Origin of the sequence: Aminobacter sp. J41 (assembly GCF_000526635.1) — a bacterium.
GTDB lineage: Bacteria > Pseudomonadota > Alphaproteobacteria > Rhizobiales > Rhizobiaceae > Aerobium.
The window spans coordinates 1-57,468 of the sequence record NZ_JAGL01000020.1 but is presented as its reverse complement, the minus strand read 5'-3'; the positions used below and the strand labels follow the sequence as shown (position 1 = coordinate 57,468).

Here is a 57,468-nt window from a genome sequence, read left to right as displayed (position 1 = left end):
CCGAAGGCGACCTCAAGAAACTGGGCTACGACTGCGCGTGGGTCGGCCAGCCGAGCTGGAACGGCGTCGCGATCCTGTCGCGGCTGGGAGAACCGGTCGTCACCCGGACCTCTCTGCCGGGAGATCCCGCCGACACGCACGCGCGCTACATCGAGGCGGCGGTTGCCGGTATCCTGATCGCTTCGATCTACGCGCCGAATGGCAATCCGCAGCCGGGCCCGAAATTCACCTACAAGCTTGCCTGGCTGGAGCGGCTAAGAAAACACGCGACAGCGCTGCGCAAGACGGGGGCTCCGGTTGTCCTTGCCGGCGACTTCAATGTCGTGCCCACCGACTTCGATATCTATCCGACGAAATCGATGGACGATAACGCGCTCATCCAGCCGGAAGCGCGCGCTGCGTTCCGCAGGCTCATCGGCCGATGCTGGACCGATGCGCTGCGCCACCTCTACCCGGACGAGAAGATCTACACCTTCTGGGACTACAAGCGCCTGCGGTGGCAGCGCGACGCCGGCATGCGTCTCGACCATTTCCTGCTGAGCCGCAATCTCGTCGACCGGCTCGAGGACGGCGGCGTCGACCGTGACGTTCGGGGGAGGGAAGGGGCGAGCGATCACGCCCCTGCCTGGATCAGGCTGCGCCGCGTCTGATCAGTGGCGCGCGACGAGGTGCCCGCCGCCGATGTCGACCAGCTCGACGCGCTCCGGGCCCTCGCCCACCTTCCACACCGGGCTCGGGATCTCGCCCGAAAGCCGCAGGCTCGGCTCGCGCTCACGGCGCGGATCCGGCACTGGCACGGCAGCAAGCAGGCGTTTGGTATAGGGATGCTGCGGATTGCCGAACAGCTGCGCGCGCGTCCCCATCTCGACGATCTGGCCGAGATACATCACCGCAACGCGGTCCGAGATATTCTCGACCACCGCCATGTCATGGCTGATGAAGAGATAAGTGACGCCGATTTCCTTCTGCAGGTCGCGCAGAAGGTCCAGCACCTTCGCCTGGATGGAGACGTCGAGCGCGGCCACGCTCTCGTCGCAGACGATCAGCTTCGGCTTCAGCGCAAGCGCGCGCGCGATGCAGATGCGTTGCCGCTGGCCGCCGGAGAACTGGTGCGGATAGCGGTTGTAGACGCTAGCCGAAAGTTCGACGCGCTCGAGCAGTTCGCGCACGCGCGCCTTCTGCTCTTCCGGCGTGCCGATGCCGTGGATCACCAGCGGCTCGCGGATCAGCTCGCCGACGGTCATGCGCGCGTCGAGTGCCGCCATCGGATCCTGGAAAACGATCTGCAGGTCGCGGCGGACCGCCTTGCGCCCCTTCGCATCAAGATCGCCCAGCGCGCGGCCGTTGATCTCGATGCGGCCGGTGTGCGGCACGAGGCCGACCAGCGCCTTCGCCATCGTTGACTTGCCGCAGCCGGATTCGCCGACCAGCGAGAGCGTCTCGCCACGGAAGATTTCGAGCGAAACATGCTCAACGGCATGGACACGCGCAGCAACTCGACCGAGCAGGCCCCGGCGGATCGGGAAGTTGACCGAAACATCGTCGTAGCGGACCAGCACCTCGCGCTTGTCGAGCTCCGGGCGAGCTGCACCCGCGCCGATACGCGGAACCGCGGCGAGCAGGTCGCGGGTGTACTGTTCCTTCGGATTGTCGAAGAGCTCGATCGTCGGAGCTGCCTCCACCATCCGGCCCTTGCGCATGACGATGACGCGGTCAGCCATCTCGGCGACGACGCCCATATCATGGGTAATGAGGATGACGGCGGTGCCGAGATCCTTCTGCAGGTCGCGCAGAAGGTCGAGCACCTCGCGCTGCACCGTCACGTCCAGCGCGGTAGTCGGCTCGTCGGCGATGAGCACCGCAGGCCGCAGCGCGATCGCCATAGCGATCATCACGCGCTGGCGCATGCCGCCCGAGAGCTCATGCGGATATTGCTCGAGCCGCTTTTCCGGCTGCGAAAGGCGCACGGCCTTCACTGCCTCCAGCGCACGGGCGCGTGCCTCCGCGACTGACAGCTGCTCATGGGTGCGGATCGCCTCCACCAGCTGGCGACCAATCGACATGACCGGGTTCAAAGCGGTCATCGGTTCCTGGAAAATCATAGCAATGCGCGCGCCGCGCATTGCTTGCATCTTCTTCTCGGGCAGGGTCGTGAGTTCCACGTCACCGAAGCGGATGGAGCCGCCTGTCACCCTGACCGCGGGTGCGGGCAAAAGCCCCATGCAGGCGAGTGACGTGATCGACTTGCCCGAGCCGCTTTCCCCCGCAATCGCGAGCGTTTCGCCCCGATGAAGATCGAAGCTGAAGCCCTCGACGAGCGGCACCAGTCCCTGCTCCGAACGGGCAGAGACCTGCAGGTCGCGCACCGACAGGACAACGTCGGTTGCTGCATCGACTACGGGAGAAAGCATGGCTGCGGTCATTCGAAAACGGACCTCGGGAAGTAGAAGCTGACCACGACGTTCGGCATGTCGACGATCTCGGAGATGCGAAGATCGCCGCAGGTCGAGACGAGCATGTAGGCGTCAACGGGATCGATGTTCTGCGTCTTGGCGAGCAGCTCGACCATGTTGGCGACGGCATCCTTCGCCGCGTTCCAGAGATCCGGACCGATGCCGGTCGTGACCTCGTAGCCCTTGGTGTCGAGATGACGCGTGACCGGTCCAGGCGTCGTGAAGCGCGGGGTCTTCAGCGGCGTGTCCTTGATCAGGTCGAGCGTCAGCACGACGTCGAAGGGGCTCTCGATAGCGGTACCGCAGACCTCGCCGTCGCCCTGTGCCGCGTGGGTGTCACCCACGGAGAACAGCGCGCCCTCGACCTCGACCGGGAGGTACAGGACCGTGCCGGCGTTCAGGTCGCGGATGTCCATGTTGCCGCCAACGCGGCGCGGCGGAACGACCGTGTGATGGCCCTTCTCGGCGAGCGCGTTGCCGATGGTACCGGCGAACGGCTTGAGCGGCACGCGGCCGTGCTTGCCGAACAAGGCAGGTTCCATCGTGTTGGCGTCGAACTTCCACACCTGCAACGCCGGCTCGGTGAACTCGTCGGCGAGCAGGCCGAAGCCCGGGATATTCGCGGTCCAGCCGAAGCCCGCGCCGTCGCGAAGCTGCGGCGTGAAGCTTTCGATGGTGACCTTGAGCACGTCGCCCGGCTTGGCGCCGTCGACGTAGATCGGACCCGAGACCGGGTTGATCTTGCCGAAGTCCAGCGCCTTCACGTCCTCGACGGTGGACTGGGGGCCGAGCTGGCCCCCAGAACTGTCAAGGCACTGGAACAGGATCGTCTCGCCCGGCGCAGCCGTCACGGCAGGGGTAAAGGAATTGTCCCAGCCGAAATGGTGCTGATGGGCATGGATCGTGTGCTGGCAGTGCTTGCACATGGGAAGACTACTCCTTGATGTAGACGTAGTCGTAGTTGATCGGGATCGAGACCGGGTCGACGTAGAGCGCATCGTCACCGCCCATACGCGCCGAGCGCAGCGTGAAGCGCTGCTCGTTGAAGACCGGTGCCCACGGCGCGTCTTCCATGACCTTCATGTAGATCTCGGACCACTTGGCCAGGCGCTCGTCGAGCTTCGCCGGATCGACCATGGAGTCTGCCTGGGCAGCCATCATGTCGAGTTCTTCGTTGCAGTACTTCGACCAGTTCCAGCCACCTTCGACCGCACCGGCGCAGCCGAGGATCGGGTAGTAGAAGTTTGCCGGATCCGGGAAATCGGCGATCCAGGCCATGCCGCCCGACCAGATCATCGGAGCATTGCCTGCGCCACCGGCCTCGATGACGTTGGCCTGTGCGAGCGACTTGATCGAGGCGTTGATGCCGATCGCCTTGAGGTCCTGCTGGATCGCCTGGGCGATACGCGGGTTGGGATCGGTGTTCATCACGTAGAGTTCGGTCTCGAAGCCGTCAGCATAGCCGGCCTCGGCGAGGAGCTTCTTCGCGCCTTCCGGATCGTACTTGTAGCCCTCGTAGCCCTGGGTGTAGCCCGGCATGGACGGCGGCAGCGGCTGGGTCGCCGGCACGGCGCGGCCGTTGATGACCTGGATGATGCGGTCCTTGTTGATCGCCATGTTGACGGCGCGGCGCACCTCGACCTTGTCGAACGGAGCCTGCGTGACGTTCATGGTGATGTAGCCGGTGTGCAGCTGGCCGCCCTCGACGACCTGCGCCGCCTGTGCCGGGTCCTTCATGACCTCGACGAACTTTGCCGGCGGGATGCCGTCGCCCGGGATATCGACTTCGCCGTTCTGCGCACGCAGCAGCGCCACAACCGGCTCCTGGCCAACCTCAACCGTGAAGCCGTCGAGATACGGAACGCCCTTGATCCAGTAGTCCGCGTTCTTCTCGAACACGAGGCGCTGGCCAAGGGTCCATTCGGTCAGCTTGAACGCGCCGGTACCAACCGGCTTCTTGCCGAAGTCGGCGCCAGCTTCCTCAACGACTTCCTTCGGGACGACGAACGAGAAGTTCAGCGCCATCACGTGCAGGAAGGTCGCGTCAGGGCGCGACAGCTTGATGACGACCGTGCTGGCATCCGGAGCGGAGACGCCCGACAGACCCTCGGCCGTGCCGGCAGCAGCCTCGTTGAAGCCCTCGATCATCGAGAAGAAGCCCTGGCCAGGTGACTGCGTGGCCGGGTTGACGACGCGGTTGAGCGAGTAGACGACGTCCTCGGCAACCAGCTCGCGGCCGTTGTGGAACTTGACGCCGGGTCGCAGCTTGAAGGTGTAGGTCACGCCGTCTTCGGAGATCTCGTAGCTCTCGGCGAGACCCGGACGCAGGTTGGTGGTGCCCGGCTCGTAGTCCATCAGGCCGTCGAAGACCGACTTGATCATCGACCAGTTCTGCCAGTCGTAGCCGATAGCCGGGTCGAGGGTTGCCACGTCGTCCTTGTAGGTAACGACCATGTTGCCGCCGTAGGTCGGCTCCTCGGCCTGAGCCGGCATGAAAGCCGGCAGGGCCATCAGGCTCGCCAGAGCGGTGGAGAGGATAAGCTTCTTCATAGGGCTTTACTCCTGTGGGTTGACGGGTTCAGCGCAGCTTGATGCGCGGATCAATGAGCGGCGAAATCAGGTCGGCGAGCAGGTTGCCGATGACGATGCCGAAAGCCGAGACGAGCGTGACGCCCATGATGATCGGGATGTCCACACGCTGGATCGCCTGCCAGGCGAGCTGGCCAATGCCGGGCCAGCCGAAGACGCTTTCAACCACCACGATGCCGGACATGAACAGGCCGATGTCGATGCCGATCATGGCGATGATCGGCAGGATCGCGTTGGGCAGGGCATGGCCGAGGATGACCTTGCTGCGGCTCAGGCCCTTGGCGCGCGCGGTGCGGATGAAGTCGGCGCGCAGTACGTCGACCATCGACGAGCGCATGATGCGCGAGTACCAGCCGGAGCCGAGGATGCCGAGGGTAAGCGCCGGGAGCACGATGTGCGCGAAGGTGCCGTAGCCGCCGATCGGGAACCATCCGAGCCGTACCGCAAAGACGTAGAGCAGCAGCAGTGCCACCACGAACTGCGGCGCGGAGACGGTCAGAAAGCTCGTCAGCATCAGGCCGTTGTCGACGGTCTTACCGCGGTTCAGCGCAGCGATGATGCCGAGCGGCAGGCCAATCAGCAGCTCGCAGAAGATCGCCGCGACCAGCAGGATCAGCGTTGCCGGCAAGCGCGAGACTAGCAGCTGCGCAACCTCGGTCTTCTGCAGGTAGGAGCGGCCGAAATCGCCCTGCAGCAGATTGACCAGGTAATTGCCGTACTGGACGAGGAACGGCTGATCGAGGCCGAGCTGCTGGCGGATGCTTTCGACCGTGGCGGCGGTTGCCGAACGGCCGGCGATCTGGCGTACCGGATCGGCAGGCAGCACGTAAAGCAGCACGAAGGTGATGAACGAGACGCCGAGCAGGATCAGCGCGGACTGGACAAGGCGTCGGAGAATATAGGCTGCCATCAGTCGCGCCCCTGCTGTGTCGGATCGAGAATGTCGCGCAGTGCGTCACCCACCAGGTTGAAGGCCAGCGCCAAGAGCAGGATCGCCGCGCCCGGGATGAAGACGAGCCACGGGGCCGACTGGAAGTAGGTCTGGTTCTCGAAGATGATGTTGCCCCAGGACGGAATCGGCGGCTGCACGCCGATGCCGAGGAAGGAGAGCGTTGCCTCGAGCAGCACGGTCGTCGAGATGCCGAGCGTGCCCCACACGATCAGAGTCGGGATGAGGTGCGGCAGGATGTGCCTGAAGAGGATGCGTCCGTGCCCGGCGCCCAGCGTCTTCTCGGCAGCGATGTAGTCGCGTTCGGCGAGCGAGGATGTCTGCGTGAAGATCACGCGCGCGGTCTGCACCCAGTTCACGAAGGCGATCACCATCGCGACGATCCAGAGCGACGGCGAGAAAATCGCGGCCAAACAGATTGCCAGCAGCAGCGCCGGAAACGCCATCATCAGGTCGGTGAAACGCATCAGCACAGCGCCGACGACACCGCGGAAATAGCCGGCCGTTACGCCCACCAGCGTGCCAATGAAGAGTGCCACGCCATTGGCGACCAGGCCGATGACTAGGGAGGTCTGCGCGCCAAACAGCATGCGCGAGAACAGGTCGCGGCCGAGCAGGTCGGTGCCGAACCAGAAGGTCTCGTTCGGCGGCAGCGGCGCGCCCTCGATGGTCAGGCCGTCGAAGAACTGCTCATACGGGTCGTAGGGTGCGAGCCACTTGGCAAATACCGCGCCGCCCACGCAGATGAGGACGATCACCAGGCCCAGCAGCGCCAGCTTTCGCTGCATCAGCCTGCGCAGGACGGACGGTCCGCTTGGCGGCACGACCAAGGGTTCAGGCGAGATCGATGCGTCTGCCATCGTCGGTGCCCCTCTCGTTCGAATGGTTCGCAACCAGCCGCTCGGCGGCGGTTTCGATGGTGACGCGCCAGGCCATCGCGGTCTGGCGCAGAATGTCGTAGGCCTCGGCTTCGGTCTTGCCCTTCATGACGAACATCATGACGGCGCGGACGATCGTTTGGCGGGCAGAAAGCCGGTTCTGCAGGTCGGCGATAAGCGCCTCTGAGGCCTTGGCGCGATCGAAGTTGCTGCGCGCAACGAGCAGTGCCGCATAGACGCCCTTGTCGCTCATCGGCTTCAACAGCTGCGCATGCGCGCCCATCTCCATCGCCCAGCGCAAGCGGCCTGGCGCTTCGGAGCCGATCAGCGCGATCATCGGCATCGGCGACTGGCCGGGCGCCCAGGGAAACTGCTCGTCATGGCCCATGTCGGCATCATAGAAGATGAAGTCAGCTCCGATCGACTCGGCCGGAAGCTCTGGCCAGGCCTCGCGCGCCTCAAGCCCGATGACGCCGAGCTGGCGGATCAGGCCCTGAACCGAGGGGTGCGGCCTGTGCAGGATCCAGGCCGTGGCGCCGCCGAGGTTTTCCGTCCTGATGCGCGTCATTTCACCACCTTCAGCATGGAGCCGCCCTGCGAGGACTGGGAGCGGTGTGTGAGATACGGATCGGCGCGCAGCGCCGGCAGGCGCTTGATCTCACGGAAGCGGCTGTTCTCCAGCCGGGCGATGATGGCCGGCTGGGCCGCATGCAGGTGCGCCGGATCGATCCGGGGCGTGTAGCCGGAGCGGATGGCCGAATGCAGCAGTTCCGACAGCGGCAGATTCTCCGCGCCCGGACGGCCGTTCAACAGCTTCGCGAGTTCATGCACCGCAAGGCGCGACATCTCATGGAACGAACCGCCCCTGCCGCCCTCGGGTTCGAACCATGGCCCGACCGAAACCAGTCCTTCGGCAGCGTCGCCAGCAGCCTCGATCTCGCATTCGGTGAAGTTGCAGGAGAGTACCGGGATGCCGTCGGCAAACTCCGGATCCTGCTTCAGCTCTGCAAGGCGCGCGAGGAAGGCGTAGGAGCTGTCGCCGACCAGGGAGTTCAGGATGAAATCCGGCTTCAGCGTGCGGATGTCCTGGATGATGTGGTCGAGCTCGGTGTCGCCGAGCGCAAGGTAGCGATCGGCCAAAACGTGGCCGCCGGCTGCAGCGATGCGCTCGCGCGCGATCTGCGCCATTTCCCAGCCCCAGATGTAGTTGGAGCCGAGGAGATAGGCGCGGCTGCCGAGCGTCGGCAGCGCCCAGTCGAGCAGCGGCAGCAGATGCTGGTTCGGGCACGCGTGCATGTAGGCGACATGTTCGGATGCCTCGAAACCCTCGTAAGGGACCGTGTACCAGAGGACGCCGTCAAAGCGCTCAAGTTCCGGGATCACTTCCTTTCGGCTCGCCGAGGTGATGCAGCCGAAGATGTGGCGCGCTTCGGACGTACGCAGGATCTCGCGGCAGAGCGGCGCGTAGCGGTCGAGCCGGCCTTCCGGGTCACGCTCGATGACGCGGAACGCCACGTCGAGGCTGGCGTCGGCGTTCACTTCCTCGACGCCCTGCAGCACGCCCGTATAGGCGCCACGCGCCAGGGCGGCGTAGATGCCGCTGCGCGAGAACAGAACGCCTATGTCAATGACCCGCTTCATGCCGTGCCCAAAGTGAAAAACCCCGCACCGACCCACGCTCGGCGCGCGGTCGGGACGGGGCTCGGATGCCGATATCTGCAGGCACTCTAGCGTCAGGCAGGCGCGTAGGGAAGTAGTATTGCGCCCGAAAGGCCTCAGATGCGCCACGCTCGGGCCGAAATCGGCATCTGCAGCAACAAGATTGCGCAGTTGCACAATCTCGAACGTGTCCGCGCACAAAATTTAGTCAGTGCAGCACTGGATGACGTTGCGACAACTGCGCGGATATCCACAGGCCGACCCGAGGCACCGGCTAAATCTGCATAAGGAAACGGCGGGGCAAGCCCCGCCGCCGTTTCTGATTCTGCTTTTCCGGCGTCTTAGTCGACGTCGTTTGCCGGCTTCACGTCGCGCTTGCCAACGAGGATCTCGCGCTTGCCGACGTGGTTCGGCGCACCAACCAGACCTTCCTTCTCCATCCGCTCTACCAGCGATGCGGCGCGGTTGTAACCGATACCGAGACGACGCTGGATGTAGGAGGTCGAGCACTTCTTGTCGCGAAGGACCACCTTGACGGCTTCGTCGAACAGGTCGTCGCCATCTTCGGAACCCATCGCGCTCTTGTCGAAGACCGGCGCGTCCTCTTCCTCCTCGATTTCCTCATCCTCGTCCGCCGTGACGGTATCGAGATATTCCGGACGGCCCTGCAGCTTGAGGTGGGCGACGACGCGCTCGACTTCCTCGTCCGAGACGAACGGGCCATGGACACGCGAGATGCGGCCGCCACCTGCGGTGTGCAGCATGTCGCCCTGGCCGAGCAGCTGCTCCGCACCCTGTTCGCCCAGGATGGTTCGGCTGTCGATCTTGGACGTCACTTGGAAGGAGATGCGGGTCGGGAAGTTCGCCTTGATCGTGCCGGTGATGACATCGACCGAAGGACGCTGCGTTGCCATGATCAGGTGGATACCGGCGGCACGTGCCATCTGCGCGAGACGCTGGATGGCGCCTTCGATCTCCTTGCCGGCAACCATCATCAGGTCGGCCATCTCGTCGACGATGACGACGATGTACGGCATCGGCGTCAGGTCGATTTCCTGATCCTCGTAGACCGGCTCGCCCGTGCCCTTCTCGAAGCCCGTCTGCACCTGCATTGTCACGACCTCGCCCTTCTCGCGGGCGATCTTGGCGCGCTGGTTGAAGCCATCGATGTTGCGCACGCCGAGGCGAGCCATCTTGCGATAGCGGTCTTCCATCTCGCGCACGGCCCACTTGAGGGCGGTGACGGCCTTCTTCGGATCGGTAACGACGGGGGTCAGGAGGTGCGGGATGCCGTCATAGACGGACAGCTCCAGCATCTTCGGATCGACCATGATCAGGCGGCACTCTTCCGGCTTCAGGCGGTAGAGCAGCGACAGGATCATGGTGTTGATCGCGACCGACTTGCCCGAGCCGGTGGTACCAGCAACGAGCAGATGCGGCATCTTAGCGAGTTCCGCGATGACCGGATCGCCGCCGATCGTCTTGCCGAGGCAGACGGCGAGCTTGTAGCTGCTGTCGCGGAAGCCCTCGCACTCGATGAGCTCGCGCAGATAAACGGTCTCTCGGCTCTCATTCGGCAGCTCGATGCCGATAACGTTGCGGCCGGGAACCACGGCGACGCGAGCGGAGATCGCCGACATGGAGCGGGCGATGTCCTCGGCGAGACCAATGACGCGGCTCGACTTCACGCCCGGCGCGGGCTCGAACTCATAGAGCGTGACGACCGGACCGGGGTGAACGTGGATGATTTCACCGCGAACGCCAAAATCCTGCAGGACGCTCTCGAGCAGATCAGCATTCTGCTCCAGTCGCTCCTGCGACATGTAAAAGCCCTGGCCTTCCGGCGGCAGCTGGAGGAATTCCGCGGACGGGAACTCGTAGTCATCACGCGAATGCGCAGCCGAGACCGGGCCCGCCATCGGCAGCGACGGCGCGCGCATCATCGGCGCGACGGGTGCAGGAGCAGTGCGAAGCGGCTCCGGAGCAGGGGCAGGCGCTTCTGCGACGGCAGGGGCCACGTCCGGCTCGACCTGCTGTACAGCGTCAGTCTGATGAACCTCCTCCTGCTTTGGGGCGAACGGCGTCTGCCCAACGGCACACTCGATCACGCGGTAGAGCGAGGCGATATCCACCGGCTGCATCGGCACGACCCGGGCGGCCGGCGCCGGGGCGGGTTGCTGCGGGGGCAGGGGAGCCTGCACGACGACGGGCGCTTCTTGTGCCACCACTGCTGGCGGCACGATCGCTTCCGGTTCATCGGCCGGAACACCGGTTGCGGGACCCGCCAGCTCAAAGAATGCAAAGTCGGATAGGTACGACCACGCAGACGCTGCAGGCTGGTGGGCCTGCGGCTGCTGCACCATGGGCTGCTGGACAGACTGAGAGGTCGCAACCTGCCGGACAACAGGAGCGGCGGGGGCAGGCTGCGGGGCGGGAGCCTCAGTCTGCACGACGGGAACTGCCGGACGCGGCGCCGGCTGGACATGCTGCACGGGTCGCATCGGCTGCGACGGGGGCACATAGGCCGGGTTTGCGTGAACCGCCGCTGCCGGGCGGACGACCTGTGCCTGTGGCTGGACCGGAGCCGGTGCGGGTGAAGGAATCGGGGCCGGAGCGACGTGCGCAACCTGCGGCTCCTCCGAAACTTCTTGGACCGGCTGCGTGGGGGTGACCGGCATCATCGCACGCGCGGGAGTCGGAGCCGGCGCGAAGGGAGGACGCGCAGGCGAGGTCGTCTGCTGCGCAGGCTGCTGCTGTGCAGCCTTCTCTTCCGAGTTGCGACGCAGCATCCGGTCAGGCGTGCGGGTGAAGCGCACATTCGGCGCGATATAGAAGTAGTTGTCCCATGCCGGCGGCTGGTTGTCGTCCGCCGTAGCGGAGTCCTGAGACGCCTCTGAACGCGGCGGAAGCGCGTCGTTCCGCGCAACGATCTCCAACGGACTGGACCTGGGTGAACGCATGGAAGACATACTCATAGACTCACGACTGGATTGGCCCCTTGAGGGATAGGAAAGGTTGGTTAACAGGACCTTCCAAAATCGATAAAAGTCTCTGGACTTCCTCCCTAAACCGTGGCCACCCGCACAGAAGTTCCTTACCCTGCGTCAGGTGGGGAAAGACGTTGCCGACATACATTAAACCTTCTTCCGCTTCGGAATATCATTCCAATTTTCGCAGCGATCGTCTAAGGTTGGGCTAAATCAGTAAGTCGCGGGAGAGCCTATGAGTAGTGTGCTAGAGCGTTCGCTGGCCATTCTGGAACTGCTGGCGAAGTCCCCAAAGGGCCTGGCACTGCGCGACATCGCCGACAAGCTCGAGATCCCGCCAAGCGGCACCCATCGGCTGCTGAAGGATCTGGTACGGCTCGAATATGTTCGCCAGGACCGTGAGCACGCCGATTACTACCTCTCGACGAAACTGGTGGCTCTCGGGCTCAGCTATCTCAGCGACAGCGGCATCGTCGATCTCGCCCAGCCGGTGCTCGACCGGCTCGCGGCCGAGAGCGGAGAGCTGGTCCGCCTCAGCATAGTCAGCGGACGGAATCTCACCTGGGTGGCGAAGTCGCAGGGCGCGCGCAACGGGCTCATCTACGACCCGGACATGGGCGCAGATGCGCATCTGGCTTCCTCAAGCTCCGGTATCGCCTGGCTAATGACGCTGAGCGACGAGCAGGCGCTTGAGCTCGTTGCAAAACAGGGGTTCGCCAAGCCGGGCGAGTATGGTCCCAACGCGCCTCTCACCATGCTCGACCTCCTCCAGCGCCTGAATGCCGCTCGCGAGGCGGGTTATGCGCTAACTCTCGAGACCTATGCGGTGGGGATGAACGGCATGGCCGCCCCCGTGCGCGAGGACGATGGCGAAGCCCGCGCTGTGGTGTCGATCTACGGCCCTGCAGTGCGGTTCACCGAGAAACGGATGCGGGAGCTTGCGCCCAACTTGCTGCGTGCCGCGGCGGAGTTGTCCGTTGTCGGCAATGCTTCACCGCTGATGAAGCAGAGCTCCGCCGAGGTGTGATCTAGGCTGCGGCTTGCACGCGCTCGGCCTTCTGGCCGACAAGAAAGCTCTCGCCGCTAGGGTCTGCGAAGAGGTGTTCCGGCACACTCGCGGCAGGGCCATAGGTATTGCGGCAGTACGGGCACCGGGTTGCAGCCTTCGGCCGTTGGGCATGGCACGAGGGGCAGTACAGCAAGCGAGACAACTTCAACCTCCGAACGTCAGGACCAGCTACTTCCGCTGCGTCATAGCGGCATGAGTTGCCGCGCGATTGTCACGAAATTTGGGCAAGGACGCCGCAGCTCGCACAGCGCCCCACCCGTCAGAACTCAAGCGTCGGCAGGCAGGCCCGAAAGGCCGATGCGCCTGACTTCAGCCGCAGGCATCAGGCTCGCTTTGCGTACACGTCGCGCCTGCTTGCTGTTCTGAATGAGCCCAGCCCCAGTAGCCGCTTTCACGAAGCTGCGCTGGGCATCAGCGGCCGTGCGCCAGCCATCGAGGGCGTCGCGGCAGACGGTCATCGCGCTGCGCCAGCGGCGACCGCGGGCCCACTGGGGCCATTCGCGCTCAAGGCACTCTAGAGCCTCGAAGCTCGTGGCGACCTTTCGTTCGCCACCACTCGGCATGCGCAGCACCACGGGGGATGGGAATGCAATATCAGTCATCACTTCCTCTCTGTGCAAACGTCAACAAGAGCAAGTAACCGGACGCTGGATCCGGCCATGACTGATCTGGGCCCCTGCCGCGCCGAGTTCAAGACCGCCGAAGGGAGGTGCAATCCGGCCAGATCGCGACAGGGCTTCCTCGCATGGTTAACACGCGCTAAACATCGGACATCTCAAGGCTGAACTGATTCGCAGGCATGGCAGCACCCCATTTCATTTTCCGCGGGCTCCAGGTTGCAGCCCGGATCGCGCGGCCTCTCGCTCTCGCATCGACTGCCACCCTTGCGATCGCCATCGCCGGCTGCGCTCAGCAACCCGTCCGCATCGAGGATTCGTCGCTGTCGCATGAGCGTGACCTTACAGCGGCACTGGCCCTGCCACCTCCCGGCGGCCCGGCGGTGGTCAGCGTCATCGAGCGCATCTTTGCCAACGCCATCCAGCAGGACATCGTGCTCGCGACCTCGTCCACCGTGCCCGGACAGAACACGCTGCGCGTCCAGTTCTTCGGGCCGATGGGCTCCAGCCGCGGCGACACGACGCTCACGGACTATCCGCCAACGGAAGGGTCCATCGACCGAGAGATGCGCAGGGCGCTACCTGGCGTTTCGATGGTTCGCTCACCGCTCTTCGCCCAGAACGCTTACGGCCCGTTTGGATACGCGACGGGACGCAGCAGTTCCGGCGACCTCTGCGTCTACGCATGGCAGCGTCTTGCCGGAACGCGCTCCGACGCAACCGTAGCGACGCGCGGTTCGATACAGGTACGCCTGCGGCTCTGCCAGACCGGGGCGACCGAGGAAGGGCTGCTGGCCGTCATGTACGGCTACACCATCAAGTCGGCTATTGCCGGCGAGACCTGGAACCCCTACGGCACGGCACCGGCGGCCGACCCCCGTTTGGGCACGACCGGTCAACCGATCCACCCCAAGGGGCTCACGGGCGCCGCCCAGATTACCGTTGCGGCACCCGTTGAGGAAAGGACGCCGAGGCCGACGCCACGACCGGCGGTTGCATCAGCGCCCGCTCAACAAACAGCTCCGGTGCTTCCAACGGTTCCGGCAAACGCACCGATAGTGCCGCCGCCTCCGGGCACTGCAACACCGCAGGCTGTCCCGCAAGTGCCGCCGCCGCCCGGCTTTGGTAACTAAACCCCGAGCTTCCCCATGGTCAGATAACAAAGTCTTAACCATGGGTAAGCTTGGAAGATATCCGCTCTACGTCTGGCGACATTTTAGCGCCACAGTTGCACTAGACCGAGAGCACGGCCACATTCGCGTGGCAAACACGTCATCAGGACGCGAGTATTTTTATGAGTAATTTCGTTGTCGGCGCGGTGTGGGCCGTGCTGGCCGCGTGCATGATCTTCATCGTGTCGCTGCCGATCAATCTCCAGACTCACCTGGTCCTCGGCGGCATCATCCTCGCGATCATGATCACGATGAAGCTGCTGCGCCTCGACGGTACGTGGAGGGTCATCGCGCTCGCTCTCGGTGTCGCGATGGTGCTGCGCTATGTCTACTGGCGCACGACCAGCACCATTCCGCCCACCAGCCAGCTGGAGAACTTCATCCCCGGCCTCCTCCTGTACATCGCCGAGATGTACAGCGTGATCATGCTGTTCCTCAGCCTCTTCATCGTTGCCAAACCGCTGCCGCCGCGCGCCCCCGCACTTGTCAACGACGAGGAACTGCCGCGCGTTGACGTCTTCATCCCGACCTATGACGAAAGCTCGCGCATGCTGGCCGACACAATCGCGGCAGCAAAAGCGATGGACTACCCACAGGACCGCGTCACAGTCTGGCTGCTTGATGACGGCGGCACCGTGCAGAAGCGCAATTCCGACGACGTGCAGACCGCCCAAGCCGCACAGAAGCGGCACGTCGAGTTGCAGAAGCTCTGCGTCGAACTCGGCGCGAAATACCTGACCCGCGAGCGCAACGAGCACGCAAAGGCCGGCAACCTCAACAACGGCCTTGCCCATTCCGATTCCGAACTGATCGCGGTCTTCGACGCCGACCATGCCCCGACGCGCAGCTTTCTGCGCGAGACGGTCGGCTACTTCAAGGAAGACCCGAAGCTCTTCCTCGTGCAGACCCCGCACTTCTTCCTCAATCCGGACCCGCTCGAGCGCAACCTGCGTACCTTCGAGAAGATGCCGTCGGAAAACGAGATGTTCTACGGCGTTATCCAGCGCGGCCTCGACAAGTGGAACGCCTCGTTCTTCTGTGGCTCGGCCGCGGTGCTCAGCCGCAAAGCGCTGGAGGAAACCAACGGCTTTTCCGGCACGTCGATCACAGAAGACTGCGAGACAGCCATCGAGCTGCATTCGCGCGGCTGGAACAGCATCTATGTTGACAAGCCGCTGATCGCTGGCCTGCAGCCGGCGTCCTTCGCCTCGCTGATCGGCCAGCGCAGCCGCTGGGCCCAGGGCATGATGCAGATCCTGCGCTTCCGCTTCCCGCTGCTCAAGCGCGGACTGACCCTGCCGCAGCGCCTCTGCTACATGTCATCGACGCTGTTCTGGCTGTTCCCGTTCCCGCGCACGATCTTCCTGTTCGCCCCGCTTTGCTATCTGTTCTTCGACCTTCAGGTGTTCACAGCCTCCGGCGGTGAGTTCTTCGCCTACACGCTGAGCTACATCGCCGTGAACCTGATGATACAGAACTACCTCTACGGTCGCTTCCGCTGGCCATGGATCTCAGAGCTCTACGAATACATCCAGTCGGTACATCTGCTGCCGGCGGTGGTTTCGGTGATGCTCAATCCGCGCAAGCCAACCTTCAAGGTCACAGCCAAGGACGAGTCGATCTCGACCAACCGCCTGTCGGAGCTGAGCCGTCCGTTCTTCGTCATCTTCGCTGTCCTGCTGATTGCCGTTGGAGTTTCGGCCTGGCGCATCTATGCCGAGCCATGGAAGGCTGACGTCACGCTCGTCGTCGGCGGCTGGAACCTTCTCAACCTGATCCTCGCCGGATGCGCCCTCGGCGTTGTCTCCGAGCGTCGCGAGTGGAGCAGCACGCGACGCATCAAGGTCAATCGCCGCTGCGAGTTCGGCCACGACAATGCATGGTTGCCCGCGACCATCGAGGACGTGTCGGTAAACGGCGCGCGCGTGCGCGTCTACGGCGCTGACACCCCCGATTTCGTGGCCCAAGGGACGACCGCCATCCGCTTCCAACTGCTTTCGGGCGCCGAAATTGGCGAACTGCCGATCGTCGTGCGCAACCAGTCCAAGGAAGGCGACACCTTCGTGCTCGGCTGCCAGTACGTCCGCTCGGCCGCAGATCATCACCGGTACGCCGCGGACCTTGTGTTCGCCAATCCGGAGCAATGGTCGCAGTTTCAGGAATCGCGCCGGCGCAATCCAGGCGTGGTCGGCGGAACGCTGTGGTTCCTGCAGCTTGCGTTCTACCAGACCTGGCGCGGCCTCACTTACCTCGTCCGCTATCTGCGGTCGTCGGAGCCAGCGCCACAGCCGCTCCCCCAACCGAGGAGCGCCCGGTGATGAAGCGCCTCCCACTCGCATTCCTCATCGCACTCTCGGCAACTACCGCGCTTTCAGCACAGCCGACGCCTTTCGACATGACGCCGGAGCGGTCCGAGCTCGCTCCCGATTCCTCGCTCCCGCCAGAAGATTTGGGCATCGAGACTCCGGCACCACAGCCTGGGGACGTGCAGTCCGCCGAATTCCGCCGGCCGTTGCTGCCGACCGGTGACATCATGCTGCAGGGTGAAATCGCCTCGCGTAGCTGGGCGCTGCATCTCACCAATGCGCAGGCATCCGCTCCCATGCGCCTGCACCTCGGCTACAGCAACGCGATCGTCGTGGCGCCGGAAGTGTCGCGTCTGCAGCTCCTGATCAACGATTCCGTCGTTATCGAGACGCCGATCCGCTCGGCCGATGGCGTCGGCGTCATCGAGGTCGACGTGCCTGCGGGTCTGCTGCGCGCTGGCCGCAACGAGGTGTCGCTGCGCGTGAGCCAGCGCCACCGCACTGACTGCACCATCGACTCGACCTATGAGCTGTGGACCTCGGTCAATGCCGCGCAGACTTATCTCGTATCCGACGATCTTTCGCTTTCCAGGCTCTCGGCGGTCGAGGACCTGCGCGCCATAGCGCCGGACACTTCCGGCCGTGCCACCATCGCCATCGTGGCGCCCGGCATGTCGCGCAACGACATCGGTGCCGACATCCTGAAGCTCGCGCAGACCATCGCGCTCTACCAGCCCCTGCCAGATCTCAACTACGTCATCGACGCGGCACCCTCGGACGAGCAGGAAAATGCGAGCCTGCGCGTGTTCATCGGCGAACGCGATGAGCTTGAGGCACTCGGTGTCGACTTGCCGGCGGGGGCTACCGGTCCCATCGCAACGTTCGCCGAACAGCCGGACGGCATACCGACCTTCATCGTCAGCGGTCAGACGCGCGGCGAATGGCTAGAGGCGCTCGACGGCATGCTGGCCCCTCTCGACCGCTCCGCTGGTACCCGCCGCGAAGCCGTCACGACTGAAGCCTGGCGGCTGCCGAACGCGCCGATGATCTACGGCGCGCGCGAGTTGACCTTCAGCGAGCTCGGTGTGCGCTCCGAGAGCTTCTCGGGCCGCAACTTCAGCACCAGCTTCCAGTTCTCGGTTCCGTCCGATTTCTACGCCGGCTCCTACGGCGAAGCGCAGATCCTGCTGGATGCCGCCTATGCCCAAGGCGTTCTGCCGGGCAGCCTGATCAATGTCTACGTCAACGACTCGATCGCGATCTCGATGCCGCTCAACGACGATCGCGGCGCGGTTCTCGAGAAGCTGCCGCTGCGCATGACGATGCGGCACTTCAAGCCGGGCCTCAACGAGATCCGGGTCGTCGCGACGCTGCGCACCGCGGAGGATGAGGCTTGCGCGGCGGCTGGCCTGACGGGCGACCAGCCGCGCTTCGCGATCTTCAACAGCTCGCGCTTTGTCGTGCCGGCCTTCGCCCGCATCGGCCAAAGCCCGAACCTCGCTGCTCTCAGCGGCACGGGGTATCCGTACTCGCAAGCGGAACAGCCGGTCCCTGTCGTCACCGAGCGCAACGACGCGCCGACCCTGTCGGTAGCGGCGGATCTGCTTGCCCGCATGGCTCTCAGCGCCGGCCGCGCCATGCCGGTAACACTGACGACCTCGATAGACACGCTCCGCGACCGCGACGCCATTTTCATTGGCTCGATCAATACGATCCCGTCCCCGGTGCTGTCGCAGGTCAACGTCTCCGAGGAGGCACGCAGCCACTGGGTCGCCTCGCATGGCGGCGTCCCGCTTGCGACGGATGCCGCGCAGGCCGATCCGCAGGCCTGGCGCGAACAGATGGGCGCGCGCAACTGGTTCCGCGACATCGAGGAATGGTTCGACCGCACCTTTGAGCTGAACCTTAGCGACCTTCGCTTCGTCCCGTCCTCCGAGCCGCCGTTCGTTCCGTCCCGCCCGGCTCAGGTGATGGTCGCGCAAGGCATCAATCCGGCAGGCAACGGCGTTTGGACGCTGGTCTCCGCACCGGATACGCAGATGCTGCAGGAGGGCGTCAGCGCAATTTCAAGGCTACCCAACTGGACGCGTCTTTCCGGTCGGCTCGCCAATCTCGACAATGACGAGGAAACCATCAGCGCGCTGCCCGCAACCACGCAGAAGTTCGTCGAGACGCAGCCCGTTTCGATCAACAACTTCCGTCTCATCGTCGCGAATTGGCTGTCGAGCAACATCCTGTCATACTCCCTGGTGCTGGTGGCGACCTGCTTCCTTGTCGGCATCGCGACCTCCGCGCTGCTCTCGCGATCGGGGAGACGTCATTGATCCGCAAGCTGCTCCTGGCGCTCATTCTTGTGACCGGCATGGCACCCTCGCTCGCCAATGCGAAGATCACTTCCGAGGAATGGTCGGCCTACACCGATCGCTTCGTGTCGCAAGAAGGCCGGGTGATCGATGATGGCAATGGCGGCATCTCGCACAGCGAGGGGCAGGGCTATGGCCTCTTGCTCGCCTACCTTGCCGGCAACCGCGCCGATTTCGAGCGGATCTGGTCTTTTACCGAACGCGAACTCCTGCTGCGCGACGACAGTCTCGCCGCCTGGAAGTGGGAGCCATGGGCGACGCCTCACATCACCGACCTCAACAACGCCGCCGACGGCGACATCCTGATCGCCTACGCGCTGGCGCTTGCGGGTGCCGCCTGGCACGATCAGCGCTTTACCCGGAACGCGCGCACCATCGCGCGGGCGCTAGGGCGCACTTCGGTCTTCGAGCACCAGGGCGAGCTACTGCTGCTTCCCGGCGTCGGCGGCTTTGGCCCGAAGGCGCGCCGCGACGGACCGGTGGTCAACCCGTCCTACTGGGTGTTCGAGGCCTTCCCTGTCCTCGCACGCATTGCACCCGAAACCGATTGGATGAGGCTTTCCGAAAGCGGCAAGCGGCTGATCCGCAAGACGCAGATCGGCGAGCGCAGGCTTCCGGCCGAGTGGGTCTCGCTGGCGAATGCGCCGAAGAGCGCGAACGGCTTTCCAGCGATGTTCGGCTACAACGCCATCCGCATTCCGCTCTATCTGATGCGTGCTCTGGAAAACGATGCCGAGCTGCTGCGCCGGCTGCGCGATGGCATGACCGGCCCTAACGGAGAAATCACCCTGATCGACGCCGTCAACGGCAAGATCGCTGCCCAGCTTGATGATCCCGGCTACCGGATCATCTCCGCGCTTGCGAGTTGTGTTGTCGATCGCGTGAAAATTCCTGAAGAACTTCGCAGCTTCCGCCCGACTGTTTACTATCCTTCCACTCTGCAACTTCTTGCACTGTCCCACATCAGGGAGGACCGGCCCGAATGTCTCTGACAACCTCGGTGAAGTCTGTCGCCATCGGCGCGGCCACTCTGTCGCTCTTGCTGGGCACGACCGCCTTTGCGCAGATCCGCCACTACTGGGACCCGAACGCTCCTATGGTGTCGCTGGAGGTAACCGGAACCACCCCGGCCGCTGCGGCGATTTTCGACGACGAGGAAGCCGGCGAGCCTCAGCTGCTGGCACAAGCGGACCTCCAGCCGGCACCGCTCGCGCAGCAGGCCCAGGATGCAGCGCCGCCGGAAGTCGATGAATCCGCGCTGCGTTACTTTGCACGCCAGGGCGACAAGCGCCGCCTGGAGATCGAGATCGCGCGTCTGCGAGCGCTCTATCCGAACTGGACGCCGCCCGCCGATCCTCTTGCTACGCCGGTGAAAACTGACACCGCGCTGGAGGAAATCTGGCAGCTCTATTCCGAAGGCAAGCTCGGCGAAGTACGCCAGAAGATCGCCGAGCGCCAGGCCGCCGAACCGGGCTGGACGCCGCCGACGGACCTGACGGACCGGCTCGCGCTGGCCGAGGCGCGCGACCGCCTCATCAACGCTTCCAACCTCGACCAGTACGCCACAGTCATCTCGGTTGCGTCGGACAACCCGCAGCTCCTCACCTGCAGTGAGGTGGACGTGCTCTGGCGCGTAGCCGAGGCATTTGCCCGCACGGAACGCGAGCCCCGGGCCTACGATGCATACAAGTACATTCTCTCGAACTGCGAAAACACCAATGAGCGCGTTGCGACCATGCAAAACGCCTCGCTGCTGCTGACGCAGACGAATATTGCAGACCTGCTCACGCTCGAGCGGTTCGACAGCGACGGCAAGGGCGAGTTCGCCGCTATCCGGGACGATCTCGCCCGCGACGCGGTGGCCAGGGGCAGCAAAGATGCCGAAGCGGCGGTCCCCGCCGAGGAGCTAAAGCGCGTCGAGCGGCTTGCCGAAGCCGACAAGCTCCCGTCCGACGCACGCCTGCTTGGCTGGTACTATCTGCAGCGCAAGAACCACATCGAAGCGGAGAAGTGGTTCCGCATGGCACTCGACGGCGAGCCATCGGCTGACGCCGCCGAAGGACTGGCGCTGGCCCTGATCGAGCGAAATGCCTTCGCCGAAGCGGAGGAGCTGATGTTCCGCTGGCGCGGCACGAGCGACAACACGCGCGTTGTCTATCTCGCCGCAGCGGCAAACCTGCTTGGCACCGAACCGCGCCCGCTGCTGACGAGCGAGGTGCTTAACCGCATCGTCGCCGAAGTTGCCTCGTCACGCTATGTCGAGGGCGCCCGCCAGCTCGGCTGGTATTCCCGCGCCTTCGAGCAGCACACCACGGCAAAGGCCTGGTTCCTGACGGCGCTTTCCTGGAGCCCCGACGACGAGCCGTCGGCCTATGGGCTGGCACTTACCTATCACCTGTTCGGAGAGGCAGCCGAGCTTGCGGAAATCAAGCGGCAGTGGGCAGGACGCTCCGAGCGAATCCAGCTCGTCGGTGTCGCCGTGACGGAGCCGGCACCGGTTGCGCCCCGCCTCTCAACAGCTCAGGAGCCGCTCGCTCTGGCGCCAACGCAACCAGCACCTCGCGCCGTCGTAACAACCAACGTGCAGGCAGCTCAGCCAGCCCAACCTTCTCAGCCTACCCAGCCCGTACAGACGGTGCGCCGAACGGCACCTGCTGCGCAGAAAGCGGCGCCCGCCGCCTCCGCTTCACGTCGCAGCTGCGCCGGCCAGATCCATCCGGAAAGTCTCAGTCCTGAAGCTGCGCTCAACCGTGGCTGGTGTCTTATGGACGCAAATCGCCCGATCGAGGCGGCGAAGGCCTTTGATGTCGCATTGCGCAGCCGCAGCGAACAGGTTCGCCGCGACGCTTCCTACGGCCAGAGCCTTGCATATTTGCGAGCAGGTCTGATCGACAACGCTGCCGTTTCTGCAACGAGGGCGCCGCAGTCGCAAGCGCGGGCACAGGAGCTGCAGACCAGCATCCTCGCCGAACGCGCCCTCGGTGCCTTTGAGCGCGGCCGCTATGTCGAAGCGATCATCGCGCTCGACCAGCGCGCCCAAATCGCGCCCGAACGTATCGACCTGATGGTCCTGCGCGGCTACGCCTACATGAAGCTCGGGCGTCTGTCCGACTCCAAGCGCGTCTTCGAAGCCGCCGCCGGCACCGGCAGCCGCGACGCAATCCGCGGCCTTGCCGACCTGCGAAACCTGATGAACGGGGGGTAGGGGGCAAAAGTACCCTCGCGGATGCTCCCCTCAACGGGCAGACCAATCAAGTTCAGCGCTTGTTGACCTCTTTGTGCTCCAATCCTTCGCGATGGCGAGGTGAGGGGCGCTGGGGAAAAATGAACATAGCTGAACGGCTCGAGAGGGAGGGGCTGCGCGAGGCTGCGGACAGCGCCGCACGCGTCGCGGTACTCGTTCCCTGCTACAACGAAGAAGCTACCATCGGCAAAGTCGTCGCTGACTTCAGAGCCGTGCTCCCCGACGCCCAAATTTACGTATTCGACAACAACTCGAGCGACCGCACCATTGAAGTGGCGAAGGCCGCCGGCGCAATTGTCGGACGCGTACGTGGCCAGGGCAAGGGTCATGTCGTCCGCCGGATGTTCGCCGATGTCGATGCGGATGTTTACATCCTCGTAGACGGTGACGGCACCTACGACGCCTCCGTCGCGCCAATGATGATCGACGAGCTCCTGCAGAATGGGCTCGATATGGTCGTGGGCGTCCGCCACACCAAGGACGAGGCCGCTTTCCGCGCAGGCCACCGCTTCGGCAACCAGCTGCTGACGGGCTGCGTCGCGTTCCTGTTCGGTAGAAACCTCACCGACATGCTGTCCGGCTACCGAGTCCTGTCGCGACGCTTCGTGAAGTCGTTCCCGGCACATGCGACGGGCTTCGAAACCGAAACCGAGTTGACGGTCCATGCGCTCGAACTGCGCATGCCCGTCGCTGAGGTAGATACCGAATATCATGCGCGGCCGCCGGGATCGGTCAGCAAGCTGAACACCTATCAGGACGGCCTGCGCATCCTCTTCACGATCATCCGACTGCTTAAGGCGGAAAAGCCGCTGCAGTTCTTCTCGATCGGCTTTGTAGCCTGCGTGGTGGCTGCACTGATCCTCGCCGAGCCGGTCTTGATGACATACCTTGAGACTGGTCTCGTTCCGCGGCTGCCAACGGCGCTTCTGTCCGCGAGTCTGGTGCTGTTCGGGACGCTGCTGCTGGTCTGCGGACTAATCCTCGACACGGTTACGCGCGGACGCGCTGAAATTAAGCGCATGGCCTATCTCGCCCAGCCGAGCCCGTGGCAGAGACGGAGCGGATGAGCACCACGCTTGCTCAGTTCGCCCGTTTCGCGCTCGTCGGGACAATCGGTTTCCTGACCGACGTCACCGTGCTTGTGATTGGGATGCGGCTAGGCGCGGGACCCTACATCGCTCGCGTCATCTCCTTCCTCTGCGCGGCTGCCGTCACGTGGCTGCTCAACCGCAGCTTCACCTTCAGGACAGGACCCGCTGTGAAGTCGGCGGAACCCCTGAAATATCTTGCAGCAATGACGGCGGGCGGAGCGGCGAACTATTCCAGCTACAGCCTGGTTGTCGCGCTGTTCCCACACGAACCCCTTGCGCCGGTAGCCGGAGTGGCAATCGGATCGATTGTCGGCATGGGCCTGAACTTCGCCAGCGCGAAGTGGTGGGTTTTCAACGCCTGAAGGCCCGCTTTAGGTTGTGAGGAGCGCCCAGCCGACTGCTTTTGCACGAAAAAATTGCCCTGTTGCTCCTGCGCATTCATCGCTATTCCCCCTGCCTCATCTTGCGCCTTAGCGCATGAATGTGCCACATCGTCGCGGTCAGTCTCCGAGAGAGGTCTTTGCTGCCACGGTGGCGCAAAAGGGAGACGGCGCATGTAGCCGTGGCATCTAGGGAGGTGGAATGAACCGCCGTGTTATTCTGGCGCTGAGCGCCGCGCTGCTGATGGGTGCAACCGCAGTGCAGGCTCAGGACGCCGCCAAGATCGCCATGGTCGCCGAGCTTTCGGGGGCCGGCGCCCCGGCCGGCACGAACTGGCGTGACGGCATCAAGATCGCCATCGAGGAAATCAACGCCGCTGGCGGCATCCTCGGCAAGCAGGTCGAGGTTTCCGAATACGACACGCAGACCGACCCGCAGGTCTCGCGCGCGATGGTCCAGAAGGCCATCGACGAGGGTGCGTTCGCCATCCTCGGCACCATCTATTCGGGCTCGACCCTCGTCAACATGCTGGTCGCCCAGCAGAACGAGATCCCGCAGTTCGTGGGCTCGGAAGCTCCTACCATCGTCCAGAAGGGCAACCCGTTCGTGTTCCGCACCTCGTCGGGCTCCCAGAAGGGCGTTCCTGCTCTGGTGCCGTACTTCACCGACACGCTGAAGGCCAAGAAGGTCGCCGTCGCCTGGGTCAACAACGAGTTCGGCAAGGGCGGCCGTGACGTCTTCACCGCCGAGATGGAAAAGGCGGGCATTGAGATCGTCACCGACGTTCCCTCGGAGCAAGGCGCGACCGACTACGCCTCGGACGTCTCCAAGCTCAAGGAATCCGGCGCCGAGGCTGTGTTCGTCTACATGAACCAGGAAGAGGCTGCCCGCTTCCTGATCGAGGCGAAGAAGCAGGGTCTTTCTATGCCGCTCGTCGGCGAGGTGACCCTGACCGAGGCCAAGGTGATCGAGCTTGCCGGCGGCGCAGCCGAAGGCGCGATCGCGCATGTCGGCGTGACCGCGACCGCCACGGACATTCCGGGCATCGCCGAGTTCAACGAGAAGTTCGTTGCCCAGTTCAAGCGCAACCCGACGCATGACGCGATCAAGGGCTACATCGGCGCTTGGGCCACGAAGTACGTCACCGAGAAGGTCGGCGAGTTCGACGGCGCTAAGTTCGCCGAGACTATGAAGAACCTGTGCCTGCCGGTTGCCGAGTATCCGAAGATGCTGCTCGACACCTGCTGGGACGAAACCGGCGAAATGTCGCGTCCGAGCTTCATGGTTCAGGTCAAGGACGGCAAGCCCGTCGTCATCGGGACGGTTCCGGCGAACTGATCCCATCCCTGATGCAGTCGCGGCCGCCTGAACGGGCGGCCGCCCCTGCCTAAAGGACATCCCATGTCGCAGTTCCTGCAAGTTCTGCTGTCCGGTTTGGCTACCGGTTCGATCTATGCGCTCGTCGCCATCGGCTTCACACTCGTCTGGCAGGCAGCCCAGACCGTGAATTTCGCGCAGGGCGAGTTCGTCATGGTCCCGGCCTTCTTCGTGCTGGTCGGCACCAATATTCTTGGCTTCCCGCTCGCGCTGTCGCTGGGCCTCGCGCTCCTGCTGGCGATCGCGCTGCTCGGCGCCGTATTCAAGAAGCTGGTCGTCGATCCCATCCTTCCGTCCGGCGGCATCTCTCTGATCATCGCCACCATGGCGCTCGGCATCCTCCTGCGCGAAAGCGTCAAGGAATTCTATGGCGCCGAGGCACAGCCGTTCCCCGCGATGTTCCCGACCAACCCGATCAACGTGTTCGGCGCGGTCGTGTCGATGCAGGACATGCTGAACCTCTTGATTTCGCTGGCCGTCGTCGTGGTACTGACGCTGTTCCTCAACCGCACGCGCACTGGCCGCAGCATGCAGGCTGCGGCGCAGAACCCGGCAGTGGCGGAAATTCTAGGCGTCAACGTCAAGCGTATGGTGATGTACGCCTTCCTCATCAACGCAGCCCTTGCCGCGCTTGCCTCGTTCCTCATCACGCCGGTCTACCTGGCCAAGTTCTCCAACGGTGAGACGCTTGGCCTCGTCGCCTTCATCGCGGCGATCGTCGGCGGCTTCAACCAGATCCGCGGCGCGCTTGTCGGCGGCCTCCTGATCGGCGTGCTCGACAACCTCGTCGCCACTTATGTCACGGCCGAATATCGTGCCGCGCTGCCGCTCATCCTGCTGATCTTCATCATCCTCGTGCGCCCGCAGGGCATCATGGGCACCTCCGAGGGAAGGGCGGTCTGATGCGCGCGTATCTCAGTTGGCTCCTCATTGCCCTCCTGCTGGTGCTGGCAATCCTCGCCCCGATCGGGCAGGGCAACTACATCACCTATGTGCTGACCTCGTGGCTCGTGTTTTCGATCGCCGCAATGGGGCTGAACCTCACCCTCGGCTATGCCGGCCAGATCTCACTGGCGCAGGCCTCGTTCATGGCGATCGGCGCCTATACCAGTGCGCTGCTGACCCTTGCCGGCTGGCACTGGATGGCGGCACTCGTTCCGGCGCTGCTGCTCTGCTTCGTCGTCGGCCTCGTGCTGGGCTATCCGGCACTGCGCGTGAAGGGGCATTTCCTTGCCTTCGTGACGCTTGCCTTCAACACGCTCGTCTTCCTCGTGCTGCGCAACGAAGACTGGTTGACAGGTGGCAACTACGGCCTCTCGGGCATGCCGCGTCCGGACTTCGGCTTCGTCTCGACGATGAAGCAGCACAATTTCTACTACTTCACGCTGGCGATCACGGTCGTTGCCGCCGCGATCATGTGGTGGATCGTCCGCTCGCCGTGGGGTCGCGGCTTCAAGGCATTGCGCGAAAACCCGATCCGCGCGGAAAGCCTCGGTGTCGACACGCGGCGCATCACGCTGCTCGCCTTCGCGATCGGCTCGACCTATGGCGGCCTTGCCGGGGCGCTGATCTCGCCGCTCGTCCAGTTCATCGAGCCGGGCTCGTTTGCGGTCGGCCACTCGCTGCGCATCCTGCTGATGGTTGTTGTGGGCGGCGCCGGCTTCTTCTTCGGGCCGTTCCTCGGCGCCGGCGTCGTCATCCTCCTGCCGGAGCTGCTGCGCTTTACCGAAGGCTACTACCTCATCATCTACTCGGCGCTCGTCATCGTGATGCTGGTGTTCACGCCAAGGGGACTGATCGGGTTGTGGGGAATGCTGCGTGACCGCTTCTTCGGCAAGCCGCAGATCCGCGCAGACGTGGAGCAGGGACCGAAACTGAAATGACCGCGCCCATTCTCTCGATCCGCAACATCACCAAGAGCTTCGGCGGCATCAAGGCCGTGCGCGGCGTCTCCTTCGACGTGCACAAGGGCGAGATCCTCGGCCTCATCGGCCCCAACGGCTCGGGCAAGTCGACGCTGTTCAACTGCATCCTCGGCCAGCTGCAGCCGGATGAAGGGTCCGTCGAGGTGAAGGGTGTGCCCGTGACGGGCATGCGCGCCAGCAAGCTCAACCGCCTCGGCGTCGGCCGCACTTTCCAGCAGCTGTCGGTGTTCCCGCAGATGACGGTGCTCGACAACATCATTGTCGCCGGCCAGGAGCACAAGGGTACGCTGATCTCGCGCCTGTTCGGGCCCACGGATGCCGGCCTGACGCAGGCTGCCGACCAGCTCATCGAGTTCTTTCGGCTGACGCACCTGCGCGACACGCCGGCGGGCTCGCTCTCCTACGGCCAGCAGAAGCTCGTGGATGCCGCTATGGCCTTCATGGCAGGGCCGGACCTGGTGCTGCTCGACGAGCCGGCAGGCGGCGTGAACCTGACGATGCTCGCGCATCTCAAGGAGCGCCTCGTCGCCTACAATGCCGAACACGGCACGACCTTCGTCGTGATCGAACACAACATGGAGTTCGTGATGAGCCTGTGCACCCGCATCGTGGTGCTGGCGGAAGGCGCCATCATCGCGGAGGGCTCGCCCGACGAGATCCGCGCGAACCAGACCGTCATCGACGCCTATCTGGGAGGCTGATCATGCTGGAACTCCAGGACATTCACGGCGGCTACGGCAAGATCACGATCCTGAACGGCGTCTCGTTCAAGATCCCGAAGGGCACGATCACCACCGTGATCGGCCCGAACGGCGCCGGCAAGTCGACCGTGTTCAAGGCAATCTTCGGCCTGCTCAATATCGACAAGGGCCGTATCCTGCTCGATGGCAAGGACGTGACGCGCCACACGCCGCGACAGATGATCGACCATGGCGTGACCTACGTTCCGCAGGGCCGCAACGTCGTGCCGCAGCTCTCGGTCTACCACAACCTCGAGCTCGGTGGCGTCACCGCCCGCGATCAGGCCAAAGTGCGCGAACGCATCGAAAAGGTGATGGACAAGTTTCCGATCCTGCGCGAGTTCCGCAACCGCAAGGCCATTGAGCTGTCGGGCGGCCAGCAGAAGCAGCTCGAAGTCGCGCGCTCGCTGCTGCTCGACCCGAAGCTGATCCTGATCGACGAACCGTCGATCGGCCTGTCACCGAAGCTGGTGCAGGAAGTGTTTGCCACCCTGCAGCGCCTGCGCGACCAGGGCGTCACCATCCTGATGGTGGAACAGAACGCCAAGTCCGCGCTCGCCATATCGGACTATGGCCTGGTGCTCGAACTCGGCCAGACGCGCATGCACGACAAGGCCGAAAAGCTCCTCGCCGACCCCCGAGTCGGCCAGCTGTTCCTCGGCGGACATATAGAGGAGGCTCCCTCCGCCTGAGCAGGGGAGGGGCCTTCGATCTTCTCAGCAATCCGCTGAATGAGGTTGCGGCTCAGGCCGCCGCAATCTCGTGGATTTTCACGCCCGGCACGGCCTTCGCGGCAAGGTCGCAGAGATGGCGGTGGTGGGTGAGGTAAATCACCTGGCCCACCTGGCTCATCTGGCCGAACAGGCGCAGCACTTCCTCCGAGCGCGGCTCGTCGAACGTCTCCATGATGTCGTCGGCGATGAAGGGTACCGATGGCCGCGCAGCCGCGAACTCTTCGTAGCCGGCAAGGCGAAGGGCGAGATAAAGCTGGAAGCGCGTGCCCTTGGACATGTCCATCGCCAGCTTCGAGCCGCCGCGCGCGGAAAGGCCGATCAGCGTTTCGCGGTCCTTCTCCGGCCGCGTTGCAAGGCCGGTGTATTCGCCGCGCGTCATCTGCCGGAACGCTTCTGAGGCACGGTTCATCATCGCGCTGCGGTGCCGGTCTCGATAGGCGCGGATCGCGTGCTCGGCAATCATGCTGCCGCTGCGCAGGCGCAAGTACCGCAGCGCCTGTTCCTCCATCTCCAGCAGGATCGTCCTGCGCTCGGCATCGATGCGGGCCACGGTGTCGTCACCGCCAATGGCATCAAGGCGGTCCTGCGCACGGGTGCGATCCGCAAACAGCGTCTTCGCGCGCTCATCCAGGTTCTCGATGCGGACCGCAAGCTCTGCCTGCTCGCGCTGCAGCTCGGCAATGTCCGCCCCGCAAATCGCTGAAAGAGCGGCCTCAAGTGTTTCTTCCTGCGTCTCGGCAATGATCTGCCGCGCCAGCCGGTCGCGTTCCTCGACCAGGCGGTCGCGCTGCCCAGCAAGCTCCAGCGCCTGACGCAGCTCGGTAATCGACTCGACATCGAAAAAAGAGGTCATCTCGTTGCGGCGCGTCTCGTGCAGCGCAATTTGCTGCCCCAGTTCCTCGCGTTCGTCCGCGACCGCCGCAAGCTCCGCGAGCTTTTCCTCGCGCCGCTCCCTCGTCTGCCGTGCCTCGTCCCGGCGCCGAATCAGGGCGCGGGCGGCATCAACCGGGCGCGATTGATCGAATGGCTCGCCAAGGGCATCGCAGATGTCGGCGACAGCATTCACAAATTCTGCGCGGTCTGCTTCCATCGCGTCGATGCGATGCTGCGTGCCGGCATACTCCTTCAGCGCAACGGGAAGTTCCGTCAGCGCATCGAGCAGCTCACGCACGGCGCCTGGTGCCTCCTCCATCCCGGCGAACCAGGTCTGATCGAGAGCGCTCTTCCAGCGGCCCTGCCAGTCTTCGGATGCAGCCCTCGCCTGATCAAGCTCCCGCTGGCGCGAGACGAGATTTCGCGTCAGGTCTGCAACCTGTTTCTCGATCGTTGCCCGCTTGGTGTACGCGGTGTTGTGCGCGGATATGAGGTTTTCAGCCGCCTGCACGAGTTCGGACAAGGCAAGGCCGCTGGCTTCCATGCCGGTATTCTCAAGCGCCCCGGCCAGCGCCTCCCGTTCAGCGTCGGCCGCCGCGCGAGCTTCGTCTGCCGCGCGCTGCGCTGCCTGCAGCGCATCCCACGCGGCAACGGCCTTGGCATGATCGCGCGACCAGCGTTCGAAGGTGGCGAGAAGACCTGCGATGAGTGCTTCAGAGGGGAGGGGGAGCGCCGCCGGCGCTTCAGCCACGATCTCCGCCCTCAACTGCGCTAGCTCCTCATCCGCTTCGCTCAGCAGCGCGTCCTGCCGCTCAATGGCCGCCGAGGTGACGGCGCTTGCGGCGGTCGAAGCGCGCAGTTCCTCCAGCTCCTTGCTGGCCTTGAGCCGGGCATCAGCGGCCTCATCCACCGCATGCATACGCTGTTCGAAGTGCACTGCCGTCTCGCGGTCAAGCGCTTGGAGATGCTTTGCCCACGCGACGTTGCGCTGGGCCATCAGCGCTTCCGCTTCCTCGTCGCCGATGACGCTGCCCACACTGCGCAGGACCTCGATGCGAGCCTTATCTTCAGCGAGCCTCGTCTCCAGCTCCCGCTTGCGGTCGAGCGCTGCCGCGCGGCGCTTCTGTAGAGCGTCGGCACCCGAACGCCATGCTTCAAGCCGCGCGGCATCCGGAAGGCGGATGGCCTTCAGTTCTTCTCCGGTACCGCTCCACGGCTGCAGAGCGCTTGCCGCTTCTTCGAAAGCCCGCACCTTCTCGGCAAGTGAACGTTCCGCGAGCCGTAGCTCGGCCGCAAGATCACCCCGCCGGATGCGGAGGAGCGACGCCTGCAGGCGGGCCACGGTAATCGCATCCAGCACGCCGCCCCCCTCCAGCCCCTTCAGCTCCGCCTGTGCGTCTTCCAGCACCTGTTCGCCGTTCTCGAACTCCTTCTCGGCGGCGCGGAGCGCAACATCGATGCCGTTCTTTTCGGCGAGCAGCTCGCGCAGCATGCCGATCGTCGCGGCTGGAACGACCAGCGTCATCGGATCGGCCACGTCACGCTTGCCCAGCGCCGTCCGGATCAGGTCGACCCTGATCTTCTGTTCGGAAAGCTGCGACTTACGCTTGGGCAGATCTTCCTCGGCCGTCGTATATCGTGCAGCCGCTTCCGACAGGCGCTCGATGCGGTGGTCGAGCTCGAGCAGCCGCTCGTCGACGGTGAGCGCATCAATCTCGTCGCGAATCCGCGCTTCACGCTGGTCGAGCCCCGCGCGCTTCGTCTGCAGCCGTGCTTCCGCATCAATGAGTTCGGGCAGCGCGTGCGACCACTCGGCCGGCGGGCGAGGGACTTCCGCATAGGCAGCAAGGCTCTCCTCCAGGCGGCCGTAATCGCCCGCCAGCGGATGCGCGCGCAGCATCCGCGCGATCTGCTCCTGGCGCGTGCGCGCCGTGCCGATCTCGCGCATGACCTCCTCATAAGCGGCCTCGGCGCGCTGAAGCTCGGCCTTGAGCGACGCATAGGCGGAGGCTTGTGTATCGGTCTCGTCCCGGCGCGCCTTCAGTTCGGCCATCCGGCGCTTGAGCCCCGCAATGGTGGTGCTGCTCGCCCGCTTGCGGAAGATGGAAAGCGCCTCCTCCATCGTCTTCTCGAGCACGGCACTGGTACCGGCGAGCCCGGCGCTCGCCGAAAACAGCAGCTCGCCAAGGTCGCCGCGGCTTTCGAGGATGGCGTTGCCGCCATCCTCCAGCGTCTGGTCGTCAAGCGAGAACATCATGCGGTAGGCATCGCGCGTGAGGCCAGCCAGCGGCACGCTGAGAACCGCCTCGTTGACCGGCTGGCCCTGCGCATCGAGCAGCGAGTTAGCGCGCTGCTTGACCCGCTTGAACTCGTGCGCCTCGCCGCCGAACTCGAGGCAGCCGCCCACCTCCATCGCCTTTCCCTGATGCAGGAACCCGTATCGAGTACGCTCCTCGATACCAAACAGGAGGTCGAGATAGGCCGACAGCGAGGTCGACTTGCCGGCCTCGTTGAGGCCGTAGACGATGTGCAGATCCGGCTTGTCGGACACGCGCTCGCCGAAGTCGATGGAATAGTCGGTGAACTTCCCGTATCGGGTCAGGTCGAGACGTCTGAGACGCATCAGGCGGCCTCCGGCGCCTCAAGCCGCAGGCGCGCCAGAATGTCCTCGCTGCCTTCTGCGAGCAGCTGATCGACCAGCGCCTCGAATTCGGCTTCGTCGCTGCCGCTGAAGCTGCGCGCCTCGGCCGGCAGATCGTCGCGGACTTCCTTTACCAGGTCGCGCACCGCGTCGCGCACGCTATGCTGGCCGATAACAGTCTCGCGCATCAGCTGGTGGAGTTCGAGCAGCGGGTCGGCGCTGTTGCTGCGGGATGCCGTCTCGGCAGGGGAAGAGATGGAGATCTCGAGCTTTTCGATCCAGGTACGGCCAAGCCCCTCGGCGCGCTGTTCGGCCTCGGCCAGCAGCAGGTCGCGATCGCGGCGCAGCGTCCACGACAGCGGCGTGGAGCCGGTGATCCTGAGCCGTCCAACCAGATGGTCGGAGCGGGTACGCGCGCGGGCATCTGCCAGAGCCTGCTCGACAAGATCGACCGCCTCACGCCAGGTGACGGCCGAGGACAAATCCGCAGTGATCCGTTCGAACTGGGCGATGCTGGTGAGCCGTTCCTCGACCGTGACGCGGCGGTCATCATGGATGGTGACGAGTGAGACAGTCTTCTCGCCGCCCTCGTTGATGTCGCGTCCCTGGGGCATGCCTGGCATGATCACGGACCGTTCGCCCTCGTGCAGTGCGCGCGCATGCACATGACCCAGCGCCCAGTAGTCGAAACCCCAGCCATGCAGGTCTGCCACCTTGCACGGCGCGTAGAGGTCATGGCCGTTCGCACCGGCAAGGCTCGTGTGCATGACGCCGATATTGACCGCGTCGGGGAGGGGGCGGCGGTACTTTTCGAGCAGGCTTTCCGGCGCGTGGGGCTTCGCAAAGCTTAGCCCATGGACGTGGATGCTGAGATAGTCACGCTTGAGTTCTACCGCCTCGGCACGGCCACCAAACACTTTCACCGAAGGCGGGAACACCAGCTCCTGTGTGATGCGGGACAGCGCATCATGGTTGCCTCGGATAACGAAGGTGGAGATCCCCGCCTCGTGCAGGCGCTGCATCTGCGTTGCCAGGAACCGCGCCGTCTTCATCGAAGTTTGGTCGCCGTCATAAAGATCGCCGGCGATGATGAGGGCGTCGACCCGCTCCTCGATACACAGGTCCACGATCGACACCAGCGCCTGCCGCGTTGAGTTACCGATCAGCTCGGCGAGGTCGCTGTTGCGCATCGCCAGCGAGCGCAGCGGTGAATCGAGGTGAAGGTCCGCCGTGTGGACGAAGCGAAATGCCATCGCGGTGCTGCCCGTTTCATTCCCTGCAAGGTTCGGTAAGCACCGTAGACCGTTTCGCCGTGCCATTTGCGGCAGCGATCAGGTCATGCACAGGAAACCGCAAGGTTTCGGTCCGCTCGTACTGCCGTTTCCCGGAACTTCTCCGTCCGCCACGACTTAACCCGCTGCTATTGGACGAGAAAGGAACCAGCCATGTCCTGGAAGACTGAGGCTTCGGGCTCAACCATGAGCACCGGAGCGCCTGCGCGCAGCGATCGAAATTCGCTGACGGTCGGGCCCGACGGCCCGATCCTCCTGCACGACGTCCATTTCCTCGAGCAGATGGCCCACTTCAACCGCGAGAAAGTGCCGGAGCGCCAGCCCCACGCTAAGGGCTCAGGCGCCTTCGGCGTCTTCGAGACGACCGAGGACGTGTCGCAGTTCACCAAGGCGGCGCTGTTTCAGAAGGGCGCTCAGACCGAAATGCTCGCTCGCTTCTCAACGGTCGCGGGCGAGATGGGCAGCCCCGACACCTGGCGCGACGTGCGCGGTTTCTCGCTGAAGTTTTACACCAGCGAAGGCAACTACGACCTCGTCGGCAACAACACGCCGATTTTCTTCGTGCGCGACCCGATGAAGTTCCCGCACTTCATCCGTAGCCAGAAGCGGCTGCCGGACTCAGGGCTCCGCGACAACAACATGCAGTGGGATTTCTGGACCAACAATCCCGAGAGCGCGCACCAGGTGACCTACCTCATGGGCGTGCGTGGCCTGCCACGCACCTGGCGGCAGATGAACGGCTATGGCTCCCACACCTACATGTGGGTCAATGCCCGGGGTGAGCGCTTCTTCGTCAAGTATCACTTCCACACCGACCAGGGCATGGCGTTCTTCTCGAACGCGGAAGCCGCACAGATGGCCGGCGAAGACGCGGACTATCACCGCCGCGACCTTTTCGAGGCGATCCAGCGCGGGGAGCATCCGAGCTGGACGCTCTCGGTGCAGGTCATGCCGTACGAGGACGCGAAGACCTACCGCTTCAATCCGTTCGACCTCACCAAGGTCTGGCCGCACCGCGACTACCCGCTGATCCGGGTTGGCACCATGCGGCTCAACCGCAATCCCGAGAACTTCTTCGCTCAGATCGAGCAGGCTGCTTTCTCGCCGGGCAACACCGTTCCCGGCATCGGCCTGTCGCCGGACAAGATGCTACTCGGCCGCGCCTTTGCCTACAACGACGCCCAGCGCAACCGGATTGGCACCAACTTCCACCAGCTGCCGGTGAACCAGCCGAAAGTGCCGGTGAACACCTACATGTTCGACGGCCAGATGGCCTATCACCACAGTGGCAGCGCGCCGGTCTACGCGACCAACAGCTATGGCCGCCCGTGGGCCGACCAGACCGGGCGGATGGAAGACGGCTGGGAGACGGACGGCGAGCTGGTACGCAACGCCTATACGCTGCGCGCGGACGACGATGACTTCAGCCAGCCGGGAGCGCTTGTGCGCGAGGTCATGGACGATGCGGAACGGGCAGCGCTCGTCGACACGGTGGCTGGCAGCCTGCTCGGTGGCGTGCGCGAACCGGTGCTGAGCCGGGCGTTCCAATACTGGAAGAGCATCGATCCGGACGTCGGCTCCCGCATCGAGCAGAAGGTGCGACATGGATCCGCGCCGAAGCCCGCGGAAGGCATGGGCGAGGCCGGCAAGTCGGCCGCCGAATAGCCTGAAACAGAACGGCCGGGCGCATCAGCTGCCCGGCCCTTTTTCTTGGTCGGCAACCTGCCTTTAGCCCAGCCGCTCGGCGTGCCAGCGCAGATGATCGTCCATGAAGGTGGAGATGAAGTAGTAGGAGTGGTCATAGCCATCCTGCATGCGCAGGGTGAGGCGGATGTCCGTTCCCTTCACCGCATCTTCGAGGAGCCACGGCCGCAGGCCTTCATTGAGGAAGCCGTCGGCGGTGCCCTGGTCGACCAAAAATTCCGGGAAGCGCTTACCGTCCTTGATGAGCGCCACGGTGTCGTAATCGCGCCAGGCGATCTGATCCGTGCCGAGATATTTTTCCAGCGCCGGCTTCGACCAGCCTGCCGTCGACGGTTCGACGATCGGCGCGAAAGCCGAGCAGGACTTGAAGCGGTCCGGATGCTTCAGCGCGATAGTCAGCGCGCCATGGCCGCCCATCGAGTGGCCGAAGATGCCCTGGCGGCTCATGTCGGCCGGGAATTCCTTCGCGATCAGTGCCGGCAGTTCCTTCGTGACGTAAGAATACATCCGGTAGTGCCGGGAGTAGGGAGCCTGCGTGGCATCGACGTAGAAGCCTGCGCCCTTGCCGAACTGCCAATTGTCCGGCTCATCAGCAACGTCATCGCCGCGCGGGCTGGTATCCGGGCAGACGATGATCAGGCCGAGCTCGGCTGCCATGCGCCGGTATTCGCCCTTATCCATCACGTTGGCATGGGTGCAGGTGAGGCCCGACAGGTACCAGAGGACCGGAACCTTGTTTCCGTCCTTTGCCTGCGGCGGCACGAAGACCGCAAAGGTCATGTCGCAGGCGCAAACCTCGGAGGTATGCGTATAGACGCCCTGGACGCCGCCGAAGGATTTCGCGGTGGAAACGGTTTTCATGGCTACCTCAATCGTTGTCTGTCTGTGCCGAGCGCAGCGCCCGGCGCACAGCCTGGTCCAACGCGGACAAGAATGCCGAGCGGTCGCGGGCGGAAAAGCCCGGATTGAAGCCCTTGATCTCGCCGGTTTCGCGAAGATGCTGCTTCAGATCCCGCATGGCGACCGCCATGCCGATCGTCTCGGGTGTGAAGGCGCGGCCCGTCGGCCCCAGCACATGCACGCCCTTTTCGACAAGGCGCTTGGCGAGCGGAACGTCGGCGGTGACGGCAATGTCGTTCGCCACAGCGTGCTCGACGATCCAGTCGTCGGCAGCATCGGCGCCAGCGGGCACCACGACATGCCGCACCAGCGGATCGCGCGACGGCTTCAGGCCGCCATTCGACACGAAAGTGATCACGAGTTCATGACGGGCGGCGACCTTCGCCGCCTCGTCCTTCACCGGACACGCATCCGCATCGACATAGATCGCGGGCATTGATCCGGTCAGTAGACCACCACCGAGCGGATGCTCTCGCCCGAATGCATCAGTTCGAAGCCCTTGTTGATGTCCTCGAGTTTCAGGAGGTGCGTGATCATCGGGTCGATCTGGATCTTGCCCTCCATGTACCAGTCGACGATCTTCGGCACGTCAGTGCGGCCGCGCGCGCCACCGAACGCCGTGCCCTTCCAGGTGCGGCCAGTGACCAGCTGGAACGGACGGGTCGAGATCTCCTGGCCAGCGCCCGCAACGCCGATGATGATCGACTGGCCCCAGCCGCGATGCGCGCATTCGAGCGCCTGACGCATGACCTTCACATTGCCGGTGCAGTCGAAGGTGTAGTCGGCGCCACCGATCTGGTCCGCGCCGCGCTTCGTCATGTTGACGATGTGCTGGACGACGTCGCCGTCGATCTCGGTCGGGTTGACGAAATGGGTCATGCCGAAGCGCTCGCCCCATTCCTTCTTCGAGTTGTTGATGTCGACGCCGATGATCATGTCGGCACCGGCAAGCTTGAGGCCCTGGATCACGTTGAGGCCGATGCCACCGAGGCCGAACACGGCAGCCGTTGCGCCGATCTCGACCTTCGCCGTATTGATGACGGCACCGATGCCGGTCGTCACGCCGCAGCCGATGTAGCAGATCTTGTCGAACGGCGCGTCCGGATTGACCTTCGCGACCGCGATCTCGGGCAGGACCGTGAAGTTCGAGAAGGTCGAGCAGCCCATGTAGTGGAAGATCTTGTCCTTGCCGATCGAGAAGCGGCTGGTGCCGTCGGGCATCAGGCCCTGACCCTGCGTGGCGCGGATTGCGGTGCACAGGTTGGTCTTGCGGCTGAGGCAGGACGGGCACTGGCGGCATTCCGGCGTGTACAGCGGAATGACGTGGTCGCCCTTCTTGACCGAGGTCACGCCCGGGCCGACGTCAACGACGACGCCCGCACCTTCATGGCCGAGGATCGCCGGGAAGATGCCCTCGGGGTCGGCGCCCGACAGGGTGAAGTCGTCGGTATGGCAGATGCCCGTCGCCTTGATTTCGACCAGCACCTCGCCCTCGCGCGGACCTTCAAGGTCAACTTCCATGATCTCCAGCGGCTTGCCTGCGGCAACGGCAACAGCGGCGCGTGTCTTCATCTCTCGCTCCCTCGTACGAACGGGTCGAATCTACAAAAAATGCGGAGGCGTAGCCTACTCGCTTGGGGGCGGTGGGGCCATAGCTCAAAAGGATATTGTCAATTTCTGGTTGTCAGAACCGACGGGAGGGGGAAGGAAGAGGCGACAGGGCGCGCCTCCCAGTCACTGAAGATCAGGCAAGTTTATCGGATAATCTGTATTATGGAACCGCTCTGCCAAAGCGGCAGGGGGCATCGCCAGCATCTCAGAGGACGATGCGCTGGCCGTTCGAGTTCGCGATCGCGTGGATAACACGCTCGAACTCGAGCGCCTGCTGGAACGACGGATATGCCTCGGACCCGCCCGCAATTGCGCGCAAGAAGCTCGCCGCCTCGATCGTCTTGAGATCGTTGAAGCCGATCTGGTGGCCCGGTGCCGGGACAAAATTGCCATACGGCTCATGCACCGGCCCGGTCATGATGGTGCGATAACCCTGTACCGACTTGTCCCCGGCGTTCTGATAAAGCCGCAGCTCGTTCATCCGCTCCTGGTCGAAGCAGATCATGCCCTGCGTGCCATGCACCTCGACCGCCATGTAGTTCTTGCGGCCCCAGGCCGAACGCGAGGTCGAGAACAGCCCCTGCACGCCGCTTTCGAATTCGAGGATCGCAGACGCGATGTCCTCGTTCTCCACGGGCTTGTGGGTGCCGTCATCCGCCGACGGGCGCGTGGCATGCACCGTGCGAATGTCGCCGATCACGCTGCGGATCGGGCCCATCAGCTCGACCGCCATGCTGATCATGTGGCAGCCGAGATCGCCGAGCGCGCCAAGGCCAGCTTCGGCCTTGGTCGCGCGCCACGTCCACGGCAGCTCGGGGTCCGCCTGGTAGTCTTCATCGACGAAGCCGCGGAAGTGGATCACCCGGCCGATCGCGCCTTCCTCGATCAGCTTGCGCGCATGCTGGAAGGCGGGATTGCGAATGTAGTTGTAGCCGACGATCGTCTTGCCCTTCGCGATCACGGCTGCACGCGCCATTGCCTCGGCCTCGGCAAGCGTCAGCGCCATCGGCTTCTCGCAGTGGACGTGCTTGCCCGCCTCCAGCGCGGCAATCGCGATCTCGGCGTGCAGCTTGTTGGGCGTGGTGACGCAGACGATGTCGACCGCCGGATCATTGATCAGCTCGCGCCAATCGTCCGTCGAGCGGGCAAAGCCGAACTGCTGTGCCATCGACCTCGCCTTGTCGGCCGGCATCTCGCACAAAAGCTCGAGCCGCGGCGTCGGAACATCTCCGAAGACCGCCTTAACCGCGCCATAGGCGAGCGCATGGCACTTGCCCATGAAGCCGGTGCCGATGAGACCGATGCCGACGCTGTCCATGGTCAGTTGCCGACTTCCGAGAGCAGCACTGCCCGCTTCTCGGCAATGGACTTCAGCGCAGCTTCCGCTAGCAACAGGGCAGCGAGCCCGTCGGCACCCGACGGCGACGGCTTCTTCTTTTCCTTCACCGCTGCGATGAAGGCGGCAATTTCGGCCGCATAGGCAGCCGTGTATCGGGTCATGAAGAAGTCGTGCAGCGGCGGGCGCGTGTAGCCATCGGCCGTAGCAAGCTCTATCGAAACGGGACGCTGGTTCTCTGCCGACACCGCGCCCTTCGAGCCATGCACCTCGATACGCTGGTCATAGCCATAGACCGCGCGGCGCGAGTTGGAGATCGTGCAGTGCTTGCCCGAAGCCGTCGTCAGCGTCACGGACGCACTGTCGAAGTCGCCGAGGCGCCCGATCTCGGGATCGACCAGTACGGAGGCGGTTGCAAACACCGTGTCCGGTTCCTCGTCAAGCAGGAAGCGCGCCATATCGAAGTCGTGGATCGTCATGTCACGGAAGATACCGCCCGACGAGGTGATGTAGTTGGCCGGCGGCGGACCGGGATCGCGCGAGACGATCTGCACCATCTCCACATTGCCGATCCTGCCGTCATCGATCGCCTTGCGGACGGCGCGGAAATGCGGGTCGAAGCGGCGGTTGAAGCCGATCATCAGCGTGGCGCCAGTCTCCTCGACAGTCTTCAGGCACTGGCGCACGCGCGCAATCGACAGATCAACCGGCTTTTCACAGAAGATCGCCTTGCCGGCACGGGCAAAGCGCTCGATCAGGTCGGCGTGGGTGTCGGTCGGCGTACAAATGACGACGGCGTCGATGTTGTTCGCCTTCTCGATCTCGTCGATGGTACGCGCGTCGCCGCCGAAGCGAGCAATGACGGCATCCGCCGCCTCCTTGAACGGATCGGCAACCGCAGCGAGGACGGCGTCGGGATCCGCCGCGATTGCGGCTGCATGGACGCGCCCGATGCGGCCGGCGCCGAGAAGTGCAAATCTGATGCTCACGCTGTCCTCCCTCAGTTCCGCCGTCTGTGCATGACCGACAGCAGGCAATCACCGCCGCTTGCGAAAACGGAATGAATATTCCAAAATCAGGGAAAATAGATCATGTCAAGGGACCATCAATGCCTGCCGAGGAAATCGCCGCCCCCAAGAGCCTGGCCGACTTTCAGGAACGGCTGCGCCGTGTCGGCGGCAGCCTGCCCAAGCGGCTCAAGCAGTGCGCGGAGTACGTGGCGGGCAACCCGGACAAGATCGCATTTTCGACCGTAGCCGACATTGCCGCCGGAGCGCAGGTGCCGGCCTCGGCGATGATGCGCTTCTGCCAAGAAATGGGCTTCTCCGGCTACTCGCAGATGCAGAAGCTCTACCGCGAGGAATATTCGCAGAAGTGGCCGGACTACTCGACCCGGCTTTCGAGCTTACGCAATGGCGGCGCCGAATCGCCTTCCGCCCTGCTCGCGGAATTTTCCGAGGCCGGCCGCGCCTCGATCGAAAACCTCACCCACTCGATCGACCAAGACAAGTTGCGCAAGGCCGTCACCGTGCTGGCAGGCGCGCGCACGATCCACATCGTTGGCCTGCGCCGCACTTTCGCGGTGGCAAGCTACCTCGCCTATGCCTTTGAAAAAATGAGCATCCCGGCGATCCTGCATGCGGGCGTCGGGAACCTGACCCAGCACCACCTGCTGGGAGATGGCGATGCGCTGATCGCCATTACCTTCGCGCCCTATACGGCAGACACGATGGCGCTAGCCGAGGCTGCGGCCGCGCGCGGGCTGGACATCGTTGCGATTACCGACCTGCCGACCAGCCCCCTCGCCGCGCTCGACGCGATACACCTGCTCGTCTCCGAGATCGATGTCGGCAATTTCCGCGTGCTGGCGGCGACGATGACGCTGGCGATGACCCTTTCGGTGGCGGTTGGAGCGCGGCGGCGGCTGGTCTGATTTGGAACAGCGCTGTTGCTTTTAGAAAAAAATGGAATATACATTCTGTTGAGGGCTTCCGCGAGAGGACACCGCCGGAGGGGCGATGCGCGGAACTACCTTAGGAGAACAAGAGGGAGGACCAAATGAAGAAGACCATTCTGACACTGGCGGCATCGCTCGCCATCTTCGCCGGCGTTGCCGCGCCGGCCGCTGCTGACGGCGAACGCTTCGTGCTCGTCAGCCATGCGCCGGACAGCGACAGCTGGTGGAACACCATCAAGAATGCGATCAACGTGGCGGGCCAGCAGATGGGTGTGACGGTGGAGTACCGCAATCCGCCGACCGGCGACCTCGCCGACATGGCGCGCATCATCGAGCAGGCCACGGCCTCCAGCCCCAACGGCATCATCTCGACCATCGCCGACTTCGACGTCCTTTCCGGCCCGCTGAGCAATGCGGTCGCGCAGGGCATTCCGGTCATCACCATCAACTCCGGCACCGAGGAGCAGTCGAAGCAGATCGGCGCGCTGATGCATGTCGGCCAGCCGGAAAAGGCTGCGGGCTTCGGCGCGGGCGAGAAGGCGAAGGCAGCCGGCGTCACTAAGTTCCTCTGCGTCAACCACTACATCACCAACCCGGCCTCGGTTGAGCGCTGCCAGGGGTATGCCGACGCGCTGGGCGTCGAGCTCGGCAACCAGATGATCGACGCGGGCCAGGACCCTGCGGAAATCAAGTCGAAGGTGATGGCGTATCTGCAGACCAATCCGGACACCAACGGCATCCTGACGCTTGGCCCGACCTCGGCCGAGCCGACGATCGCGGCGCTGAACGAGTCGGGCAAGGCGGGCACCATCCACTTCGGCACGTTCGACCTCTCGCCTGACATTGCAAACGCCATCAAGAGCGACGTGATCGCCTTCGCGATCGACCAGCAGCCCTTCCTCCAGGGCTACCTCCCGGTGGTCATCCTGACCAACCTCGCCCGCTATGGCGTGGTGCCGGGCAACTCGATCAACTCGGGCCCGGGCTTCGTGACCAAGGACAACATCGAGCTCGTCGAGAAATTCGCCGGCGAATACCGGTAACCGAGCAACAGGGGAGAGGTTGGCCGCGAGCCCTCCTCTCCCCTCGACAACCCGTAACCAGCTAGGCACGCGCACCCCGCAAGGATGAGCGCACGCCAGGATTTCTGGAGATCACGGATGACATACAGCCAGCCTCAGCCTCAGCAGAACGGCGCGGCGAGCGTCGTCGAGCTGGCCAAGGACGAGCGCATCAAGGAGATGCCGGCCTGGCGCAAGGCCCTGATCCGTCCGGAACTCGGCGCCATCTGCGGCACGATTATTGTCTTCGCCTTCTTCCTGGTCGTCGCCCGCAGTACCGGCATGTTCGCGCCGCAAGGCATCCTGAACTGGGGCGTGGTTTCGGCCCAGTTCGCCATCATCGCCGTCGGCGCGTGCCTGCTGATGATCGCCGGCGAATTCGACCTCTCCGTCGGCTCGATGATCGGCTTCGCGGGCATCGTGATCGCCCTGATGTCGGTGACGTGGGGGTATCCCGTCTGGCTTGCCATCATCGTCGCATTTGCCATCGCGCTCGCGGTCGGCGCGCTCAACGGCTACCTCGTCATAAAGACCGGCCTGCCGTCCTTCATCGTCACGCTCGCCTTCCTCTACGTGCTGCGAGGCCTGACGATTTACGGCGCCATCGCCACCACCCGCCAGACGATCATCGGCGGGGTCGCGGAGGTTGCCCAGGGCGATCCGCTTGCCTGGCTGTTCGGCGGCAAGATTCTCGGCTTCCTCTTCGTCTGGCTCGCCGACATCGGCCTCATCGGCAAGTTCGTCGCCGGTCCCAAGGCGGGGCAGCCGGTTATCGACGGCATCCCGATGCTGATCATCTGGGCGCTGGCACTGATCGCCTTTGCGCATGTCCTCCTCACCCGCACCCGCTTCGGCAACTGGATCTTCGCTTCCGGCGGCGACGCACAGGCGGCGCGCTATGTCGGCGTGCCCGTGAACAGGGTGAAGATCCTGATGTTCATGTTCTCCGCCTTCTGCGCCACCGTCTTCGCGACCTGCCAGGTGATGGAGTTCGGCTCGGCGGCGGCGGATCGTGGCCTGCTCAAGGAGTTCGAGGCGATCATCTCTGTCGTCATCGGCGGCGCGCTGCTGACCGGCGGCTACGGCTCGGTGATCGGGGCGGCGCTCGGCGCGCTGATCTTCGGCGTCGTGCAGCAGGGCCTGTTCTTCGCTGGGGTCGAAAGTTCGCTGTTCCGCGTCTTCCTCGGCGTCATTCTGCTGATGGCGGTCATTCTCAACACCTACATCCGGCGCATGATCACGGGAGAACGGTGACATGACCAAGCCTCTGATCGAACTTATCGACATCGAAAAGCACTTTGGGCCGGTTATCGCACTGGCGGGTGTCTCGGTCTCCGTTCTGCCCGGCGAATGCCACTGTCTGCTCGGCGACAACGGCGCCGGCAAGTCGACCTTCATCAAAACCATGTCGGGCGTGCACAAGCCGACACGCGGCAGGATCCTCATCGACGGGCAGGAAGTCGCCTTCTCAAGCCCGCGCGATGCGATGGCGGCGGGTGTCGCTACCGTTTACCAGGACCTCGCCATGATCCCGCTGATGTCGGTGGCGCGAAATTTCTGGATGGGCCGCGAGCCGATCAGAAAGTTCGGGCCAATCAAGCTGTTCGACTTCGAGCGCGCCAATGCCATCACCATGGAGGAGATGGCGAAGATGGGTATCCGCCTGCGCTCGCCCGACCAGGCCGTCGGCACGCTGTCCGGCGGCGAGCGCCAGACAGTGGCGATCGCCCGCGCCGTCTATTTCGGCGCCAAGGTGCTGATCCTTGACGAGCCCACCTCGGCGCTCGGCGTGCGCCAGACTGCCAATGTGCTCGCCACCATCGACAAAGTGCGCAAGAACGGCATCGGCATCGTCTTCATCACTCATAACGTCCGCCACGCGATGGCGGTGGGCGACCGCTTCACCGTGCTCAATCGTGGCCGTACGCTCGGCACCGCAAAGCGCGGGGAAATCAAGGCGGAGGAACTGCAGGACATGATGGCTGGCGGCCAGGAACTGGCAGCGCTCGAAGGATCGCTGGGCGGAACCGTCTGATGAAGAAGCTTGACGTAATCACCATCGGCCGCTCGTCGGTCGACCTCTACGGCGCACAGGTCGGCGGCCGGCTGGAGGACATGCGTTCCTTCAACAAATATGTCGGCGGCTCGCCGACCAACATGGCGGTTGGCACCGCGCGCCTCGGCCTGAAATCCGCGCTGATCACCCGGGTCGGTGACGAACACATGGGCCGGTTCATCCGCGAGCAGCTGGCATCCGAGGGCGTCGACACGCGCGGCATCATCACCGACCCGGAGCGGCTGACGGCGCTGGTGCTGCTCGGCATCCGCGACCGCAAGCAGTTCCCGCTGATCTTCTACCGCGAGAACTGCGCCGACATGGCCCTATGCGAGGACGACATCGACCCTGCCTTCATTGCCGAAGCGCGCGCGGTGGTCGCCACCGGCACCCACCTGTCGCATCCGCGCACGGAAGCGGCCGTCCTCAAGGCGCTGAAGCTGGCCCGCGAAAGCGGCGCGCGGACCGCGCTCGACATCGATTACCGGCCGAACCTCTGGGGCCTGTCGGGTCATGGCGACGGCGAGAACCGCTTCATCGCGTCGGAGAAGGTGACGGCAAAGCTACAGTCGACGCTGCATCTGTTTGACCTCATTGTCGGCACGGAGGAAGAATTCCACATCGCCGGCGGCACCACCGACACGATCGCTGCGCTGCGCGAGGTGCGGAAGGTTTGCAATGCCGTTCTCGTCTGCAAGCGCGGGCCGATGGGCGCCTCCGCCTTTACCGGTGACATTCCGGACACGCTGGACGAAGGCCTCTCCGGCCAGGGTTTCCCGATCGAAGTGTTCAACGTCTTGGGGGCAGGCGACGGCTTCATGTCCGGCCTGCTCAAGGGCTGGCTCGACGGCGAGGAATGGCCGACGACACTGAAATACGCTAATGCCTGCGGCGCCTTTGCCGTCTCCCGCCACGGCTGTGCTCCCGCCTACCCCAGCTGGGACGAGCTGCAGTTCTTCCTCAATCGCGGCATCAAGAATCCGGCGCTCCGCCTCGACCGCGAACTCGAACAGCGGCACTGGTCGACGACCCGCAAGGGCAGCTGGCCGGTGATGCGCGTCTTTGCCTTCGATCATCGCAAGCAGCTGGAGGACCTTGCCGACGCAGCCGGTGCTCCGCGTGAGCGGATCAGCGCCTTCAAGGAGCTCTGCCTCGATGCGGTACTCAAGGTGTCCGGTGGCCGTTCCGGCTACGGCCTGCTCTGCGACGGCCGTCTCGGTCCCGAGGCGCTTTACCGCGCGGCCGGCCAGGGCCTGTGGATCGGCCGGCCGGTCGAAGTGCCCGGCTCGCGGCCGCTGCAGCTGGAGATCGGTCCCGATCTCGGCTCGGACCTCGCCGAATGGCCGGCGGAACACGTCGTCAAGGTGCTGTGCTTCTACCATCCCGACGACGACGAGGCGCTGAAGCGCGAGCAGGAGGAAACGATGCTGCGTCTTGCCGATGCGGCACGGCGCAACAACCTCGAATTCCTGCTCGAGATCATCCCGTCGAAGGTCGGCCGCGTCGACGACGACACCACCGCCCGCGTGATCCAGCGCTTCTACGACATCGGCGTCTATCCCGACTGGTGGAAGCTCGAACCCATGACCTCGCAGCAGGCGTGGGCCAACGCCTGCGCGGCCATCGAACGCAACGACCCGCATACGCGCGGCATCGTCGTCCTCGGGCTGGAAGCGGAAGTCGACGCTCTCGAGGCATCGTTCCGGCAGGCGGCGCGGTTCCCGCTGGTGAAGGGCTTTGCGGTCGGGCGCTCGATCTTCGGCGCGGCGGCGCGGAAATGGCTCGCCGGCGAAATGGATGATGCCGCGGCGGTGGAAGAGATGGCTAGCATTTACGCTGATCTTTGCGCACGTTGGGATGCGGCATTGGCGGCGGCTGAAAGGGAGGCAGCATGACGACAATCAGGCTTACGGCAGCGCAGGCGATGGTTCGCTACCTCGCCGCGCAGAAGAACGAGGATGGCGATCCGCTGGTCCCCGGCTGCTGGGCGATCTTCGGCCACGGCAATGTCGCCGGCCTCGGCGAGGCGCTGCAGCAGGCCGGCGATGCCTTCCCAACCTGGCGCGCCCACAACGAGCAGGGCATGGCCCACGCGGCAATTGCTTTTGCCAAGGCAAAGAACCGCAGGCAGGCAATGGCCGTGACCACCTCGATCGGCCCCGGCGCACTGAACATGGTGACAGCGGCTGCCCTTGCCCACGTCAACCGCCTTCCGGTTCTGTTCATTCCGGGCGACGTCTTTGCCAACCGCGCGCCGGACCCGGTGTTGCAGCAGGTCGAGGATTTTGATGACGGCGTCGTCTCGGCCAATGACTGCTTCCGGCCAGTGAGCCGCTATTTCGACCGCATCACACGCCCCGAGCATCTGCTCACCGCCCTCCCCCGGGCAATGCTCACCCTTTCGGACCCCGCCCGCTGCGGCCCCGTCACCCTCTCCTTTTGCCAGGACGTGCAGGCGGAAGCCTACGATTGGCCGGAAACGTTCTTCAAGGAAAAGGTCTGGCGCCAGCGCCGCCCACGCGCCGATGCCGCCGAGCTCGCCCGCGCGGCCGAGCTGATCCGGAAAGCGAAGAAGCCAATCATTATCGCCGGTGGCGGTGTGCTCTATTCCGGGGCAACGGCGGAATTGAAGGCATTTGCTGAGAAGCGCCAGATCCCCATTTCCGAGACCCAGGCGGGCAAGTCGTCCCTGCCCTGGAACCATCCCCTCAACTTCGGTTCTATCGGCGTGACCGGTTCCTCCGCGGCCAACGCCGTTGCTGCCGATGCCGATCTGGTGATCGGCATCGGCACGCGCTTCCAGGATTTTACCACTGGGTCGTGGGCGCTGTTCAAGAACCCGGACAAGAAGATCCTGGCCATCAACATCGAGCCTTATGATGCGCTCAAGCACGGCGCGATCAGCGTCGTTGGCGACGCGCGCACCGTGCTGGAAGAGCTTGAGCCGATGCTCGGCGATCATGCAGCGCCGGCGCCTGACGCATCGCTGCGCGACAAATGGCTGGACGCCGTCAATGCAGTGACCGCAGATCCTGGCAACAATGTTCTCCCTTCCGACGCGCATGTCATCGGCGCGGTACAGCGCTCGGTCGACGAAAACGCGATCGTTCTTTGCGCCTCGGGCGGCCTGCCGGGCGAGCTGCACAAGCTCTGGAGGCCCGTACGGCCCAACGGCTATCACCTCGAATACGGCTTCTCGACCATGGGATACGAGATCGCCGGCGGGATCGGCGCCAAGATGGCGCATCCCGACCGCGAGGTCGTGGTGATGGTCGGCGACGGCTCCTACATGATGATGAACTCGGAGCTCGCGACCTCCGTCATGCTCGGCCACAAGCTGATCGTGGTGCTGCTCGACAACCGCGGCTTCGGCTGCATCAACCGGCTGCAGATCTCGACCGGTGGCGAGAGCTTCAACAACCTCCTCGACACCGCGCGCCACGTCGTGCCGAGCGATATCGACTTCGTCGCGCACGCAGCCTCCATGGGTGCGATCGCCGAGAAGGCCGCGTCGATCTCAGAGCTGGAAGCAGCACTTGCCCGCGCGCGCACCTCGCCGCGCACCCACGTCATCGTCATCGACACCGACCCGATGAAGACAACAGAGGAAGGCGGCCACTGGTGGGACGTTGCGGTGCCGGAAGTCTCGGCCCGCGAGCAGGTCCGCGCTGCCCGCAAAAACTATGAAGCGGCGCTCGTCCGCCGCCTAGCAAACTAACCCGATCACGAAGGCAGTCATGATCCTCTACGGCACCAATCCCATCGCGTGGTCCAACGATGACGACCAGACGCTCGGCCAGCACATCTCCCTCGAAACCTGCCTGGCGCAGGCTGCCGAAATCGGCTTCGACGGTATCGAGAAGGGCCACAAGTTCCCGACCGAGCCGGCGGGGCTAAAGGCGGCGCTGGAGCCGCATGGCCTACGCTTCGTCTCGGGCTGGTATTCGCTCAACCTGCTGACGCGTTCGGTTGAGGAAGAGAAGCGCGCGATCCAGCCGCATCTCGACCTTCTCAAGGCGATGGGCTGCCCGGTCTGCATCGTCTGCGAATGCTCCAACGCCATCCACGGCAACGACGCGGTTCCGGTCAATGACCGGCCGAAGCTGACCGAGGAGCAGTGGCCGAAATTCGCGGCGGCTCTTGAGGAGATCGCACAGTACTGCGCCGACCAGGGCGTTACGCTCGTCTACCACCACCACATGGGCACGATTATCGAGGCCGAGGACGAGATCGACCGGCTGATGGAGCTGACCGGCCCGGCGACGCAGCTGCTGCTCGATACCGGCCATGCCTATTTCGGCGGCGGCGACCCGGAAGCCCTCGCAAAGCGTCACATGAGCCGCGTCTCGCACATCCATGCCAAGAACGTGCGCGCCGACGTGATGCGGCAGGTGCGCGAGGAACGTCTGAGCTTCCTTGAGGGTGTGCGTCGCGGCGTCTTCACCGTGCCCGGCGATCCGGAAGGCGCGGTGAACTTCGGGCCGGTTCTCAAGATCGCGGCCGAGCATGGCTATTCCGGCTGGCTGGTGATCGAGGCCGAGCAGGACCCGGACGTGCGCGATCCGGTCAAGTACCAGTCGATGGGCCTCAACGCGCTGAAGCAGATGGCGCGCGAGGCGGGCCTCGACCGCGGCTGACGGAACGGACGGCCCATGCGCATCCTCGAGACCGACCACCCGTTCTTCCGCCCCCTCTGGGTGCGGGTGGCAATCGTCGTCGTCGCCTTCGCCTGGGCCGCGTTCGAATTCTCGCATGGCGAGGGCGTATGGGCGCTCGTCTTCGGCGCGATCGGCTCCTACTGCGCCTGGGCGCTGCTCATCAGCTACAGAACACCTGAAGGGAAGGACGGACAGAATGGCTGATCTGCTGGTCAAGCCGCGCGGCACGCATGGCAAGGTTCACGACATCACGCCCGAAAGCGCGGGATGGAGCTATGTCGGCTTCGGGCTCTACCGGCTGCTGCCGGGCGAAACCGCAGCGGAAGCCGCGGGCCAGCGCGAAGTTATCCTCGTCCTCGTCGAGGGCAAGGCGCGGGTTTCTGCTGCTGGTCAGGATTTCGGCCTGCTTGGCGAGCGCATGAGCGTGTTCGAACGCCTCAAGCCGCATTGCGTCTACGTACCAAACGGCTCGCAGTGGCAGGCCGTTGCGGAGACCGAATGTACGCTCGCCGTCTGCTCCGCGCCCGGCAAGGGCGGTCATCCGGCCACCGTCATCACCGACATCGGCTTCGAGGAACGCGGCAAGGGCGCGAACACCCGCTACATCCATCCGATCGCGATGGAGGACACGGATGTCGCCGACAGCCTCCTCGTCACGGAAGTCTTCACCCCGGCCGGCAACTGGTCGTCCTACCCGCCGCACCGGCACGACGAGGACGATTTCCCAAACATGACCTATCTCGAGGAGACCTACTACCATCGCCTCAACCCGTCTCAGGGTTTTGGCTTCCAGCGGGTCTTCACGGAGGACGGCTCGCTCGACGAGACGATGGCGGTGTCGGACGGCGACGTGGTGCTGGTGCCGAAGGGCCACCATCCCTGCGGCGCGCCCTATGGCTACGACATGTACTACCTGAACGTCATGGCCGGCCCGCTGCGCAAGTGGCGCTTCAAGAACCATCCGGACCACGACTGGATCGTCCGCAGCGCCTAACCCTGCCCGTTTTCGCGCCAACCGCTAGCGGGGCCCGCGCCGGCGGCGGTTGCTGGCTCGCTTCTGACTAAGGATTGAGCAGGTCGCGCAATATTTGCTTAAGCATTAATCAGCAGCCTCCCGCGCTTTCGCCGCCGGATCTGGCACAATCCGTTCATTTGCGGGCGCTTCTCCCCCGAGTCCTCGGGTTGGCACGTTCATTGAATAGCATCCTCAGGCCGGCGCTGCAGTTGCGCGCCCGGCGATCGCAGTTTCAACGAATTCGCGCGGGGATTTCTGAGCCGAATGTACGCGGGTGCCTCATGCCTCGAGCCTGAAGGGGATTTTCCGTCATCCCCGGTTGCCGCCGCTCTGCCAAAAATGCAGAGGGCGCGCGGGCATTCGCGCATCTCCTTCAAGCGCCGCGACAAGATCTCGTGCCTCGACCGGCTGTTCCAGGAAGGCTGCGCCAAGATCCGCCTGCCGCGCATGCTGGATGCCATCCCCGAGGCTGTGCTGATCAACACGGCTGGCGGCCTTACCGGTGGCGACAGCCTGACCACGAAAATTTCGCTGAACGCGGGCGCGCAGGCCGTCATGACCACGCAGGCCTGCGAGCGCATCTACCGCTCGACCGGCAGCGACGCCGAGGTCCTGACACGCGTCGAGCTGGCTGAAGGCGCGCGATTCGACTGGCTGCCGCAGGAAACGATCCTGTTCGACGGCGGCCGGCTCTCGCGCCGCTTCGAGGCCGATCTTGCCGAAGGCACAGAACTTCTTGCCGTCGAAGCGCTCGTGCTGGGCCGCGAGGCCATGGGCGAGACAGTCACTTCGGGCCTGTTCCGCGACCGCTGGCGCATTCGCCAGAACGGTAAGCTCCTCTTCGCCGACGATCTGCGTCTTTCCGGTGACATTGCCGCACTGGCAGCAGAGCAGGCAGCGCTCGGCGGCAATCGCGCGATCGCCACGGTCCTGCTCGTCACCGAAGACGCCGACCAGCTTCTCGACCCACTGCGCGACGTGATCGGCGACGCAGGCGGTGCAAGCGCATGGGACGGCAAGCTCGTCGCCCGTCTTGCCGCGCCTGACAGCCTCACGTTGCGACGCTCCCTCATTCCCGCGCTCGCGGTTCTCCTGGGCGGAAGAGCCCTACCCAAAGTCTGGCAGATCTGAGTTTTCCATGAACCTGACCCCAAGAGAAAAAGACAAGCTCCTCATCGCAATGGCCGCCATCGTCGCGCGGCGCAGGCTCGAGCGCGGCGTCAAGCTCAACCATCCGGAAGCAATCGCGCTCATCACCGACTTCGTCGTCGAGGGTGCGCGCGACGGCCGCTCCGTCGCCGAACTGATGGAGGAAGGCGCGCACGTCGTCACCCGCGACCAGGTGATGGAGGGCGTCGCCGAGATGATCCACGACGTCCAGGTCGAGGCCACCTTTCCCGATGGCGTCAAGCTGGTGACGGTCCATCAGCCTATTCGCTAACGCAGATTGAAACCGGAAGAATAAGCCATGAAGCGCATCGCACTCACCATCGGAGCAGTCGCCGCGACCTCCGCCCCTGCCCTCGCCCACTTCGACCCTGTCGAGCACGGCTCCTTCGCTGCAGGCTTCTCGCATCCGTTCTTCGGCACCGACCACGTGCTTGCCATGGTCGCCGTCGGCCTGTGGGCTTCCATGCTCGGCGGCCGCGCGATCCTGACGGTCCCGGCAGCCTTCGTCGCCTGCATGGGCGCCGGCTTTGCCGCTTCGTTGATGGCGCTGCCGCTGCCGATGGTCGAGCCAGTGATCCTGGCTTCCGTCATCGTCCTCGGCCTGATGGCGATGGTTTCGCTGCGTGTCCCGGCTGCGGCGGCAGCTGCCATGGTAGGCTTCTTCGCCTTCTTCCACGGCCATGCACATGGTTCCGAGCTCGGTGCCGCCGGTGCGCTGACCTTCGGCCTCGGCTTTGCTGCCTCGACCGTCCTTCTCCATGCAGCAGGCATCCGCCTTGGCATCGCGCTTGGCAAGGCTGGCCGCGCCTCGTCCGGCAACTTCCTTGCCCGCCTCCTCGGTGCGGCGACCGCCCTTGGCGGCGCATGGCTCGCAGTCGGAGCGTGAAGATGATCCCAGGCGAAATCATCCCGGCGGAGGGCGAGATCGTCCTCAACGAGGGCAAGGAGGCAATCACGCTGCGCGTCGCCAATCGCGGCGACCGCCCGGTGCAGGTTGGCTCCCACTACCACTTCTACGAAACCAACGAGGCGCTCGACTTCGACCGTGAAGCCGCACGCGGCATGCGCCTCGACATTGTCGCGGGCACTGCGATCCGGTTCGAGCCGGGCCAAGCGCGCGCGGTGCGGCTGGTGCCGATCGGCGGCGCGCGCCGCATCTTTGGCTTCAACGGTCGAGTGACAGGACAGCTCTGATGCCAGCAACGATTTCCCGTTCGGCCTACGCCGACATGTACGGCCCGACGGTCGGCGACCGCATCCGCCTCGCCGACACCGACCTCATCATCGAGGTCGAGAAGGACTTCACGACCTATGGCGAGGAAGTGAGGTTCGGCGGCGGCAAGGTCATCCGCGACGGCATGGGCCAGAGCCAGGTGTCGCGCGCCGAGGGCGCCGTCGACACCGTCATCACCAACGCGCTGATCGTCGATCACTGGGGCATCGTCAAGGCCGACGTCGGGCTCAAGGACGGCCGCATCGTTGCCATAGGCAAGGCCGGCAACCCGGACACCCAGTCGGGCGTCAACATCATTATCGGCCCGGGCACCGAGGCGATCGCAGGCGAAGGCCGTATCCTCACGGCTGGCGGGATGGACGCGCACATCCACTTCATCTGCCCGCAGCAGATTGAGGAAGCGCTGATGTCAGGCGTCACGACGATGCTCGGCGGCGGCACCGGCCCCGCTCACGGCACTTTGGCCACGACCTGCACGCCGGGACCGTGGCACATCGCCCGCATGATCCAGTCGTTCGACGCCTTCCCGATGAACATTGGCCTGTCCGGCAAGGGCAACGCCTCGCGTCCCGAAGCGCTGATCGAGATGATCAAGGGCGGCGCCTGTGCGCTGAAGCTCCACGAGGACTGGGGCACCACTCCCGCGGCAATCGACTGCTGCCTCTCGGTGGCGGACGACTACGACGTCCAGGTGATGATCCACACCGACACGCTGAACGAGAGCGGCTTTGTCGAAAACACCGTTGCGGCCTTCAAGGGCCGCACCATCCACGCCTTCCACACCGAGGGCGCGGGCGGCGGCCACGCGCCGGACATCATCAAGGTCTGCGGTCTGCCGAATGTCATCCCGTCCTCGACCAACCCGACCCGCCCCTACACGCACAACACCATCGCCGAGCACCTCGACATGCTGATGGTGTGCCATCACCTGTCGCCGTCGATCCCCGAGGACATCGCGTTCGCCGAAAGCCGCATCCGCAAGGAAACGATCGCGGCCGAGGACATCCTGCACGACATGGGGGCGTTCTCGATCATTTCCTCCGATAGCCAGGCCATGGGCCGCGTCGGCGAGGTACTGATCCGCACATGGCAGACCGCGCACAAGATGAAGGTCCAGCGCGGACGTCTGCCGGAGGAAACCGGCGACAACGACAACTTCCGCGTCCGCCGCTACATCGCCAAGTACACGATCAACCCGGCGATCGCCCACGGCATGTCGGTACATATCGGCTCGGTCGAAGTCGGCAAGCGCGCCGACCTCGTGCTGTGGAACCCGGCCTTCTTCGGGGTGAAGCCGGACATGGTGCTGGTTGGCGGCACGATTGCGGCAGCTCCGATGGGCGACCCGAACGCCTCGATCCCGACACCGCAGCCGGTGCACTACCGGCAGATGTTCGGCGGGTTTGGCCGCGCGCCCGCAGCCTCGTCCGTCACCTTCACCAGCCAGGCGGCGATCGACCTTGGCCTGCGCGAGAAGCTTGGCGTCGCCAAGGAGATGTTAGCGGTCGAGAACACCCGTGGCGGCATCTCGAAGGCATCGATGATCCTCAACAACGCGACACCGCACATCGAGGTCGATCCCGAGACCTATGAGGTGCGTGCCGACGGCGAGCTGCTGACCTGCGAGCCGGCGACCGTGCTGCCGATGGCGCAGCGCTACTTCCTATTCTGAGGCAAGAGAAATGCTTCGCGTCCTATCCTACATCCGCAGCGGGGAGGACCTTCGGCCCTCCTCGGCCACCATTCGCCTCGCGCAGGACAGGCGGCACCTGCGCCGCAAGCGCATCACGCTGGATAGCGGTGAGGACGTCCTCGTCGACCTGCCCGAGCCCGTGCTCTTCGCCAATGGCGACCGCCTCGTCCTGGAAGACGGCCGTCAGGTCGAGATCATCGCCGAGGAGGAAGAACTCTTTGAGGTGGTGCCGCGCGACGTGCTGCATCTTGCCGAGCTTGCGTGGCACCTCGGCAACCGCCACTTCCAGGCGCAGATCGAGATCGAGCCCCTGCGCATCCTGATCCGCCGCGATCACGTGCTGCGCGCGATGCTGGAAGGCCTGGGGGCAACGGTGCGCGAGACAGTCGCTCCGTTCCAGCCGGTGCATGGCGCCTATCATGGGCATGGTCACGCGCATGATGGTCATCACCATCATCACGATCATGACCACGAACACGGCCACAGCCACGATCATGGGCACGGCCATCACCACCATCATCATCATGGCTGAGGCACCGACATCAGCGCTGTTGCGGTTGATGACCTGGCTCTCGCCGGCCTTTCCGGTTGGCGCCTTTGCCTACAGCCACGGGCTGGAGCGGGCGATCGAGGAGCGCAAGGTACGCGACCGCGCATCGCTTATTGCATGGCTGGAAGTGCTGCTTCAGCGTGGTTCGGCGTGGAACGACGCCGTGCTCCTGGCCGAGTCCTGGCGCGAGGTGTTGACTTCCGGCGACTGCTCTGAAGTCGCCGAACTTGCCGAGGCACTGGCGGGCGCGCGCGAGCGCCACATGGAGACGATGCTGCAGGGCGAAGCCTTTGCTACTGCCATCTCCGCATGGTCGGGCGAAGATGACCAGAGCGAACGCATTGCCTATCCGGTGGCAGTCGGTCAGGCTGCCGCGCGGCATGGCATTGAGCTGGAAGACGCGCTTGCCGCCTACCTCCACGCCTTTGCCTCCAACCTCATCCAGGCCGCCGTGCGTCTCGTGCCGCTCGGCCAACGCGACGGCGTGAAGGCGATGGCAGCGCTTGAACCTGTCATTCGCGCGACTGCGGCGCGGGCGGCCGTGTCGACGCTAGATGACCTTGGTTCTTCCGCATTCATGTCTGACATCATGGCGATGCGGCACGAAGTTCAATATTCGAGGGTATTCCGATCATGAGTTCACTGAACGGGCCGCTGCGGGTCGGTATCGGCGGGCCGGTGGGAGCCGGCAAGACCACGCTCACCGAGATGCTCTGCAAGGCGATGCGTGACCGCTACTCGGTCGGCGTCGTCACCAACGACATCTTCACCAAGGAAGACGCGCTGATCCTCAACCGGCTGCAGGCGCTGCCGGAGGACCGCATCATCGGCGTTGAGACCGGCGGCTGCCCGCACACGGCAATCCGCGAGGACGCGTCGATCAACCTCGCGGCGGTCGCCGAGATGCGCCGCCGCTTCCCTGACATCGACGTTGTCTTCATCGAGTCTGGGGGCGACAACCTCGCCGCGACTTTCTCTCCGGACCTTGCCGACATCACCATCTACGTCATCGACGTTGCCGGCGGCGAAAAGATCCCGCGCAAGGGCGGCCCCGGCATCACCCGCTCGGACCTGCTCATCATCAACAAGATGGACCTTGCACCGCACGTCGGCGCGAACCTCGACGTGATGCGGGCGGATGCCGAGAAGCAGCGTGGTAGCGCACCGTTCCTCTTCACCGACCTTCGCCGCCGCATCGGCGTCGAGGAAATCGTGGCCTTCCTCGAGGAAAACGGCGGTCTCAGCCCGCGCCTCGCCGCCGAGTGACGCTCCGTCGGGTTGGCAGGAAAACGCCTTCTTTTGACGTTTCTGCCAGCCGTTACTGGACCTAGACTTTCCGGAATATGAGGCCGGCGCCCACCCTTCCGGGTGCGCGACCCTGTTCCGGAAGGTCCTTCCGATGCGCAGATCCTTCTTCCTGTGGGGCATTCTCGGGCTGGTCATTCTAGGAATGGTCGGCTTCGGCGGCTGGCTGCTCACCTTGCCCAGCCCGGTTTCTGCTATCGCCCCGAACGTACCGCAGTCCGAAACCGACGCGATGCTCGCGTCGCTGAAGCCACCGAAACGTGAGCGGCCGCTCGTCGCGATCATCGGCATCAACGACGCCACCGAGACGACCGACTACATGATGCCGGCCGGCATCCTGCGCCGCGCGGACGTTGCCGACGTCGTCATGCTGGCGACGGAGCCCGGTCCCGTAAGGCTCTACCCCGCCCTCACGGTCGAGCCCGAGTCGACGATTGCAGCATTCGACGTCGCACATCCCGAAGGCGCCGACTACGTCATCGTCCCGGCGATGAGTCGTGACGATGACCCCCGCCGCACTCGAATGGATCAGGAGCCAGGCGGACAAGGGTGCGAACATCGTCGCCGTCTGCGCCGGTGCCAAGGTGCTGGCGGCGGCCGGGCTGCTCGAGGGAAAACGCGCCACCTCGCACTGGTACTATCTCGACCGCGTGCTGGAGCTCAGCCCGACGACGACATATGTGCCGGACCGGCGGATCGTTACCGACGGCGAGGTGACCACCACCACCGGCATCAGCGCGTCCATGCCGATGATGCTGACACTGATCGAAGCGATTGCCGGTCGTCACAAGGCGGAGGAGGTCGCGCGAGATCTGGGCGTGCCGACCTGGGATACACGCCACGCCAGCGCGGCGTTCCGGATCACGCGGCCCTTCGCCACGACAGTACTCGAAAACCGGCTGGCCTTCTGGCGCAGCGAAGAGCTCGGCATTCGCCTCCAGCCGGGTATCGATGAAGTCTCCCTCGCTCTGATCGCCGACGCATGGTCGCGAACCTACCGCTCCAGCGTTTCAACCATCGCCGGGTCGTCTGAGCCGATCGAAAGCCTCAGCGGGCTTCGTCTGATCCCGGACCAGGCGGGTGCGGTGGTCGCTGCCGACCACATCGTGCCGACGTTCCCGAACCGTCCGCCTGCGATCGCGCTCGATGAAACGCTTGCGGCCATTGCCGCGCGCTATGGCGAGCCCACCACCGACGTCGTTGCCATGCAGCTCGAATACCCCCAGGCACAGGAGAACATGGACGCGCGTGGTGCGGGCACTAACTGACGGGCGAACGGCGAGGTTGTTGGCATGCACAGGATCGTCCTGGTCACCTATCCCGGCTTCGAGCTTCTCGACGTGTCCGGACCCGCTTCCGTCTTCAATGGCGCGAACCGGGCGCTCGCGCGGCGCAACAAGCCGGCCGTCTACGAGATCAGGCTTATCTCAGCGACCGGTGGGACGGTCACGAGCAGCAGCGGCGTTGCGGTCGAGACGATGGCGGTTAGTGATCTCCTCTCCGCCACGGCGAACCCACTCTTCGCCAATTACGCGCAAGACGCTGTTTTCCCGACATGATTTCCTGGCTGGGAACCCAAATGAGGGTGTCTGTGCCATGGATGTATCGTCAGAAGTATCGCTGAATGTATCGCCCGAAGTATCGCTCGGGAGGACGCGTTCNGCGNCCCGGGAAGCATCCTCCAAACGCCCGCGCGNCACAGGGGCCGGACGCTACCTCGTGCGATCAGGTTCCGTTTACATCTTCCAGATTAGGGTTCCGAAGGACCTTTGCGGCCACGAGCTTCCCCTCGTCCGCGTCAGCCTCGGCGCGCTGACCGCGAGGCAGGCCCGCATCCGGGCGGACATCATGGCGGCTCATGCCCGCCTCTTCTTCGAG

At 64.5% G+C, this 57,468-nt stretch carries 50 protein-coding genes (1 of these 50 only partly in view); 34 read left to right on the top strand and 16 right to left on the bottom strand.

All coding sequences use genetic code 11. The features are described from left to right. On the top strand, positions 1–650 hold the 3' portion of the coding sequence (gene xth / locus L630_RS0114085) for an exodeoxyribonuclease III (protein WP_024848892.1). 127 nt of this gene lie to the left of the window's left edge; 650 of the gene's 777 nt are visible here — the last part of the coding sequence; the start codon falls outside the window, past its left edge; its stop codon occupies positions 648–650. Here the strand turns inward: xth and L630_RS0114080 are convergent, their stop codons facing one another. The 8 genes from L630_RS0114080 to L630_RS0114045 all read right to left on the bottom strand — a co-directional run bounded on the left by L630_RS0114080 (position 651) and on the right by L630_RS0114045 (position 11,488). Continuing rightward, positions 651–2,423, bottom strand: a complete 1,773-nt coding sequence (locus L630_RS0114080; RefSeq protein WP_024848891.1) for an ABC transporter ATP-binding protein — start codon at positions 2,421–2,423, stop codon at positions 651–653. Continuing rightward, positions 2,420–3,379: an acetamidase/formamidase family protein gene (locus L630_RS0114075; RefSeq protein ID WP_024848890.1), complete on the bottom strand. Its 960-nt coding sequence runs from the start codon at positions 3,377–3,379 to the stop codon at positions 2,420–2,422. Before L630_RS0114075 ends, L630_RS0114080 begins: the two co-directional genes overlap by 4 nt. A gap of 7 nt (positions 3,380–3,386) precedes the next feature. Continuing rightward, positions 3,387–5,003 (bottom strand): ABC transporter substrate-binding protein, encoded by a 1,617-nt coding sequence (locus L630_RS0114070; RefSeq protein WP_024848889.1) that lies wholly within the window; start codon positions 5,001–5,003, stop codon positions 3,387–3,389. A 28-nt stretch (positions 5,004–5,031) separates the two neighbouring features. Continuing rightward, the gene (locus L630_RS0114065; protein ID WP_024848888.1) at positions 5,032–5,952 is read right to left on the bottom strand and encodes an ABC transporter permease; all 921 of its coding nucleotides are present in this window, start codon (positions 5,950–5,952) and stop codon (positions 5,032–5,034) included. Continuing rightward, on the bottom strand, positions 5,952–6,851 hold the full coding sequence (locus L630_RS0114060) for an ABC transporter permease (RefSeq protein ID WP_024848887.1): 900 nt from the start codon (positions 6,849–6,851) through the stop codon (positions 5,952–5,954). Before L630_RS0114060 ends, L630_RS0114065 begins: the two co-directional genes overlap by 1 nt. Then, complete coding sequence (locus tag L630_RS0114055; RefSeq protein WP_024848886.1) at positions 6,826–7,437, bottom strand: ANTAR domain-containing protein; 612 nt, start codon at positions 7,435–7,437, stop codon at positions 6,826–6,828. Before L630_RS0114055 ends, L630_RS0114060 begins: the two co-directional genes overlap by 26 nt. Further along, the gene (locus L630_RS0114050; protein WP_024848885.1) at positions 7,434–8,510 is read right to left on the bottom strand and encodes a transporter substrate-binding protein; all 1,077 of its coding nucleotides are present in this window, start codon (positions 8,508–8,510) and stop codon (positions 7,434–7,436) included. The genes L630_RS0114055 and L630_RS0114050 overlap by 4 nt, the downstream gene beginning before the upstream one ends. Positions 8,511–8,869: 359 nt before the next feature. Further along, on the bottom strand, positions 8,870–11,488 hold the full coding sequence (locus tag L630_RS0114045; protein WP_245263743.1) for a DNA translocase FtsK: 2,619 nt from the start codon (positions 11,486–11,488) through the stop codon (positions 8,870–8,872). 262 nt (positions 11,489–11,750) lie between these two features. Here L630_RS0114045 and L630_RS0114040 point away from each other — a divergent pair, with 262 nt between their 5' ends. After that, positions 11,751–12,542, top strand: coding sequence for an IclR family transcriptional regulator (locus L630_RS0114040; RefSeq protein ID WP_024848883.1), 792 nt, complete (start codon positions 11,751–11,753; stop codon positions 12,540–12,542). A gap of 308 nt (positions 12,543–12,850) precedes the next feature. On the opposite strand, the gene L630_RS21485 is transcribed toward L630_RS0114040, so the two are convergent. After that, positions 12,851–13,186, bottom strand: a complete 336-nt coding sequence (locus L630_RS21485; RefSeq protein WP_024848882.1) for a DUF982 domain-containing protein — start codon at positions 13,184–13,186, stop codon at positions 12,851–12,853. 197 nt (positions 13,187–13,383) lie between these two features. Here L630_RS21485 and bcsN point away from each other — a divergent pair, with 197 nt between their 5' ends. From bcsN to L630_RS0113975, 12 genes are all read left to right on the top strand, one after another. Then, the gene (gene bcsN / locus L630_RS0114030; protein WP_024848881.1) at positions 13,384–14,334 is read left to right on the top strand and encodes a cellulose biosynthesis protein BcsN; all 951 of its coding nucleotides are present in this window, start codon (positions 13,384–13,386) and stop codon (positions 14,332–14,334) included. Between the two features lie 161 nt (positions 14,335–14,495). Next, entirely contained in the window at positions 14,496–16,691 is a 2,196-nt protein-coding gene (gene bcsA, locus L630_RS0114025) for a UDP-forming cellulose synthase catalytic subunit (protein ID WP_024848880.1), read from the top strand. Beyond that, the gene (locus L630_RS0114020) at positions 16,691–19,003 is read left to right on the top strand and encodes a cellulose biosynthesis cyclic di-GMP-binding regulatory protein BcsB (RefSeq protein WP_024848879.1); all 2,313 of its coding nucleotides are present in this window, start codon (positions 16,691–16,693) and stop codon (positions 19,001–19,003) included. The genes bcsA and L630_RS0114020 overlap by 1 nt, the downstream gene beginning before the upstream one ends. Continuing rightward, positions 19,000–20,034: a glycosyl hydrolase family 8 gene (locus tag L630_RS0114015; protein ID WP_245263741.1), complete on the top strand. Its 1,035-nt coding sequence runs from the start codon at positions 19,000–19,002 to the stop codon at positions 20,032–20,034. Before L630_RS0114020 ends, L630_RS0114015 begins: the two co-directional genes overlap by 4 nt. Then, positions 20,025–22,247: a hypothetical protein gene (locus L630_RS0114010; RefSeq protein ID WP_024848877.1), complete on the top strand. Its 2,223-nt coding sequence runs from the start codon at positions 20,025–20,027 to the stop codon at positions 22,245–22,247. The genes L630_RS0114015 and L630_RS0114010 overlap by 10 nt, the downstream gene beginning before the upstream one ends. A gap of 119 nt (positions 22,248–22,366) precedes the next feature. Next, positions 22,367–23,353, top strand: a complete 987-nt coding sequence (locus L630_RS0114005; protein ID WP_024848876.1) for a glycosyltransferase — start codon at positions 22,367–22,369, stop codon at positions 23,351–23,353. Further along, positions 23,350–23,739 (top strand): GtrA family protein, encoded by a 390-nt coding sequence (locus tag L630_RS0114000; protein WP_024848875.1) that lies wholly within the window; start codon positions 23,350–23,352, stop codon positions 23,737–23,739. Before L630_RS0114005 ends, L630_RS0114000 begins: the two co-directional genes overlap by 4 nt. Before the next feature lie 220 nt (positions 23,740–23,959). Next, positions 23,960–25,096, top strand: coding sequence for an ABC transporter substrate-binding protein (locus L630_RS0113995; RefSeq protein ID WP_024848874.1), 1,137 nt, complete (start codon positions 23,960–23,962; stop codon positions 25,094–25,096). Between the two features lie 63 nt (positions 25,097–25,159). Next, positions 25,160–26,038: a branched-chain amino acid ABC transporter permease gene (locus L630_RS0113990; RefSeq protein ID WP_024848873.1), complete on the top strand. Its 879-nt coding sequence runs from the start codon at positions 25,160–25,162 to the stop codon at positions 26,036–26,038. Continuing rightward, complete coding sequence (locus tag L630_RS0113985; protein WP_024848872.1) at positions 26,038–27,018, top strand: branched-chain amino acid ABC transporter permease; 981 nt, start codon at positions 26,038–26,040, stop codon at positions 27,016–27,018. Before L630_RS0113990 ends, L630_RS0113985 begins: the two co-directional genes overlap by 1 nt. Beyond that, positions 27,015–27,761: an ABC transporter ATP-binding protein gene (locus tag L630_RS0113980; RefSeq protein ID WP_024848871.1), complete on the top strand. Its 747-nt coding sequence runs from the start codon at positions 27,015–27,017 to the stop codon at positions 27,759–27,761. The genes L630_RS0113985 and L630_RS0113980 overlap by 4 nt, the downstream gene beginning before the upstream one ends. Positions 27,762–27,763: 2 nt before the next feature. Continuing rightward, positions 27,764–28,492 carry an ABC transporter ATP-binding protein gene (locus L630_RS0113975; protein ID WP_024848870.1) on the top strand — a complete coding sequence of 243 codons (729 nt, stop codon included), beginning with the start codon at positions 27,764–27,766 and terminating at the stop codon, positions 28,490–28,492. A gap of 52 nt (positions 28,493–28,544) precedes the next feature. On the opposite strand, the gene L630_RS0113970 is transcribed toward L630_RS0113975, so the two are convergent. Beyond that, positions 28,545–32,030 (bottom strand): AAA family ATPase, encoded by a 3,486-nt coding sequence (locus L630_RS0113970; RefSeq protein WP_024848869.1) that lies wholly within the window; start codon positions 32,028–32,030, stop codon positions 28,545–28,547. Beyond that, a complete protein-coding gene (locus tag L630_RS0113965) occupies positions 32,030–33,301 on the bottom strand; it encodes a DNA repair exonuclease (protein WP_024848868.1) in 1,272 nt (423 codons plus the stop codon). The genes L630_RS0113970 and L630_RS0113965 overlap by 1 nt, the downstream gene beginning before the upstream one ends. 192 nt (positions 33,302–33,493) lie before the next feature. Here L630_RS0113965 and L630_RS0113960 point away from each other — a divergent pair, with 192 nt between their 5' ends. Continuing rightward, on the top strand, positions 33,494–35,005 hold the full coding sequence (locus tag L630_RS0113960; protein ID WP_024848867.1) for a catalase: 1,512 nt from the start codon (positions 33,494–33,496) through the stop codon (positions 35,003–35,005). A gap of 63 nt (positions 35,006–35,068) precedes the next feature. On the opposite strand, the gene fghA is transcribed toward L630_RS0113960, so the two are convergent. The 5 genes from fghA to iolG form a co-directional block, all read right to left on the bottom strand. Next, positions 35,069–35,905 carry an S-formylglutathione hydrolase gene (fghA, locus tag L630_RS0113955; protein WP_024848866.1) on the bottom strand — a complete coding sequence of 279 codons (837 nt, stop codon included), beginning with the start codon at positions 35,903–35,905 and terminating at the stop codon, positions 35,069–35,071. A 7-nt stretch (positions 35,906–35,912) separates the two neighbouring features. Further along, on the bottom strand, positions 35,913–36,380 hold the full coding sequence (locus L630_RS0113950) for a YaiI/YqxD family protein (RefSeq protein WP_024848865.1): 468 nt from the start codon (positions 36,378–36,380) through the stop codon (positions 35,913–35,915). An 8-nt stretch (positions 36,381–36,388) separates the two neighbouring features. Further along, on the bottom strand, positions 36,389–37,516 hold the full coding sequence (locus L630_RS0113945; RefSeq protein ID WP_024848864.1) for an S-(hydroxymethyl)glutathione dehydrogenase/class III alcohol dehydrogenase: 1,128 nt from the start codon (positions 37,514–37,516) through the stop codon (positions 36,389–36,391). 244 nt (positions 37,517–37,760) lie between these two features. Further along, entirely contained in the window at positions 37,761–38,873 is a 1,113-nt protein-coding gene (locus L630_RS0113940) for a Gfo/Idh/MocA family oxidoreductase (protein ID WP_024848863.1), read from the bottom strand. A gap of 2 nt (positions 38,874–38,875) precedes the next feature. Next, positions 38,876–39,880 (bottom strand): inositol 2-dehydrogenase, encoded by a 1,005-nt coding sequence (iolG, locus tag L630_RS0113935; RefSeq protein WP_024848862.1) that lies wholly within the window; start codon positions 39,878–39,880, stop codon positions 38,876–38,878. A gap of 119 nt (positions 39,881–39,999) precedes the next feature. Here iolG and L630_RS0113930 point away from each other — a divergent pair, with 119 nt between their 5' ends. The 19 genes from L630_RS0113930 (at position 40,000) to L630_RS0113840 (ending at position 57,149) form a co-directional block, all read left to right on the top strand. Next, a complete protein-coding gene (locus L630_RS0113930; RefSeq protein ID WP_024848861.1) occupies positions 40,000–40,824 on the top strand; it encodes a MurR/RpiR family transcriptional regulator in 825 nt (274 codons plus the stop codon). Between the two features lie 125 nt (positions 40,825–40,949). Continuing rightward, positions 40,950–41,891: a sugar ABC transporter substrate-binding protein gene (locus tag L630_RS0113925; RefSeq protein WP_024848860.1), complete on the top strand. Its 942-nt coding sequence runs from the start codon at positions 40,950–40,952 to the stop codon at positions 41,889–41,891. Between the two features lie 198 nt (positions 41,892–42,089). After that, the gene (locus L630_RS0113920; protein WP_034330403.1) at positions 42,090–43,163 is read left to right on the top strand and encodes an ABC transporter permease; all 1,074 of its coding nucleotides are present in this window, start codon (positions 42,090–42,092) and stop codon (positions 43,161–43,163) included. A gap of 1 nt (position 43,164) precedes the next feature. Next, positions 43,165–43,944 carry an ATP-binding cassette domain-containing protein gene (locus L630_RS0113915; protein WP_024848858.1) on the top strand — a complete coding sequence of 260 codons (780 nt, stop codon included), beginning with the start codon at positions 43,165–43,167 and terminating at the stop codon, positions 43,942–43,944. After that, the gene (gene iolC / locus L630_RS0113910) at positions 43,941–45,860 is read left to right on the top strand and encodes a 5-dehydro-2-deoxygluconokinase (protein ID WP_024848857.1); all 1,920 of its coding nucleotides are present in this window, start codon (positions 43,941–43,943) and stop codon (positions 45,858–45,860) included. Before L630_RS0113915 ends, iolC begins: the two co-directional genes overlap by 4 nt. Then, on the top strand, positions 45,857–47,683 hold the full coding sequence (iolD, locus tag L630_RS0113905; protein WP_024848856.1) for a 3D-(3,5/4)-trihydroxycyclohexane-1,2-dione acylhydrolase (decyclizing): 1,827 nt from the start codon (positions 45,857–45,859) through the stop codon (positions 47,681–47,683). Before iolC ends, iolD begins: the two co-directional genes overlap by 4 nt. Before the next feature lie 19 nt (positions 47,684–47,702). After that, entirely contained in the window at positions 47,703–48,602 is a 900-nt protein-coding gene (gene iolE / locus L630_RS0113900; RefSeq protein WP_024848855.1) for a myo-inosose-2 dehydratase, read from the top strand. Between the two features lie 15 nt (positions 48,603–48,617). Further along, complete coding sequence (locus L630_RS0113895) at positions 48,618–48,827, top strand: hypothetical protein (protein ID WP_024848854.1); 210 nt, start codon at positions 48,618–48,620, stop codon at positions 48,825–48,827. After that, the gene (gene iolB / locus L630_RS0113890) at positions 48,820–49,617 is read left to right on the top strand and encodes a 5-deoxy-glucuronate isomerase (RefSeq protein ID WP_024848853.1); all 798 of its coding nucleotides are present in this window, start codon (positions 48,820–48,822) and stop codon (positions 49,615–49,617) included. The genes L630_RS0113895 and iolB overlap by 8 nt, the downstream gene beginning before the upstream one ends. A 285-nt stretch (positions 49,618–49,902) precedes the next feature. Continuing rightward, positions 49,903–50,769: an urease accessory protein UreD gene (locus L630_RS0113885; RefSeq protein WP_084466029.1), complete on the top strand. Its 867-nt coding sequence runs from the start codon at positions 49,903–49,905 to the stop codon at positions 50,767–50,769. Positions 50,770–50,776: 7 nt separating this feature from the next. Next, positions 50,777–51,079 carry an urease subunit gamma gene (locus tag L630_RS0113880; RefSeq protein WP_024848851.1) on the top strand — a complete coding sequence of 101 codons (303 nt, stop codon included), beginning with the start codon at positions 50,777–50,779 and terminating at the stop codon, positions 51,077–51,079. Between the two features lie 27 nt (positions 51,080–51,106). Continuing rightward, a complete protein-coding gene (locus L630_RS0113875) occupies positions 51,107–51,694 on the top strand; it encodes a HupE/UreJ family protein (RefSeq protein ID WP_024848850.1) in 588 nt (195 codons plus the stop codon). 2 nt (positions 51,695–51,696) lie between these two features. Next, positions 51,697–52,002 (top strand): urease subunit beta, encoded by a 306-nt coding sequence (locus L630_RS0113870; protein ID WP_024848849.1) that lies wholly within the window; start codon positions 51,697–51,699, stop codon positions 52,000–52,002. Further along, on the top strand, positions 52,002–53,714 hold the full coding sequence (ureC, locus tag L630_RS0113865; RefSeq protein WP_024848848.1) for an urease subunit alpha: 1,713 nt from the start codon (positions 52,002–52,004) through the stop codon (positions 53,712–53,714). Before L630_RS0113870 ends, ureC begins: the two co-directional genes overlap by 1 nt. Positions 53,715–53,724: 10 nt before the next feature. Beyond that, positions 53,725–54,267 carry an urease accessory protein UreE gene (locus L630_RS22495; RefSeq protein WP_084466027.1) on the top strand — a complete coding sequence of 181 codons (543 nt, stop codon included), beginning with the start codon at positions 53,725–53,727 and terminating at the stop codon, positions 54,265–54,267. Further along, entirely contained in the window at positions 54,230–54,922 is a 693-nt protein-coding gene (locus L630_RS0113855) for an urease accessory protein UreF (protein WP_144708688.1), read from the top strand. The genes L630_RS22495 and L630_RS0113855 overlap by 38 nt, the downstream gene beginning before the upstream one ends. After that, a complete protein-coding gene (gene ureG, locus L630_RS0113850; protein ID WP_024848845.1) occupies positions 54,919–55,551 on the top strand; it encodes an urease accessory protein UreG in 633 nt (210 codons plus the stop codon). The genes L630_RS0113855 and ureG overlap by 4 nt, the downstream gene beginning before the upstream one ends. A gap of 542 nt (positions 55,552–56,093) precedes the next feature. Further along, a complete protein-coding gene (locus tag L630_RS21480) occupies positions 56,094–56,858 on the top strand; it encodes a DJ-1/PfpI family protein (protein ID WP_348602168.1) in 765 nt (254 codons plus the stop codon). Between the two features lie 24 nt (positions 56,859–56,882). Further along, complete coding sequence (locus L630_RS0113840; protein WP_024848844.1) at positions 56,883–57,149, top strand: hypothetical protein; 267 nt, start codon at positions 56,883–56,885, stop codon at positions 57,147–57,149. The last annotated feature ends 319 nt before the right edge of the window (positions 57,150–57,468 follow it).

Coding starts and splice junctions, on each gene's coding strand:
- bcsN (WP_024848881.1), top strand. CDS start 13,384: ATGGCAGCACCCCATTTCATTTTCCGCGGGCTCCAGGTTGCAGCCCGG.
- L630_RS0114065 (WP_024848888.1), bottom strand. CDS start 5,952: ATGGCAGCCTATATTCTCCGACGCCTTGTCCAGTCCGCGCTGATCCTG.
- L630_RS0114055 (WP_024848886.1), bottom strand. CDS start 7,437: ATGACGCGCATCAGGACGGAAAACCTCGGCGGCGCCACGGCCTGGATC.
- iolB (WP_024848853.1), top strand. CDS start 48,820: ATGGCTGATCTGCTGGTCAAGCCGCGCGGCACGCATGGCAAGGTTCAC.
- L630_RS22495 (WP_084466027.1), top strand. CDS start 53,725: ATGCTTCGCGTCCTATCCTACATCCGCAGCGGGGAGGACCTTCGGCCC.
- L630_RS0113975 (WP_024848870.1), top strand. CDS start 27,764: ATGCTGGAACTCCAGGACATTCACGGCGGCTACGGCAAGATCACGATC.
- L630_RS0114040 (WP_024848883.1), top strand. CDS start 11,751: ATGAGTAGTGTGCTAGAGCGTTCGCTGGCCATTCTGGAACTGCTGGCG.
- L630_RS0113840 (WP_024848844.1), top strand. CDS start 56,883: ATGCACAGGATCGTCCTGGTCACCTATCCCGGCTTCGAGCTTCTCGAC.
- L630_RS0113945 (WP_024848864.1), bottom strand. CDS start 37,516: ATGAAGACACGCGCCGCTGTTGCCGTTGCCGCAGGCAAGCCGCTGGAG.
- L630_RS0113920 (WP_034330403.1), top strand. CDS start 42,090: ATGCCGGCCTGGCGCAAGGCCCTGATCCGTCCGGAACTCGGCGCCATC.
- L630_RS0114000 (WP_024848875.1), top strand. CDS start 23,350: ATGAGCACCACGCTTGCTCAGTTCGCCCGTTTCGCGCTCGTCGGGACA.
- L630_RS0114005 (WP_024848876.1), top strand. CDS start 22,367: ATGAACATAGCTGAACGGCTCGAGAGGGAGGGGCTGCGCGAGGCTGCG.
- L630_RS0113875 (WP_024848850.1), top strand. CDS start 51,107: ATGAAGCGCATCGCACTCACCATCGGAGCAGTCGCCGCGACCTCCGCC.
- L630_RS0114080 (WP_024848891.1), bottom strand. CDS start 2,423: ATGACCGCAGCCATGCTTTCTCCCGTAGTCGATGCAGCAACCGACGTT.
- L630_RS0114060 (WP_024848887.1), bottom strand. CDS start 6,851: ATGGCAGACGCATCGATCTCGCCTGAACCCTTGGTCGTGCCGCCAAGC.
- L630_RS0114050 (WP_024848885.1), bottom strand. CDS start 8,510: ATGAAGCGGGTCATTGACATAGGCGTTCTGTTCTCGCGCAGCGGCATC.
- L630_RS0114020 (WP_024848879.1), top strand. CDS start 16,691: ATGAAGCGCCTCCCACTCGCATTCCTCATCGCACTCTCGGCAACTACC.
- L630_RS0113940 (WP_024848863.1), bottom strand. CDS start 38,873: ATGGACAGCGTCGGCATCGGTCTCATCGGCACCGGCTTCATGGGCAAG.
- L630_RS0114070 (WP_024848889.1), bottom strand. CDS start 5,003: ATGAAGAAGCTTATCCTCTCCACCGCTCTGGCGAGCCTGATGGCCCTG.
- L630_RS0113930 (WP_024848861.1), top strand. CDS start 40,000: ATGCCTGCCGAGGAAATCGCCGCCCCCAAGAGCCTGGCCGACTTTCAG.
- L630_RS0113970 (WP_024848869.1), bottom strand. CDS start 32,030: ATGCGTCTCAGACGTCTCGACCTGACCCGATACGGGAAGTTCACCGAC.
- L630_RS0113965 (WP_024848868.1), bottom strand. CDS start 33,301: ATGGCATTTCGCTTCGTCCACACGGCGGACCTTCACCTCGATTCACCG.
- L630_RS0113990 (WP_024848873.1), top strand. CDS start 25,160: ATGTCGCAGTTCCTGCAAGTTCTGCTGTCCGGTTTGGCTACCGGTTCG.
- L630_RS0114045 (WP_245263743.1), bottom strand. CDS start 11,488: ATGCGTTCACCCAGGTCCAGTCCGTTGGAGATCGTTGCGCGGAACGAC.
- ureC (WP_024848848.1), top strand. CDS start 52,002: ATGCCAGCAACGATTTCCCGTTCGGCCTACGCCGACATGTACGGCCCG.
- L630_RS0113885 (WP_084466029.1), top strand. CDS start 49,903: ATGTACGCGGGTGCCTCATGCCTCGAGCCTGAAGGGGATTTTCCGTCA.
- fghA (WP_024848866.1), bottom strand. CDS start 35,905: ATGAAAACCGTTTCCACCGCGAAATCCTTCGGCGGCGTCCAGGGCGTC.
- L630_RS0113870 (WP_024848849.1), top strand. CDS start 51,697: ATGATCCCAGGCGAAATCATCCCGGCGGAGGGCGAGATCGTCCTCAAC.
- L630_RS0113925 (WP_024848860.1), top strand. CDS start 40,950: ATGAAGAAGACCATTCTGACACTGGCGGCATCGCTCGCCATCTTCGCC.
- L630_RS0114010 (WP_024848877.1), top strand. CDS start 20,025: ATGTCTCTGACAACCTCGGTGAAGTCTGTCGCCATCGGCGCGGCCACT.
- L630_RS0113950 (WP_024848865.1), bottom strand. CDS start 36,380: ATGCCCGCGATCTATGTCGATGCGGATGCGTGTCCGGTGAAGGACGAG.
- L630_RS0113880 (WP_024848851.1), top strand. CDS start 50,777: ATGAACCTGACCCCAAGAGAAAAAGACAAGCTCCTCATCGCAATGGCC.
- L630_RS0113985 (WP_024848872.1), top strand. CDS start 26,038: ATGCGCGCGTATCTCAGTTGGCTCCTCATTGCCCTCCTGCTGGTGCTG.
- L630_RS0113915 (WP_024848858.1), top strand. CDS start 43,165: ATGACCAAGCCTCTGATCGAACTTATCGACATCGAAAAGCACTTTGGG.
- L630_RS21480 (WP_348602168.1), top strand. CDS start 56,094: ATGACCCCCGCCGCACTCGAATGGATCAGGAGCCAGGCGGACAAGGGT.
- ureG (WP_024848845.1), top strand. CDS start 54,919: ATGAGTTCACTGAACGGGCCGCTGCGGGTCGGTATCGGCGGGCCGGTG.
- bcsA (WP_024848880.1), top strand. CDS start 14,496: ATGAGTAATTTCGTTGTCGGCGCGGTGTGGGCCGTGCTGGCCGCGTGC.
- L630_RS21485 (WP_024848882.1), bottom strand. CDS start 13,186: ATGACTGATATTGCATTCCCATCCCCCGTGGTGCTGCGCATGCCGAGT.
- L630_RS0113855 (WP_144708688.1), top strand. CDS start 54,230: ATGGGCACGGCCATCACCACCATCATCATCATGGCTGAGGCACCGACA.
- iolE (WP_024848855.1), top strand. CDS start 47,703: ATGATCCTCTACGGCACCAATCCCATCGCGTGGTCCAACGATGACGAC.
- iolD (WP_024848856.1), top strand. CDS start 45,857: ATGACGACAATCAGGCTTACGGCAGCGCAGGCGATGGTTCGCTACCTC.
- L630_RS0113980 (WP_024848871.1), top strand. CDS start 27,015: ATGACCGCGCCCATTCTCTCGATCCGCAACATCACCAAGAGCTTCGGC.
- L630_RS0113895 (WP_024848854.1), top strand. CDS start 48,618: ATGCGCATCCTCGAGACCGACCACCCGTTCTTCCGCCCCCTCTGGGTG.
- L630_RS0113960 (WP_024848867.1), top strand. CDS start 33,494: ATGTCCTGGAAGACTGAGGCTTCGGGCTCAACCATGAGCACCGGAGCG.
- L630_RS0113995 (WP_024848874.1), top strand. CDS start 23,960: ATGAACCGCCGTGTTATTCTGGCGCTGAGCGCCGCGCTGCTGATGGGT.
- L630_RS0114075 (WP_024848890.1), bottom strand. CDS start 3,379: ATGTGCAAGCACTGCCAGCACACGATCCATGCCCATCAGCACCATTTC.